We start from the raw sequence: 55,584 nt of genomic DNA, 5'->3' as shown, positions 1-55,584 counted from the left end.
CCCGAGTGCCAGCGCGGCGCCCTGCAAGCCGTCAGCGCGAAGCCTTGGGCGAGGGCCCGGAATTGTACCAATGCAGCAGATCGCCCATGCGCAGGGCGAATCCTTGGGCCACCTTGAGGTGGATCCGGTGGCCGCGGGTGGTGCAGGCGCGGACCTGGTCCAGCAACTGGTCGAGCTGCGCCGCGCTGGGCGCGCAGCCGTGCGCCAGCATCAGCCAGTGCCGCAGCACATTGGCCTGCCGCGCACGCGAAAGCGCCTGCAGCGCGGCGATGCGGGGCGGGTTGCCCACCACGGCCAGATCCTGCGCCGCGAGTTCGCCCAGCAGCTCCTGCGCCTGCGCGGCGTGGCCGATGCTGCGGGCGAAGGTGGCGCGGAATTGGGGAAAAGTCTGCGCCAGCGCAGGCAGCAGCACGGCGCGGATCCGGTTGCGGGTGTAGCGCTCGTCCTCGTTGGTCGGGTCTTCGATCCAGGGCAGGTCGAGGTCTTTCAGCCATGCCCGAATGTCGGCGCCGGGCACCGCCAGGAGCGGACGGTAGATGTCCAGACCGTTGCGCCGTGCATGCGCGGGCATGGCGGCCAGGCCCGGCAGGCCCGCGCCCCTGGAAAGAGCTAGCAGAAGGGTTTCGACCTGGTCATCGGCATGGTGCCCCAGGGCTATGGATTCGATAGCGCCAAGCGCCGTATCCATGCGCGCCATCGCTGCAAAGGCGTCATAGCGGGCGCGGCGTGCCGCATCCTCGGGGCTGTCGCCCCGCGCGTGGCGTGCGTCCACGCGGTGCACCACCAGCGGCACGCCGAGGCGCTCGCACACGGCAGCGCAATGGCGTTCGAAGTCATCGGCCGCAGCCTGCAGGCCATGGTGCACATGAAAGGCAAGCACCTGCCCCGGCCAGGCCGATGCGCACGCAGCCAGCAACGCCGTGGAATCCGCACCGCCGCTGAAGCCCACCGCCAGCGGCAGATGCGCCGGCTCGAACGCGGCCATGGCGCGTTCGAAGGCTTCGTTCATGGAGGAGCAGCGCGCTGGCTTGCTTACCTGCCGGTGTCGGCCTTGGTGTCGTTGAAGCGCCCGTAGCTCTGCAGGCGTTCGTAGCGGCGATCGAGCAGTTCCTTCGGCTTCAGGTCGCTGACCTGGCGGAAGGCGTCGTTGAGCGCACGCTTGAGGAAAGCGGCCATCTGGCGATGGTCGCGGTGCGCGCCGCCGACCGGTTCGTTCACGATCTTGTCGACCAGGCCCAGCGCCTTCAGGCGGTGCGCGGTGATGCCGAGGGCATCGGCCGCTTCCTGCGCCTTGTCGCTGGTCTTCCAGAGAATGGAGGCGCAGCCTTCCGGGCTGATGACCGAGTAGATCGAATACTGCAGCATCACGAGCTGGTCGCCCACCGAAATGGCCAGCGCGCCGCCGGAGCCGCCTTCGCCGATGATGGTGACGATGATCGGCACCTCGAGCTGCGCCATTTCGTAGATGTTGCGGCCGATGGCTTCGGACTGGCAGCGCTCCTCGGCGTCGATGCCCGGATAGGCGCCGGGCGTATCCACGAAGGTGAAGACCGGCAGCTTGAACTTCTCGGCCGTCTTCATGAGGCGCAGCGCCTTGCGGTAGCCCTCGGGCTTGCTCATGCCGAAGTTGCGCGCGGTGCGCTCCTTGGTGTCGCGCCCCTTCTGGTGGCCGAGCACCATGCACGGCGTGCCGTTGAAGCGCGCCAGGCCGCCCACGATGGAGAGGTCGTCGGAAAAGTGCCGGTCGCCATGCAGTTCGACGAAGTCGGTGAAGATTTCGTTGACGTAGTCGAGCGTGTAGGGGCGCTCCGGATGCCGCGCGATCTTGGTGATCTGCCAGGGCGTCAGGTCGCTGTAGATGTCTTTGGTGAGCTGCTGGCTTTTCTTGCCGAGCTGGTCGATTTCCTCCGAGATGTCGACCGCCGATTCGGTCTGTACATAGCGCAGTTCTTCGATCTTTGTTTCGAGTTCAGCAATGGGCTGCTCGAAGTCGAGGAAGGTTCGTTTCGCCAACGTCTTCTCCTGTTGTTCAGTATGCGACCGGTACCGGGTCGAGCGATCGCCAAATATACCAAGTTGCCACGCTGCAATACGGCGCCCAGGCCACGGCAACGTCGCGGGCATCGCTGCGGCTCACCGGATCGCCCGAAAAATAATTGACGCTGATGCCGTTGAGCAGGCCCAGGTCGTCCACGGGCAGCACGTTGGGGCGCATCAGGTGGAAGATGAGGAACATCTCGGCCGTCCAGCGGCCGATGCCGCGAATGGCCACGAGCTCCTCGATGATGAGCTCGTCCGACATGTCTTTCCATGAATCGACGTGCACGGCGCCCGAATCGAAATGAATGGCCAGGTCGACCAGGTATTCGACCTTGCGCGCCGACAGCCCTGCCCCGCGCATGTCGTCGACCTTGAGCTTGAGCACGTTGGCCGGCGTCAGCTTGCGCGGCAGCAGCGCGAACTTGTCCCACACGGTTTGCGCGGCCTTCACCGAGATCTGCTGGCCCACGATGCTGCGTGCGAGCGTAGTGAACGCATCGCCGCGCGACTCCAGGCAGGCATCGCCGAACTTCGGAATCAGCCGCTTCATCACGCGGTCTTTCTTGGCCAGATGCTTGCAGGCCTCTTCCCAATAATCGGGCGTGAAGATCTGAACCGCCGGATTTTTCGAAGAAGCAGGCATGGGATTGGTGGTTCCGTTCACTGCGCTGCGGCCCAGGTTGTGCCGGTGGGCGAATCCTTGAGCACGATGCCCTGCGCCAGCAGGTCGTTGCGGATGCGGTCGGCTTCGGCGAAATTCTTCGCGGCCTTGGCGGCGGCGCGCGCATCGATCTGCGCCTGGATGGTGGCTTCGTCGAGCGTGGTGCCGGCGCGCAAGAAGCGCGTCGGATCGTCCTGCAGGATGTTCAAGCAGCCGCCGAGCGCCTTCAGCAGCCCGGCCTGCGCGGGCGACTGCGTGCGGTTCACTTCACCCGCCAGGTCGAACAGCACTGCAACGGCTTCGGGCGTTGCAAAGTCCTCGTCCATTGCGGCTTTGAAGCGCGCTGCATATGGATCGTTCCAGTCGATGGCCACTGCCTGCGGCGCGACCAGGTCGAGCGCCGTGTAGAGCCGCTTGAGCGAAGCGCGGGCGTCGTCGAGGTGCACGTCGCTGTAGTTGAGCGGGCGTCGATAATGCGCCCGCACGACGAAGAAGCGGATGGTTTCGGCGTCGTACTTCTTGAGCACGTCGCGGATCAGGAAGAAGTTGCCCAGGCTCTTGGACATCTTCTCGTTGTCGGTCACGATGAAGCCGTTGTGCATCCAGTAGTTGGCCAGCGGCTTGCCGGTCGCGCCTTCGCTCTGCGCAATTTCGTTCTCGTGGTGCGGGAACTGCAGGTCTTCGCCGCCGCCATGGATGTCGAGCGTTTCGCCGAGCAGCTCGCAGGCCATGGCCGAGCACTCGATGTGCCAGCCGGGGCGGCCGGGGCCGAACTCGCTGGCCCACTTCACTTCGTCGGGTTCGCTCGCCTTCGCGCTCTTCCAGAGCACCGGGTCGAGCGGATCGTCCTTGCCGTCGAGCACGGCCACGCGCTCGCCCGCATGCAGCTCGTCGATGGACTTGCCGCTGAGCTTGCCGTAGCCGGGAAACTTGCGAATCGCGTAGTTCACGTCGCCGTTGTCCGAGCGGTAGGCCAGGCCCTTCTTCTCGAGCGTGCCGATCATCGACAGCATCTGCGGAATGTAATCGGTGGCGCGGGGTTCGTGGGTAGGCCGCTCGATGCCGAGCGCATCGGCGTCTTCATGCAGCGCGTCGATCATGCGATCGGTGAGCGAGCGGATGGTCTCGCCGTTCTCGACAGCGCGACGAATGATCTTGTCATCGATGTCGGTGATGTTGCGCACGTAGGTGACGGCATGGCCGCCGGCCTTGAGCCAGCGCTGCACCAGGTCGAAGGCGATCATCGAGCGGGCATGGCCCAGATGGCAGAGGTCATAGACCGTCATGCCGCACACGTACATGCGCACCCGGCCCGGTTGCAATGGGGAGAACTCCTCCAGTTCACGCGAAAGCGTGTTGTAGATGCGCAGACTCATGAGGCTCGGAAAGCGTCGCTTCGCGCTCGTGCGGTACGGGCGAACGACTGTGTATTTCAGGGGTGACGGGACAGTGGCCACGAGGGGTTGGACATGGCCCCTCGGCTACAATCATCGCAGTATAAACGGCTGCTGCCGTGTGCATTCCGGGTGTTTTCGAAGCCCGCATTTCCCAACCCTGCCGAGGCTTCATGAAGCACGTTGCGTTCTCCAAACTCTCCATCGCCTTTGCACTGCTGTTCAGCCTGTGGGGTTCCGCTGCCTACGCCAACGACTACGACGACGTCAATCAGCTGCTGCGCCAGGGCAAGTCGAACGAGGCGCTCGCCAAGGCCGATGCCTACATTGCCGGCAAGCCGCGCGATCCGCAGATGCGCTTTCTGCGCGGCGTGATCCTCACCGAGCAGAAGAAGCAGAACGAGGCCATTGCCGCGTTCACGCAAATGACGCAAGACTTTCCCGAGCTGCCCGAGCCCTACAACAACCTGGCTGCGCTCTACGCATCGCAGAGCAAGTTCGACCAGGCGCGCGCCGCGCTGGAACAGGCGCTCAAGCTCAACCCCAACTACGCCACCGCGCACGAGAACCTCGGCGATGTGTACGCCCGCCTGGCAGCCCAGGAATATGTGCGGGCGCAGCAATTCGCCAGCACCACCGCCAGCGTGGCGCCCAAGCTCTCGCTGATCCGCCAGATCTTCTCGCCCAAGTCCGAAGCCGATGCCGCGGCATTGCCGGCGCCACCGCCGGAAGTTCGCAAGCCGGTCGGCCGCGTCAGCAAGTAACGCAGCCGCCGGCAACGCGTCGGCCGCGGCAGCTTGCATTGCCCGGCCCGCGCCCCACATCATTCGAACACGGAGCCTTCCTTGACGATCCAAGCCCTTTCCCTGTCCACCCGTTTCAGCCGCCGCAGCGCGCTCATGCTGGCTGCCTCGCTGGCCCTTGCCGGCGCCGTTCATGCGCAGCAGCCCGGTCCGCGCGTGAGGCTCGCCACCTCGGCCGGCGACATCCTGCTCGAGCTCGACCAGGCCAAGGCGCCCCAGACGGTCGAGAACTTCCTGCAGTACGTCAAGGACAAGCACTACGACGGCACCGTGTTCCACCGCGTGATCGACGGCTTCATGATCCAGGGCGGCGGCTTCACGGCCGACATGCAACAAAAACCCACGCGCGCGGCCATCCCGCTCGAAGCCGGCAACGGCCTGAAGAACGACAGGTACACAATTGCAATGGCCCGCACCGGCAATCCGAATTCGGCCACCTCGCAGTTTTTCATCAACGTGAAGAACAACGACTCGCTCAACGCGCCCAATCCCGACGGCTACGGCTACACGGTGTTCGGCCGGGTCGTGGCCGGCACCGAGGTGGTCGACAAGATCCGCGCCGTGCAAACCGGCAACAAGGGCGGCATGCAGAACGTGCCGCTCGAACCCATCGTCATCAAGTCCGCCACACTGGCGAAATAATTTCCGAACATCCGAAGGAAGGACTCCCCCATGAGCAACCCCAAAGTCGAACTGCACATCAAGAACTACGGCGTGATCACGCTCGAACTTGACAGCGCCAAGGCGCCGAAGTCGGCCGAGAACTTCGTCAACTATGTGAAGAACGGTCACTACGACAACACGGTGTTCCACCGCGTGATCCCGGGCTTCATGGTGCAAGGCGGAGGCTTCGAGCCCGGCATGAAGCAAAAGCCCACGGGCGCCGAAATCGAGAACGAAGCCAACAACGGCCTCAAGAACGACAACTACACCGTGGCCATGGCCCGCACCAGTGCGCCGCACTCGGCCACCGCCCAGTTTTTCATCAACATTGCCGACAACGGCTTCCTGAACCACACCGCCCCTTCGGCACAGGGCTGGGGCTACGCGGTGTTCGGCAAGGTCACCGGCGGCACCGACGTGGTGGACAAGATCAAGGCCGTGAAGACGGGCCGCAAGGGCTTCCACGACGACGTGCCGCTCGAGGACGTGGTGATCGAAAAGGCCGTTCTCGTCGCGGAATAACGAACGGATGCCACGCGGCATGAGCGCAGCGCCAAGGGTGCACCAGTGAACATGGCGGCACATCCGGCTTTCAAGGAACTGCTCGCACCGCCCGCGTGGCGCACCGTCGATCTGATTTCCGACCTGCACCTGCAGGCCGACGAGCCCGCCACCTTCGAGGCCTGGCGCGGCTATCTTCAGACCACGCCGGCCGATGCGCTCATCATCCTCGGCGACCTGTTCGAAGTGTGGGTGGGCGACGACGCAGCCGCCCTGCCCGGCTTCGAGGCCGAATGCGCCGAGCTGCTGCGCCGCGCGGCCGAGCGGCTGCCGGTGTACTTCATGCACGGCAACCGCGACTTCCTCGTCGGCCCGGCGCTCGCCGCCCAATGCGGCTTCACGCTGCTGGGCGACCCCACGGTGCTGGTGCTGCATGGCGAACGCTGGCTGCTGAGCCACGGCGACATCCTTTGCCTGGACGACACCGACTACCTCAAGTTCCGAGCCCAGGTGCGCACGCCCGAATGGCAGGCCGCCTTCCTGGCCAGGCCGCTGGCCGAACGCCGCGCGCTCGCGCGCTCCATGCGCGCGCAAAGCGAAGACCGCAAGCGCAATCCCTCGGCCGTCTGGGCCGATGTGGACGGCGGCGCCGCGCGCCAGTGGCTGCAGCAGGCGCGCGCACGCACGCTTGTGCACGGCCACACGCACCGCCCGGCCGATCACGACCTGGGCGACGGGCTCCAGCGCATCGTGCTCAGCGACTGGGACGCCGCGGCCCGTCCGCCGCGCGCGCAGCTGCTGTGCCTTTCCAGCGCCGGCGCGCAGCGCGTCGACCTGCGCTAGCGCTAGCGATGTTCAAGTGGCTGCGCCGGTTGCGCGCCCTGCCTCCGATTCCCGATGCCGCCTGGCGCGCCACGCTCGAGCGCTATGCCTTCCTTGGCGCACTGTCCGTCGCCGCGCAGCAGCGGTTGCGCACCCTGGCAGCTGAATTTCTGCGCGACAAGGAATTCCATGGCACCCAGGGCTTCGTCATCACCGACGAGGTTGCACTCGCGATTGCGGCCCAGGCGGTGCTGCCGGTGTTGAACCTGAAGGGCGGGCTGGACTGGTACGACGATTTCGTCGGCATCGTGGTCCATCCGTCGGAGGTCGTCGCGCGCCGGAAGATCGTCGACGACGCACAGGTGGTGCACGAATACGACGAGGTGGTGTCCGGCGAAGCGATGGACCGCGGACCGGTGATGCTGAGCTGGCAGGACGTGCTCGCGAGCAGCATCACGAGCGAGGGCGGCTACAACGTGGTGATCCATGAATTCGCCCACAAGATCGACATGCGCGCAGGCGATGCCGACGGCTGCCCGCCGCTGCCGCCCGGCTTCGCGGGCAGGCGCAGCGCACGCGAGGCCCGGGCCGCCTGGCTCGCCGTGCTGCAGCCCGCCTACGAAGACTTTCGCGAGAAGACCATCCTGGCCGAACGCTTCGGCGCGGAGCCGCCCTGGCTCGACGACTACGGCGCAACCTCGATCAGCGAATTCTTCGCCGTGGCCTGCGAGGCCTACTTCGTGAACCGCGCGGCCTTCGCGCGGGACTTTCCCTCGGTGCTCGCGCTCTTCGACGAATTCTTCGGCCGCGGCAAGCCCTGATCGCCGCGCGGCCGAGCAAAAGAAAAGCGCCCCACCGGGCGCTTTTCCTTTTTGAGCGGACCGACGCCCGCTTACTTGCGCAGCAGCGCCTTCAGCGCATTCTGCAGGCGGCGCGCACTCGCGGCGTCATGGGACGCAGCCAGCACCTTGCCGGCATCCTGGCCCCAGGTCTGAACCGGCGGCGGATCGCCGCGCTTGGTCAGCAGCTTGAGCTGCAGCGCGCGGCGGGCTTCGAGCTGCTCCGCAGGCGTCGGCACTTCGGCGGCCATTTCGAGGCGCAGCAGTGCTTCTGCGGCTTCATCGGGCGCGGCCTTGGGCGCCGAGCCAATGGCCTGGGACCAGCCGCTGCGCACCGCGGGCGTGACCGCGCGTCCGAGTTCCTGCACGCTCGGCAGCCGCGAGGCGTCGCGCTGTTCCCATGCGCCAAGCACCTGCGTCAGCGCTTCGCCATGGGCCTGGGCCGCGAGCTTGCGCAGCGCGAGGTCGGCGCGCTCGAGTGCTTCGCGCTGGGCACGGAAAGCCGCGTCGCCGAGACGCGGACCACGGTCCTCGAAGCGCGGCGGACGGTCGCCGAAGCGTCCGGCCGGCGCACCGCGGTCGCCGCGGCCGTCGGGACGCGGTGCTCCGCGATCGCCCGGGCGGCCAGGACCGCCCGGCCCCGGACGGGCACCGTCGCGCCGATCACCGAAGCGGCCGCCCGCGCGGCCCGCAGGCACGGCCTCGGCCTTCTTGTTGCCGGGGCGATCGTCGCCGCGCACGGCAACCACGGGCTTGGGAGCGGGCTTCGGCGGTGCGGGCGGCGCCTCGGCCTCTTCGGCCGCGGCCGCTTCGCCGGCTTCGTGCGCCGCGCCGTCGGAGCGCGCCGATGCGTCGGCACCGTCGGCCGGTGCAACGAGATCGGGGCCGGCAGCAGCATGTGCCGGGGCAGGCGTGCCCGGCAGGGCTTCCGCATCGCCAGCGCCCGGCGCCTGTTCGGCGCTTTCGCTGAACTCGGCCGCAGCCTGTCCGGGCGCAATCACTTCGGTGGCACCCACGGCGGGGCCATCGGTGGAAGCCGCGGGCTCAGGCCTGGCAGCGGCAGGTGCCGGCGGAGGCGCTTCGCCACGCAGCGCCGCTTCGAGCCGCGCGATGGCGGCGCGGATCTTCTGCACGTCGCCGCCGGCGTTGGCCGCGTCCAGCGCCTTGGAAGCCTCGAGCACATGGCGATCGTGTTCGCTCATGGCAGACGAGACCTTTTCGCGCTCGGCCGTCTTGCGGTTGAAGGCTTCGTCGATGGGTGCGCGGAACGCGTCCCACAGCTTCTGTTCGTGGCGGCGGTCGAGCGGCACGCTCTGGGCTTCAGCCTGCCAGCGCTGCTGCAGTGCCTTGACGGCATCGATGCGCAGCATCGGCTGGGCACCGAGTTCGGCGGCCTCGGCGATCATGGCCTGGCGCCGTTCGATGCTGGCCTTTTGCGCTTCCTCGAAAGGCGCGCGCGCGGCACCGAAGGCTTCGTTCCATTGCGGCTGCAGTTCGGCAAAGACTTTCTCGCCCACGTGGCCGGCATCGCGCCAGCGGTCGGCAAACTGGTGCAACGCGCGGTTGTGCGCCTTCAGGTCGGTGGCGCCGGCATGCTCGGCCGCCCAGGCCCTGACCTCCTCGATCAGCGCCACGCGGTGGGCGCGATGCTCCGCCGCATCGGCGCGAACCTTCTCGAGCCAGGCCTCCACTACCTTGTGGGCTTCGTTGCAGGCTTCGTCGAAGCGCTTCCAGAGCGCATGGTTGGGCACGCCGCCCTGGTCGGCCTGCTTCCACTGGTCGCGCAGCGAGCGCAGCGTTTCCTGCATCTTGCGGCCGCCGAGCGCTTGGCCTTCGGGACGCTTGAGCAGGCCTTCGGCCTTGGCGACGAGGTCTTCGCGCACCTTGTCGGCACTCCAGCGCTGCCAGCCTTCGAGTTCGCCGGCCGCGACCAGCGCCGCATGCACGCGCGCTTCGAGCGGTGCCTCGACCAGCTTGCCGTGTTCCTTCAGCACCGCGCGCAGCGCGGCGGCCGCGCCGGCGCTGGCCTTGCCGTGGCCCTCGGCGGTTTCCTGTTCGAGCTTGGCCAGGGCGGCCTGCACGGCGTCCTGCGCCGCTGCGCGAACGGCCGGATCGACCTTGGGTGCGGCGGGCTTGGCGGGTGCCGCCTTGGGTGCGATCACCTCGCCGCGCGCGGCGCGCAGTTCGTCGGCCCACACCGGCACCGGCGGCAAGGCAGCCGCAGGATCGGCGGCCGCGGCCTGCGCCTGGGCCAGCGCCGCATGGAATGCATCGGAGACGACCAGCAGCTGCGCCTTCGACGACTCGAGCTGCGGGGCAAACCTGGCGTCCAGGCTGTTCCAGTTGGCATCGGCCGTGATGTCGGCCGCCTGCTGCTGCCAGTGGGTCACATCGGCGCGCAGCGATTCCTCGGCGGCCTGCGCGTCCTGCCAGCCCTTGGTCGAGAGCACTTCGAAGCGCTGGGCCAGCAGCACGGCGGCCTCGCGGTGTACCTGGGCACGGTGCTGCAGGTCTTCGATGCCCTTGACGCGTTCGGCCAATTGCACCTTGAAACCAGCCAGCGGCTCGCGCGAGAGCGGCGCACCGGCCTTGGCGGCATCGCGCTGCCAGGCGAGCGCATCGGCGATGTTGAGCTTGGACTGGGCCAGCAGCGCCTCGGCCCTTTGCGCCCATTCGGCGGCGATGGCTTCCTGGCCCTTGGCGCGCTTGAGTTCGTCGAGCTTTTCGCGCAACAGGCGCGCCGCGCCCTTGTCGCGGCCGCTCAGCTCCTTGAAGACTTCCTGCATCTGCTCGGGCGCGGGGTTGCCCGCGAGCCAGTCGCGGATGCGCGCGGCGCGCTCGCCCGAAGTTGGCGCGGTGAAGGCGCCGCCGGTGAGCGTGTCGAGGGACTGGAGGTCGTGTGGCTTGGAAGAAGTAGAGGTCACTTGCGCGAAATCGTTGTCTGAAGAGAGAAAGCGAAGGCGCCGGCAAAGGCCGGCGCACATCGACATTTTCACCCAGTTGTGGCGGGCGGTTGAATTCCATGCCGCAACTGCAGCCAAATGGCTGCCGAAAGCAGGCACGGGTTGGCTACATATATAGCGGGGCGGCGCGAAAAACCAAGTGCTTGTTCGTCACTTCATGGCCAGGTCGAGCTCGGCGCCGGGCTTCCAGTCGGCACCGGTCGCCTTGGTTTTCACGGCGCCGAGGAACAGGCGTTCGCTCGGCAGCTTCTGGGCCAGCAGGTAGTCGCGCACCACGGCGCCGCGCTCCACGGCCAGCTGCCGCATCGACTCTTCGTCGACCGGAATGCTCGCGAGCAGCAGGTTTTCCATTTCCTTCACCGGCAGGTCCTTGGCCAGCCCGACCATGTTGCGCGGCTTGGTGATGTCGGCGCGCTTGTACACGGCGCTCAGCAGTTCGGGATATTCGGCATCGGTCACGGGCGGCACGTCGGTGCCCTCCTGGCCGCCGCGCACCGCCACGCGCCGCTTCTCGGCCTGGGCGAGCTGGCGCAGGCGCTGGCGCTGGTAGGCCTCGCGCTCCTGCTCGAGGCTGGCGGTGCCGACCACCGTCATCCGCAGGCCCGGGCGCTCCGTCAACGCCTTGACGACCTTGTCCAGGCTCTCCCTGGCAGAGGCGCCGAGCACGGAACTTCCGGGCTCGAAAGTGACGGTGCTCGACTCGCCGCTGCCCCCGCCGAGTCCGCCGGTCAGCAGGCTGAACGGCGAGGTCACGGCCTTCACGATCAGGTTGACCACCGCCTTGACGATCAGCGGGCCGATGCTGAATTGCGGATCGTTGAGAGAGCCCCTGAGCGGCAGGTCCACGTCGATCACGCCGTTGCGGTCGGCCAAGAGGGCCACCGCGAGCCGCACCGGCAGGCTGTTGGGCGCACCCTCCACTTCGTCGCCGAACTGCAGCTGGTTGAGCACCAGCTTGTTGGAGGCCGTGAGCTGGCCATCGGGCGCGATCTTGTAGTTGACGTCCATGCTCATCTTGCCGCGCTCGATGCCGTGGCCGGCGTAGCGCACCGAGTACGGCGACAGCGGCGCCAGGTCCAGATCGCGCATCTTGGCGGTGATGTCGAGTTCGAGCGGCTTGGCCAGCGGGTTGAGCTTGCCGGTGATTTCGAGCGCGGCGGTCTGCTGCGCCTTGCCGCGCAGTTCCAGGTCGGCCAGCGCGGGACGGCCGCCCTCGCCCTTGGGCGGGTTCGACGAGAAGGAACTGAGCTTGCCAGTCAGTTCGCTCAGGTCGGCCGAGTAGTTGGGCTTCACGAACAGGTCGGTGAAATCGACCCGGCCGTTGACCAGGCTCATCGGGCCGAAATTGATGACCGGCTTGGGCCCGGAATCGGCCTCGGCCTGCGCGGCTGCGACGGGCAACGAGGCCGGCTTTGCCGGTTCGGGTCCGCCGCCGACCATGGCCTCGGCCGACACCGGGGCGCCGCCCTGCTGCTGCTGCTGCTGCTGCTGCTGCTGCTGCTGCGGCCCGCCCCGGGTCGTGGTGGTGGTTCCACCAAGGCTGCGGCGGGTCTTGACCTCCGCGCTTGCCGCTGCGGCGGCGTTGGCGTCCGCCTCCCCCTTCTTGGTGAGGTTCACCAGGTTGAGCCGGCCGGTGGGATCGACGATCACGCGGGCGAAGAAATCGGTCAGCGTGGTTTCCCGCACATCCACCGCCGGTGCGGCGTTGGGCGCCATGCTCACCTGCAGTCCGCGCAGGCTCAGGGTCTTCCAGCTCAGCAGTTGGTTGGTGTTGCGGTCGAAACCCGGCGACTGCGTGAGCGAGATGCTGTTGGCGCGGAAGTCGTCGAGCGCCGTGTCGCCGGCCAGCTTGATCGTCATGCCGGCCGGGGTGCTCGCGTAGCGCACGGTCCCCTTGTAGCTTGCGAAGGCGCGGCGGATGTCAACATTGAGCGCGTCGGCGTAGTAAGCCTTGAAGGCGTGGGCGGGAAACGACGCCACTTCGAGCCGGCCCTCGGCCGACAGCGGCTTGAGCACCACGTTGCCCTTGTAGTCGAAACGGCCCGGCTCCGAACGCCGCGAACCGATGCGCCCCGACACCTGCAAGGGCGAAACCGTGCCGGTTTCGGGCGCGACCTTCTGCGCCTTCAGGCTGAACGCCGTGATCTCGACGGCCACCGGCGTGGCGCTGGCCTTGTCGGCATAGGAAAGCGTGCCGTTGTCGACCGCCAGGGTGCCGATGGTCAAGGCCCAGGGTTTGGTGTTGGCGCCGGGCGGCGCCGCTTCGGGGCCTGCGCCGGCGGGCTTGGGCGCGGCGGCCTTGGCCTGCGCCGCCCCGCCGTTGGCCGGTACCTTGAGCCAGCGCTCGAACATCCAGCGCTTTTCGCTGTCGCGCTCGACCTGCACCTTCGGATTGGTGGCGGTGAACGAGGCCACGTCCAGCGTGTGCTTGGTCATGTCGACCTCGGCGTCGACCAGCTCGAAGCGGCCGACACTTGCCAGCGCGGTCTTCTGCTGTGTGAGCGCCAGGCCGTCGACGGCCAGGCGCCGCGCCTTGAACCGGAGGTCGGGCGCGGCCCAGGCGATGTCGATCTGCCCGCTGAGCTTGCCGTCGAGCGTGGGCTCCAGGCTGTGCGCCAGGTAGGGCGCCGCCAGCGACAGCGGCAGCGCGTCGACTTCGGTCTGCACCTCGGCCACCTTGTCGGTGGCGTTGCCCTGGAACTTGAGCGTTGCGCCGCTGATGGCGGTGCTGCCGCTGAACCGGGCCGGCTTCTCCATGGGCCAGGTGACGCCGGCCAAGTCAAGGCCGAGCGCATTCATTTCGATGGCCGCGGCGGGCTGGACCGTTTCATCGCGCCATCCGATGCGCCCGCCACTCAGGGCCACCTTGTCGACCTGGACCTTCAGCTTCGGCTTCTCCGGTGGCTTTCCGTCCGGGGCGCTGGCCGCGGCGGCGGGGGGCGGGGCCACCTTTTCTGCCGCCCCGGTGGCCGGATCGGTGGCAAGCAGGTTGAGCTGGCCGTTCGCGTCGCGCGCGACCGCGAGCTGCGGATTGGCCAGCGCGACCTCGCTCAGGTGAAACACCGCCTCCAGCGGTCGCACGTCGGCCAACGCCAGCTTGAGCGAATCGAAACCCAGCAGATCCCGGCCTCTGGCATCGCCTAGCTTCGCGCTGTGCGCCTCGATGGTGCCGGTGATCTTGAGACCGGCGGTGGCGGCTCGCTCGAAATCGATCTTCAGGTCGGCATCGAGGCTGCCCGCCTGCAGCTTCACGGGCAGGCCGCCCGGGATGTAGCCTAGGTACGGCACCAGGTCGAGCCCCTTGAACTGCACATGGGCGTCGGTCTTGCGGCTTTCCGCGAACGGCGTGGTGAGGGCGGCCGAATCGAACTTGCTGCCGTTGAGCGCGAAAGCCAGCTTGGGCTCGGTGTTGATGTCGCGCTTGGAGGCCAGATTGCTCAGGAACGGCACGTTGAGCACGAAGCCGCGCAGTTCGTGCCTGCGCTTGACGGTCTGGTCGTCGAAATCGACCGCGCCGTCCTTGATCGAGATGTTGTAGATCGCAAAGCGCGCCGCCTCGGCCTTGGGATCGCGTGGCGGGCTGGCCGCGAGCTTGGCCAGGATGTCGTCGATGTCGTACTTGCCGTCCGCGAGGTGCGTGAGCAGGATGGCCGGCGCCTCGACCGTCACCGCATCGATCACCGGCGCCAGGCGCAGGATCGATTGCAGTTCTGCGTCGGCATAGATGCGCTTGACCGCCACCTGGGGCCGGCTGCCATCGGCCGTGGCTATGCGCAGGTCGTGCAGCGCGAGCTCGAGGGTCCAGGGCTTGAAATCGATCTTGCCGACGGTGACCTGCCGGCCGAGCTTTTCGCTCGCGATCTTCTGGAGCTGGCTCTTGGCGATCGGCGGCACCGCCAGCCAGGCAATGGCCCAAAGTGCCAGAAGAGAAAGCAACGCGACGATCCCACGTCGCACCCATCTATTTTGTTTGAGCGAAGCTACATCCATCGCGGGAGTGTGCCGCAAAGACGCAGGGAGCCAGAAACAAGAAAGCCCGGCAATTCGACCAAAAGTCTCATTGCCGGGCTTGATGGCGGGCCCAAAACCCATGCCATCGCTTCGCGCGACCGGAAGTCAATGGTTCCTGCCGTGCTGGCAGCAAGAGATTGCCGCCATGGATCCTCCATCGTTCCAGCCCTTGACTTGCACCTTGGGCTGCCGGATTTCGGAAAACCGCCTGAGAACTCAGGCGTGTTCAGATTAGGCGCCCCGACGCCGCATTGCAATGCCCTCTCCCAAGGGATTTCCCTAGGGTATTGTTTAAATATGTAATCACATAAGGGAATAGCCTCTTATACTTGACCGGGTATTTAGCCACGCTAGAATCCGCCCTGCCCCTGGCTGCCTCAGACCCAGCAGGGGCCACCTGAATCCGCTGCCGAGTTCCCCCGGCTTGATCAGGCCGCCGCGCTCCCACCCCTACACCTCCACGCGCGGAGCCTGATTCGTACCAATCCAAGCGCCGCTGCCTTCATCCATCGCCTCACCGGCGCTGCGAACAGGTGCCGCACAGAAAGGAAGAGCGATGAACAAGGCGTTTGATGCCACAGCCCGCGGGCTGAGGACCTTTGTGTCCGATGTGGCAGACGGCTTTTTTGAAATCACCCACAACGGGTTTGCACTGGTTGGCTTGGCCATCGTGTTCGCGGCCCTCGCCCTGGTGGCGCGGCCTGACCTGCGCAAGACCGGCGAGGAACAGCTCATGGGCTGGCTGCAGTCGCGCAAGCCCGCGCCCGAAGCCACCGACCTGGAGCCGACCGCCATCGTGCGCACCACGGCCGCGAGCCCCGGCGACCTGCCCAAGCAGCAGGCCGCGGTGGCTTATTGGCTCAGCAAGAAGTACCGCGTGGCGGCCGAACCGCTGAGCGTGCTGGTTGCCGAGGCCTACCAACTCGGCAAGCGCACCAAGCTCGACCCGACGCTGATCCTGGCCATCATGGCCGTCGAATCGAGCTTCAATCCGTTTGCCCAGAGCCACGTGGGCGCCCAGGGCCTGATGCAGGTCATGACGCGCGTGCACGGTGACAAGTACGAAAGCGCGGGCGGCACGCTCACCGCCTTCGACCCCGTGACCAACATGCGCGTGGGCGTCAAGGTGCTGCAGGAATGCATCGCCCGCGCCGGATCGCTCGAAGGCGGCCTGCGCTACTACGTGGGCGCCGCCAAGCTCGAGGACGATGGCGGCTATGCCGGCAAGGTGATGGCCGAGCACGAACGGCTGCAGCAGGTGGCCAACGGCCGCAATCCCCCGACGACGATGCCCGCGGCGCCCATCGTGCGCGCGCAGCCGATTCCCGTTGCCGTGCCGCCCAAGCCGCAACATGTCGCCGAGCCGGCAGACCCCCAGAAAGTGGCCCTGCTTTCGGAAGTTTCCTGAGCCCCTGCGCTACACTTCACCCCGTACGCGACTGGCGATAGGCGCAGCACCTCACGGTGCCCTGCGCTGACGTGGAATACCACTGGGAAGCGTGCCGCCTGGCATCCATACAGGCGTTCAGCCGTTCGCCTGGGCAGCCCTTGTTTGGTTGAAGAACAAGGACCTCGTCTTCAAAGGACTGCCATGTACAACCGCAATATCCTGGTCGAACAGACCGATCCCGAAATCTGGGCTGCCATCCAGGCCGAAAACGCGCGCCAGGAACACCACATCGAGTTGATCGCGAGCGAAAACTACGCCTCGCCGGCCGTCATGGCCGCCCAGGGCTCGCAGCTCACCAACAAGTACGCCGAAGGCTACCCGGGCAAGCGCTACTACGGCGGCTGCGAGCACGTCGACGTGGCCGAGCAGCTGGCCATCGACCGCGTCAAGCAGATCTTCGGCGCCGATGCCGCCAACGTGCAGCCGCATTGCGGCGCCTCGGCCAACGAGGCCGTGATGCTCGCCTTCCTGAAGCCCGGCGACACCATCATGGGCATGAGCCTGGCCGAAGGCGGCCACCTGACGCATGGCATGCCGCTGAACATGAGCGGCAAGTGGTTCAACGTGGTGAGCTACGGCCTGGACGCCAACGAAGCCATCGACTACGACGCGATGGAACGCAAGGCGCACGAGCACATGCCCAAGCTCATCATTGCGGGCGCTTCGGCCTACTCGCTGCACATCGACTTCGAGCGCTTTGCCAAGGTGGCCAAGGACGTGGGCGCGATCTTCATGGTCGACATCGCCCATTACGCCGGCCTGGTGGCCGCGGGCGTGTACCCCAACCCGGTGCCGCATGCCGACGTCGTCACCTCCACTACCCACAAGAGCCTGCGCGGCCCGCGCGGTGGCATCATCTTGATGAAGTCGCAGCACGAGAAAGCCATCAACAGCGCGATCTTCCCGGGTCTGCAGGGCGGCCCGCTGATGCACGTGATCGCCGCCAAGGCCGTCGCGTTCAAGGAAGCCATGGCGCCCGAGTTCAAGGCCTACCAGCAGCAGGTGGTCAAGAACGCCCGGATCGTGGCCGACACCCTCACCGAGCGCGGCCTGCGCATCGTGAGCGGGCGCACCGAAAGCCACGTGATGCTGGTGGACCTGCGCGAAAGCTCGGTCTGGAAACATGGCATCACCGGCAAGGAAGCCGAAGCCGTGCTGGGCAGCGCCCACATGACGATCAACAAGAACGCGATTCCCAACGACCCCGAAAAGCCGATGGTCACCAGCGGCGTGCGCATCGGCACCCCCGCCATGACCACGCGCGGCTTCAAGGACGAAGAGGCGCGCATCACCGCGAACCTGATCGCCGATGTGCTGGAGAACCCGCGCGACGCCGCCAACATCGATGCGGTTCGCGCCAAGGTCCACGCGCTGACAAGCCGGTTCCCGGTCTACCGCTGATTCCGAAGAAAACGTGACCGCATGAAATGCCCTTTTTGCGGTCATCTTGAAACGCAGGTCGTCGAGACCCGCGTTTCGGAAGACGCCGACTTCGTGCGCAGGCGCCGCCAGTGCAGCGCCTGCGACAAGCGCTTCACCACCTATGAGCGGCCGGACGTCAACTTTCCGGTGGTCGTCAAGAAGGACGGCAGCCGCGCCGACTTCGAATCGGGCAAGGTCCGCGCCTCGATGATGCTCGCGCTGCGCAAGCGGCCAGTGAGCATCGAGCAGATCGACAATGCCCTGCTGCGCATCGAGCAGAAGCTCCTGGCCAGCGGCCTGCGCGAAATCGATTCGACCAAGGTGGGCGAACTCGTGATGCGCGAGCTCAAGAAGCTCGACAAGGTGGCCTACGTGCGCTTTGCCTCGGTGTACCGCAGCTTCGAGGACGTGGACGAGTTCCGGCAGCTGCTGCGGGACATCTGAAGAGCCCCGCGCTCAGCGGTTCCAGCAGGCCTGCACCAGCGCATTCGAAGCGCTGGTCTGGCCGGCCGCCAGCTTGACGCCCTGCTGGTCCACCGTGAGCGTTCTGCATTCGTCGGCGGCCGATGCGCCCTGCGGCACGGCCCGCAGCGTGTAGCTGGTTGCGTCTCTTGCCGCATAGCTGATGGTGTAGTTCGCCGTGCCGGACGACGGCGCCTGGTTCAGCCCGGCCGGCAGCGCAACGGTTGCCGGGGGATATTGGCCGTTGGCCGTCAGGTAGCGCTCGTTCCATTGCGCCGCCTGCAGCAGCTGCTGCTTGGCATCGGCGCGCTTGGCCCGCAGCACGTAGCGCGTGTAGCTCGGGTAGGCTATCGCGGCCAGGATGGCGATCACGGCCGTCACGATCATGAGTTCGACCAGCGTGAAGCCGCGCGGGCGAATCCGCTCTTTGCGGGCCTGCATTTCAGGATATTTGTTCATGGCTTGGGTCCGCTGCGGCGTCAATTTCACGAGATCAGGTTGCGCCAGCCGAAGCGGCGCACGGCTTGCGGCAGCTTGGTCTCGTTGCAGCCGCCGGCCGCATTGCAGACCACGTGCTTGCCTTTTTCCGCGGCGTTCTGCGGCCGAAAGACGATGTCGTCCCGGCCCGAATGATTCCGGAAGCCGAGGTAGCTGCCCACCGCGCTGGTGGATCCGTTGTAGGCGATGCCGTCGGGGACGACGCCGCTGAAGAAGTCGATCACCATCGAATAGCCGTCGTCGCTGGTGCCCGGCGCGCAATCGAGCGAATTGCTGGCAGAGCCGGGAATGGTGGTCGAGAACAGGCCCGCGCTGCCGCTCAGTGCATCGCCCGGGTAGACGATGCGTTCGCCGGTGGTCCCCAGTTGCAGGTACCAGCCGCGCTTGCCGCCCGAACCGCTGTAGCTCACGCCGTGGCTCGATGCGGTGCGGAATTCGACGTCGCCTTCCTTGACCGTGTCGGCGCCGATGGTCTGTGCCACCAGGTCGGCCAGCGCCGCGGTACCCGTGCTGCCGTTGGCGCGGTCCCAGACGCCATACAGGTACTGCTGGGCCGTGCTGCTTTCGTCGCCGGAGGCAAACAGCCGGCCGGTGCCGAACATGACCATGTAGCCGCCGCGCGGATGGTCGGCGACCAGCGGAGGGGCCGTGATCGGCTGCGTGGCGCCGGCGGCGAACAGCGGCGTGTTGTCCAGGCTAGATGCGGTGGCGCCGGAGCCCAGGGTGGCCTTCCAGTCGCTGCTCTTGGCGCTGCTCAGGTCGAACTTCCAGAGGTTGCCGAGCAGATCGCCGGCATAGACGTAATCGACCCTGCCGTCGCCGTTGCTGTCCACCACCTGCGGCGCCGACAGCCCGTTGCCGGTGCCGGCGGCCTGCGTGGCGGGCGCGGGGATCTTCAGCACGGACTTGTCGCCATCCAGATACTGGATCCACAGCATCGCCTTCTCGCTCGTGCTGTTGTAGCCGTTGCCCAGGATCACGGCCCTGCGGCCGTTGTTGAGCGGTGCCACCTGCAGCGCGCGCCTGGAAAAGGAATCGAGCGCGGGTTGCTGGAACTGGTGGCCCAGATCGTCGTCGGCGAGCGCGGTCGTGTCGATCCCGGCCACGTCGGCGGCGTCGGACTCGCCAATGTTCTCGGGCTTGGTGACGTCGAGCACGAAGTAACCCTTGCCGCCCGCCCCCAGCGTGCCCACGAGGAAGGACTTCCACAGCGCCGCCTTCTCGGTATCGGTGGCCTTGGCGTCGTCGGCCGAACCCATGTAGATGTCTGCCACGAACGGGCTGCCGTCGACGTAGTACCCGTGCGAGTAGGTGCTCTCGCTGAGCTTCTTGAGACGGGGCGCCGCCGCCGTGCCGTAGAGGCCTTCGGGCACGTAGGCGAACGCCTCCTGGCCGGTGCCGGCATTGAAGGCGTGCAGCATGCCGTCGTTGGCACCGACGTAGGCCATCGGCGTGCGGGCGATGGTCGAAGCGAATTTGGCGTAGCCGTCATGGGTGAAGCCGCTGCCGGGCTGCCCCACGTACCGGACGCTGGAGCCCACGATGTCGCCCAGCACGTGGCCGCGCTTGCGCAGGCCCAGGCCTGCAGAGCCCTCGTTGCTGCGGTCGCCGCGCAGGAAATCGAGCACTGCCTGGCCGAGCGCGGTGCTCGCGGTGTCGGTGCCGGTGCTTCCCTTGAGCGCGGCCTTCTGCGCGTCGCTCAGGTTGGCCCACCGGAACGGCACGCCGGCACCGGTGGCCGCGGCACTGGTGGCCGTTGCCGCGGCGGTGCCCGAAAAGCTCAGCACCTTGCGATTGCCGTCGTACGCGCCTGAGACTGCCATGCGCGCATCGAGCAGCTCGCGCGCCGACCACGCGGGCGTGGCGGCCAGCTTGCCATTGCTGCCGAACGGCGTGGCAGTCAGCTTGCCCGACCAGTCGGCCGTGTCGTAGCCGGCCTGGTAGGCGGCCGTGGCGGTCGATACCCTGGAGCCGCTGGCGGAGATCGAGGTCAGCGAGGTGCGGGTGTTGAACGGCGTCTGCGCCCGGATGGATCCAGAGGCGTTGCGGGGGGTCTGCGCACCGACGCACCTGCTCCTGTTGTTGTTGATCGCCTGCGAGAAGTTGCGTACCCGGTCGCCGGGGATATCGGCCACCGGCTCCTCGACCCCAGCGTTGCGCGGCGCCTGAGCCAGTGGGTATTGCGCGGCGTGGCCGGCGGTCTGCGCGAGCACCAGGCCGCACAACATGGTGTTTCTCGAAAACCTGTGGATGTTCATATCTATTTTTCTCGCCACGCTCAATTCACTATCCGGACCGCGGCCGGGTCGAAGGACATCTGCAACACCACTCGCGTGCCGCCAGCCGTGCTCGCGGTGCGCGCGCCGGTGGAGAGCGCGGTGACCCGGTACAGGGGCTCGTCACTGCGGTGGCGGTCGATCACCTCGATCCAGTACCTGGCGCTGGCGAAGGCCGGACTGCCGGCGTCCGGCGCGCCCGTGAATTGACCGTAGGCGGCGGACTTGTCCGCATACGCGGCACGGGCCCAGAACCTGTAGGCCTCGCTGCCCGAAGCGGCACTCACGGAATCGGTCCCGGCGAAGTAGCAGATGCCACGCTCGCAGCTGTTGGCGCCCTCGCCCACATAGGCAGTCACCCAGCCGCCGGTATCCCGATCGGGGAAAACGCGGCCATCCGCGGCCTTGCGGCAAGGCGAGGTCACGAGCGCAGAGCACGTCACGTAGGCCTGGGTCGTGGCGTCGAAGGCCAGTTGCCGGATGTCGCGCTCGGCATCCAGCAGCGCAGCTTCGGCGGCCTCGAAGGCACGCTGGTATTCGCGCTGGTTGCCCGCCACCGATTCAAGCAGTTGGGCCATCTGCGCGCCGCCCACCGAGAGCAGTGCAGAGAGCAGCAGCATGATGAGCACGATGAACAACGAGAACCCACGCTGCCCCAAGCAGAGCGAAGATGAAGCGACACGAAGTGTGCGAAGAATGGGCGTGGTCATAGATTCCGCAGTGCGAACACCGCCGTGTAGACGCGGCGCAGCCTGCCGTCGCCGCTGGTTCGCGACGAACCATCGCAATCGACGTAGCTACCGCCCGGGTTGCTCCTGGAAGTGCCCGCGAGCTGCAGGCACACGCGCACCGTGCGAACCTGATCGAAGCTCCCGACATTCGCGGCCGTCACGTAGCGCACCACCCGCTCACTTTCCGCAGCACCGATGCCGTACATGACGTCGAAGCGCTCGACGCCGTCGATGATCGGCTGCGGCACGGTATTGCCGCTGCCCTTGCACCGAAGGGTGCCGTTGACCACCGAGAACTCGCTGGTGATCAGGCGAACGTTCCTGGCGTCCGCGGGACTGGCGGACTTGTATCCTGCCCCCGCCGAATTCTTGGCGTCCTGGCCGAGGCAGTCCTTGAAGTAATCCGGATTCGGCGCATAGCCGACCTTGAGCGTGTCGTTCACCGAACGGCCTACCGACTCCTGCCCCTTGATCGCGAAGAAAACTGGTTCGCCCGCGAGATTGGTGTCCTTCTGCGCGCCGACATCGAAGTAGTACAGCGGCCCGGTGGCATCGATCGGAAAGTAGCCGGCTTGCCGGATCTGCTGGCCCAGCAGCCTGAATGCCAGCGCCGACGATTGGTGCAGCGCGTTGACATCGTCGCCCGTCATGACGGCGCTGCGCGTACCGAGCACGCTGGTAATGGCGGCCAACACCACAAGCAGGCCGATGATCAGCGCGACGAGGATTTCGACCAATGTGAAGCCGGCTTGGCGGCGGCAGTGCGTGAGAGACTTTTTCATGGCTGGGGCACTGCGACGATGGCTTCCTGGCAGACCTTGCCAGCCGGGCAGTTCCAAGCCGAATCCGGTGTGATCGGGTTGATGGCGGCGGGCTCGTCCCAAGCGATGTGCACGAACAGCAAGCCGCCGACGCCCGTTTTGCTCTGCACGTCGGCCACTCCGCCCGGTAACGCGCTCGACACCCTGCGCTTCCAGCCCCACAGATCGTGGGCCGCCAGCTGAATGGCCGTGCAATTGGCGCTGGCCCCTGCACACGAGGGGGTCGGCTCGGTGGAGCTCGCCGCCGTCCAGCCGGCCACATAGGGACTGCCAGATGCGGTGCCCGCCACCGGGTTCGCGCGGATGCGATCGGCCATGTCGCCGGCCAGTTGCGCAGCGATGTTCTGGTTGCTTGCTCCCACGCTGTCGGAGAGCACGCGCAGGTGGAAGCCGGCCAGCGCGAACAGGCCGAACGAGAGCACGAGGACGGCCACTAAGGCTTCGAGCATTGAGAAGCCCGCTTGCTCACGCAGCGTGCGAATCGAACCGCTTAGCACGTCCCTCTCCCCTTCTGCAGTCGAATGCGTCCACCAAGCGCCGCACATACGGCGGCGATATTGGGTGAATCCTCATTCCCCTCCGGATGAAAACTGAAACCCGCGACGCCTGCAGAACGACCCATGGCATCGAAAGATATGGGACCGAGAGCGCTTTTCTCGACCGCGACGCGCCCGTCGGGGTCTTGCCGCCGAAGAGTTTCAAATCCATCGCCGACACCGACCACAGTGTCCCAACCGCAGCTCCAGTCCGCGCCGCTGCACTCCGCGCGCTGCCGGATGGTCACGGTTTCTCCGCGACGAGCTGCCTCTGCGCGCGCGTGGCTCACGCTTGCCATCAAGGCCGAGGCCATGCGCTCGACGCGATACTTCTCGATCAGGCCGTTGAAGTTGGGCAACGCAAATGTCAGCAGGATGCCCAGCAGTGCGACAGCGACCATCATTTCGACCAGCGTGAAACCGCATGGCGTTCCGCATCCGCGGGAATGCGCCCTCACGGACGCGCAGAATCCGTTTTTCATGTTGTACCGTCCGCCGGCTCGCCGAAGTGGCTGGACGGCGGGCGTTTCTCCCTGATTTCAATTTTCAGAAAATTCTATTTGGCGAATTCTTATTGACCACCCATTGAACGACGAACGGTCGAAATAAACAGATCAATGGATCACGGGTTTCAATTGTTTTTAAATTGATTTAAAAATAGATTTGATTCAATAAAAAATGACAAATGCAAATGAAATTGTGAATTTCATGACCCAGGCCCTCGATCTCGCACGCCAGGCCGGGCCAGAGACCGATCCCAATCCGCGCGTCGGCTGCGTGCTGGTGGACGCGAATGGCGCGGTGATCGGCCAGGGCCGCACGCAGCAGGTCGGCGGCCCGCATGCCGAGGTCATGGCGCTGCGCGATGCCGCGGCGCGGGGCCTTTCGGTCGCCGGCGCCACCGCCTTCGTCACGCTCGAGCCCTGCGCGCACCACGGCCGCACCGGCCCCTGCTGCGATGCGCTGGCCGCGGCCGGCATCGGCCGGGTCGTGGCATCGATCGCCGACCCCAACCCGCTGGTCGCCGGCCAGGGCTTCGAGCGGCTGCGTGCCGCGGGCGTGGCGGTCGGGGTGGGACCGGGCGCGGAGGAGGCGCGCGAACTCAACATCGGTTTTTTCAGCCGCATGGTCCGCAAGACGCCCTGGGTGCGGCTCAAGGCTGCCGCCTCGCTGGACGGCAAAACCGGCCTGCGCAACGGCGTGAGCCAATGGATCACCTCGGAACCGGCGCGCGCTGACGGCCACGCCTGGCGCGCCCGGGCCGGCGCGGTGCTGACCGGCGTGGGCACGGTGCTGGAGGACGACCCCCGGCTCGACGTGCGGCTGGTGCAAACCAGCCGCCAGCCGCATGTGGTGGTGGTCGACAGCCAATTGCAGACCCCGCCCGGCGCGCAGATCTTCATGGCTGGCCGGCCGGTCTGGATTTACGCTGCGGCGCCGGACGACGCCAAGGCCGCCGCGCTGGAAGCGCGCGGCGCCACCATCGCCTATCTGCCCAACGCGCAGGGCAAAGTCGACCTGGCGGCGATGCTGCGGGATCTCGCCCGGCGCGAGGTCAACGAACTCCACGTCGAGGCCGGCCACAAGCTCAATGGCTCGCTGCTGCGCGAGGGCCTGGTCGACGAGCTGCTGGTGTATCTGGCGCCCAAGCTCATCGGCGACGGGCTCGACATGGCTTCCGGCATTCACACCGGCGGGCCGCTGGCCGACCTGGCCGGCGCGCTGCCGCTGGAATTCAGGACCATCGAGCGGATCGGGCCGGACCTCCGGATCGTGGCCCGGGTCGCGGGAAGGGACGCTTTCTAGCGGGCGAATGCAGGCGCTCGCCGGGCGGACCCAGGATGTCTGCGAAAATGCGCGGATGTTCACCGGAATCATCACCGGCGTGGGGCGCATCGCCGCCATCCACGACCTCGGCCCCTCCTCCTCCTACGGCAAAAGACTCGGCATTGCGGTGCCCGACGGCTATCTTGACGACGTCGGGCTCGGCGACAGCATTGCGCTCAACGGCGCGTGCATGACCGTGACCACGCTCGACCCTGCCCGGCAGCAGTTCACCATCGACATCTCGGCCGAATCGCTCGACAAGACCGCGGGGCTGACCGCGGAAGGCGCCCGCATCAACCTCGAGAAGGCGCTGCGCGCCAGCGACCGGCTGGGCGGCCACATCGTCTCCGGCCATGTGGACGGCATCGGCACGGTGAGCCACTTCGCGCCGGTCGGCGAAAGCTGGGAGCTGCGCGTGGTGGCGCCACTCGCGCTCGCGCGCTTCCTGGCGTACAAGGGCTCCATCACGATCAACGGCGTGAGCCTCACGGTCAACAGCGTGAACGACATCGCCGATGGCGCCGAGATCAGCATCAACCTGATTCCGCACACGGTCGACAACACTTCGCTGGGCAGCCTGCAGGCCGGTTCGAAGGTCAATCTCGAAATAGACACCGTGGCGCGCTATGTGGAGCGCATGCTCCAGGCCGGCGTCCTGGTGCCGACCCCTTCCACGTATTCCAAGGACACCGCCGAATGAACGCTTCCGTCACGCCCATCGGCGCACCCCGCGGCACGCGGGCGCCCGCGCCGATTTCCCCGGTCGAGGAGATCGTGGCCGAGCTCGCCGCCGGGCGCATGGTGATCCTGGTGGACGAGGAAGACCGCGAAAACGAAGGCGACATCGTCATTGCGGCCGACCACATCACGCCCGAGGCCATCAACTTCATGGCGCGCCACGCGCGCGGGCTGATCTGCCTCACGCTCTCGCGCGAGATGTGCGAGCGGCTGCAGCTGCCGCCCATGGTGTCGCGCAACGGCGCCAAGCATTCGACCGCCTTCACCGTCTCCATCGAGGCGGCCGAAGGCGTGACCACCGGCATCTCGGCGGCCGACCGCGCGCGCACCGTGCAGGCGGCCGTGGCGCGCAACGCCGTGGCCAGCGACCTGGTGCAGCCCGGCCACATCTTCCCGCTGCAGGCGGTGGACGGCGGCGTGCTGATGCGCGCCGGCCATACCGAAGCCGGCTGCGACCTGGCCGCGATGGCCGGCTGCTCGCCCGCCTCGGTGATCTGCGAGGTGATGAACGAAGACGGCACCATGGCCCGCCTGCCCGACCTGCAGCTCTTCGCGGCCGAGCATGGGCTGAAGATCGGCACCATTGCCGCGCTCATCGAGCACCGCAGCCGCGTCGAATCGCTGGTTGAAAAGGTCGGTTGCCGCGAGATCCAGACGGCCTGGGGCGCTTTCACCGCGCATGCCTTCATCGACAAGCCGAGCCGCGGCGTGCACCTGGCGCTGGTGCGCGGCCAGTGGGCGCCCGAAGACACGGTGTCGGTACGCGTGCACGAGCCGCTGTCGGTGCTCGACGCGCTCGAGATCAACCGCTCCCTGCACTCGTGGAGCCTGGACGCCAGCCTCGCGCACATCGCGAACGAGGGCAAGGGCGTGGCCGTGCTGCTCAATTGCGGCGAAACGGCCGGCGAACTGCTCGCGCAATTCGACGGCACCGCGCGCCCTGCGCAAGCACCCGAGCGCGGCCGCATGGACCTTCGCAGCTACGGCATCGGCGCGCAGATCCTGCGCGAATGCGGCGTGCACAAGATGAACCTGCTCGGCACGCCGCGGCGCATGCCGAGCATGGCCGCGGGCTACGGGCTCGAGATTGCCGGCTACCTCACCAAAGACTAAAGACTGACACGACATGCAAGGCGCAAACAAGGGAGCGGATGCAAAGCCGCTCGACGGAAAAGGGCTGCGCATCGGCATCGTGCAGGCGCGCTTCAACGCCGACATCACCGATGCGCTCGCCGCGGCCTGCCTCGCCGAGCTCGAGAAGCTGGGCGTGGCCGCGGACGACATCCATCATGTGCAGGTTCCCGGCGCGCTCGAAGTGCCGGTGGCCCTGCAGGCCATGGCCGTGCGCGGCGGCTACCACGCGCTGGTGGCGCTGGGCTGCATCATCCGCGGCGAGACCTATCACTTCGAACTGGTGGCCAACGAATCGGGTGCGAGCGTGAGCCGCGTTGCGCTCGACCACCGCCTTCCCATCGCCAACGCGATCCTCACGACCGAAAACCTGGCGCAAGCCGTCGCCCGACAGACCGACAAGGGCCGCGACGCGGCCCAGGTGGCTGTCGAAATGGCGCAGTTGCTGGCCTCTCTCAAATGACCGAAGACAACGACAACAACAAAGCAGCCGGCGCCAAGCCGCGCCCGGCACGGCAAGTGCGTACCGGCCTGACCAGCACCGGCGCGCGCAAGGCTTCGGCCAAGTCGAACCGCAGCCGCGCACGCGAATTCGCGCTGCAGGCGCTCTACCAGCACCTGGTGGGCCGCAACGACCCGACCGATATCGACCACTTCACGCGCGACCTCGCAGGCTTTCACAAGGCCGATGCCGCGCATTACGACGCGCTGCTGCACGGATCGATCGAGGGCGCCGAACAGCTCGACGCATTGATCCGCCCGCTGCTCGACCGCAAGTTCGAAGAGATATCGCCCGTCGAGCATGCCGTGATGTGGATCGGCGTGTACGAGTTCCAGCACTGCCTGGACGTGCCATGGCGCGTGGTGCTCAACGAGTGCATCGAGTTGGCCAAGGAATTCGGCGGCACCGACGGCCACAAGTACGTCAACGCCGTGCTCAATGGCCTGGCACCGCAATTGCGCGCCGCCGAGGTCGAGGCCGACCGGGCCTCAGGCAAGGCGAGGACGTGAGGAGCGCCGCCCGGCCGCCCGAAGGCGCTCGCCCCCTCGCTTGCGAGGGGGGTGGCGAAGGCGCGCAGCGCCGTAGCCTGGGGGTGCAATGAGGATCTCGGCGCGCGCACAGCGCATCGAACCCTTCTATGTGATGGAGGTGGCCAAGGCCGCCGGCGTGCTCGCGCGCGAGGTGGCCCACACCGACCGGCCGATGATCTTCCTGAACATCGGCGAGCCCGACTTCACCGCCCCGCCGCTGGTGCAGGAAGCCGCTGCGCGCGCCGTTCGCGCCGGCGCCACGCAGTACACACAGGCCACCGGCCTGGAGCTGCTGCGCGAGCGCATCAGCGGCTGGTACACCCAGCGCTTCGGTGTCGACGTGCCGGCGCGCCGCATCGTGGTGACCGCAGGGGCCTCGGCTGCGCTGCAACTGGCCTGCCTGGCCTTGATCGAGTCCGGCGACGAGATACTTCTGCCCGATCCCAGCTACCCCTGCAACCGCCACTTCGTGAGTGCCGCGGATGGCAAGGCCGTGCTGATACCCACCACCGCCGAAGAGCGCTTCCAGCTCACGGCCGCCAAGGTCGAGGCCGCCTGGACCGACAGGACGCGCGGCGTGCTGCTCGCCTCGCCCTCCAACCCGACGGGCACCTCGATCGCGCCCGATGAACTGCGCCGCATTCACGAGGTGGTGTCGCAGCGCGGCGGCATCACGCTGATTGACGAGATCTATCTCGGCCTGTCCTACGACGATGCCTTCGGGCAGACGGCATTGGCCATCGACGACAACGTCATCAGCATCAACAGCTTCAGCAAGTACTTCAACATGACCGGCTGGCGCCTGGGCTGGCTGGTGGTGCCCGAAGCGCTGGTGCCAGTGGTCGAGCGGCTGGCGCAAAACCTCTTCATCTGCGCGAGCACCGTGTCGCAGCATGCAGCGCTGGCCTGCTTCGAGGCCGAGAGCATTGCCGAATACGAGCGCCGCCGCGCCGAGTTCAAGGCGCGCCGCGACTGGTTCATTCCGCAGCTCAACGCGCTGGGCCTGAACGTGCCGGTGGTGCCCGATGGCGCCTTCTACGCCTGGGCCGATTGCACCGCCGTCGCCGAGAAGCTGGGCATCTCGGGAAGCTGGGATTTCGCCTTCGAAACCATGAAGCGCGCCCATGTGGCCGTGACGCCGGGCCGCGACTTCGGCACGGCCGAGACGGGCAAGTTCGTGCGCTTCTCCACCGCGAGTTCGATGGCGCATCTGCAGGAGTCGGTCGAACGCCTGCGGGCCATGATCGCGAACCCGGCCTCATGAGCTACGCGTTTCCGATCCGCGTCTACTGGGAAGACACCGACGCCGGCGGCATCGTCTTCTACGCCAACTACCTCAAGTTCATGGAGCGCGGCCGCACCGAATGGCTGCGCTCGCTGGGCGTGGAGCAGCGAAAGCTGCGCGAGGAAACCGGCGGCCAGTTCGTGGTGAGCGAAACCCAGCTCAAATACCATCGCCCTTCCCGGCTCGACGACGAACTGCTGGTTACAGCCGATCTCAAACAATTGGGTACCGCGTCGTTGATAATCGGTCAACACGTGCTATCAAAAACAGAGCAAGAGCGAACGGGAGCCGCGGCGCCCGTTCTGCTGTGCGAAGGCACGATCCGCATCGGCTGGGTGGATGCCTCCACATTGCGCCCCGCGCGGATACCCACCCAAATTGCGGGAACCCTCGAGCGCTGCGGCGGCTCCATGACTCAACCTTTCAAGCCATGAACCAAGACCTCTCCATCATCAATCTCCTGCTCCATGCGAGCTTCGTGGTGCAACTGGTCGTGCTGCTGCTCGTGATCGTCTCGATCGCCAGCTGGGCCGCGATCATCCGCAAGTACTTCGCGCTGCGCCGCATGCGCGCGCTCAACGACGATTTCGAGCGCGAGTTCTGGTCGGGCACCAGCCTGAACGAGCTGTTCGCCTCGGCCGCGCAGAACGCCAAGTTCGCCGGCCCCATGGAACGCATCTTCGCTTCGGGCATGCGCGAGTACCAGAAGCTGCGCGAGCGCCACGTGAGCGACGCCCCCACGCTGCTGGATGGCGCCCGCCGCGCCATGCGCGCGAGCTTCCAGCGCGAACTCGACGCGGCCGAGCACAACCTGTCGTTCCTGGCCACCGTCGGTTCGGTGTCGCCCTACGTCGGCCTGTTCGGCACGGTCTGGGGGATCATGCATGCCTTCACCGGCCTGGCCGCATTGGCGCAGGTGACGCTGGCCACCGTGGCGCCCGGCATTGCGGAAGCACTGGTGGCCACCGCCATCGGCCTGTTCGCCGCCATTCCGGCGGTGGTGGGCTACAACCGCTTCGCGCGCGAGATCGACAAGATCGCCATTGCCCTCGAAACCTACATCGAGGAGTTCTCCAACATCCTGCAGCGCAACCTCTCGGCCAACCCGGCCGCGGTGGCGTCGGCAACCGCGGCGGCTCCGGCCAACCGCTGAGCGGAGGTTCCAGCACATGCCCGCCGTTTCGTCCCGGGGCCGAGGCCGCCGCACGATCAACGAGATCAACATGGTCCCGTTCATCGACGTGATGCTGGTGCTCCTGATCATCTTCATGGTCACCGCGCCGCTCATCACGCCGAGCGTGATCAACCTGCCTTCGGTCGACCGCGCCAACAAGCAGCCCGACAAGCCCATCGAGATCGTCATCAAGAGCGACGATGAAGTGCAGATCAAGAAAGACCCGTCCACCGGCAGCGGTGGCGCGTCCGTTCCCATGACCCAGATCGGCTCCGCGGCCAAGACCGCCCAGGGCGGCGACGACCAGCGCCCCGTGGTCATCAGCGCCGACAAGTCCGTGAAGTACGAAACCGTCGTGAAGGCGATGAACCAGCTCAAGCGCAGCGGCATCGAGCGCGTGGGCCTGTCCGTCACCACCACGGGCGGCAAATAAGGCATGTCGCTCGCCCTGGATCGTCCCGAGTTCGCACCACCGCCGCAGCGCGGCACGCCGCGCGCGGTGCTGCTTGCGCTGATTGCGCACGCGCTCCTGATCGCGGCGCTGACGTGGGGCGTGCGCTGGCGCAGCGACGCCGACGAAGGCGCCGTCGATGCGGAGCTGTGGTCGTCCACGGTGCAGCAGGCCGCGCCGCGCCTGTCCGCACCGCAGGCACCCACGCCCGCTCCCGCGCCTCCGCCGCCGGCTCCCGCGCCGCCGCCACCGCCCCAGGTGAAGGCACCCGAGCCCGCACCCGCGCCGCGCGCCCCCGACATCGCGCTCGAGCGCGAGAAGAAGCTCAAGGAGCAGAAGGAACAGAAAGAACGCGAGCTCGAGCAGCAGCAACAGCAGAAGAAGAAAGAGCTCGAAGCCAAGCAGCGCGCCGAAGACGAAGCCGAACGCAAGAAGGCGCAGCAGCAAAAGCTCGCCGATCAGCAGAAGAAGCAGCAGGAAGCCGAGGCCAAGCAGGCCGAAGCGAAGAAACAGCAGGAAGCCGCAGCCAAGCAGGCCGCGGCCGACCGGGCCGCAACGCTCAAGCGCATGCAGGGCCTGGCAGGCGCGAGCGGCAGCGACGACTCCAAGGGCACGGCCCTGCGCTCGTCAGGACCGTCGAGCGGCTACGCAGGACGCATTGCCGCGGCGGTGCGTCCGAACATCACCTTCCCCGACGCCGAGACGGTGAACGGCAATCCGGCCGCCGAGTTCGAAGTGAACCTGGCACCGGACGGCACCATCGTCGGCGTCAAGCTGACCAAGTCGAGCGGACTGCCCAGCTGGGACGAAGCCGCCGAGCGCGGCCTGCACAAGACCGACAAGCTGCCACGCGACACCGACGGGCGCATCTTCCCCTCGCTGATCGTCTCGCTGCGGCCCAAGCGCTAACGGGGCCGGCCAGGCGCTACGCGCGCCCGGCCGCCTCGCGGCTCATTCGTTTCACTCGTAGATCACCGAGGCCTTGCCCGCCTCCGCCTGCGCCGTCCAGCTGGCGAGCGCGGCGTCGGTCGGGAAGAACCTGGCGCGCTCGCCCAGCTGCAGTTCGACCTGCGCACCGCCGCGCGCCATCGACAGGCGCACCGGCAGCCCCTGCACCAGATCGCCGTGCTCGCTCTGCTCGGTGCGCGGCGGAAAGTCTTTCACCAGGCGCGCGATGTCGGGCGCCTTGCCGTTGACGGCCACCCGCAGGAATTTTCCGAAGCGGCAGCGCGCGGTGGCCAGGTCCCACACTTGCTGCACCTGAAAGCGCGCTTCGAAGCCGCCGCGGCCCGGCTGGAGCCGGCCGCTCACGATCACCAGTTCGTCGTCCTTCAAGGTGTTGCGGTTCGCGTTGATCAGCGCCTCGTCGGCGGTGGCGTCGATGGCGTCGGACTTGTCGTCGAGCTTGAAGATCGCCAGGCGCCCGCGCTGGCCGTTGATCACGCGGAAATCGCTCACGATGCCCGCGATCACCTGCTGGTCGCGCGTGTCCATCAGGTCGCCGATCTCGCGCTTGCAGAAGCGCCGCACCTCGTGCGCCACCTCGTCGAACAGGTGGCCCGAGAGATAGAAGCCCACGGCCGTCTTCTCGAAGGTGAGCCGCTCCTTCACGCCCCAGGGCGTGGCGTCCACCAGTTCGGGCTCCTGCGTGGCCGAGCCGTGCTCGCTGTCGCCGAAGATGTCGACCTGCGCCGCATTGGCCTCGGTGGCCGATGCGAACTCGAAGGCGCGGTCGACCGAGGCAATGAGCGAGGCGCGGTTCTGCTGGATCGCATCGAAGGCGCCAGCCTTGATGAGCGCCTCGACCGTGCGCTTGTTGATGCGCTGGCGGTCGATGCGCACGCAGAAGTCGAACAGGCTCTTGAACGGCCCGCCCTCTTCCCGCGCCCGCACCACGGCCTCGACCGCGAGCTGGCCCGTGCCCTTGACGGCCCCCAGGCCATAGCGGATCACCTTGTCGGTGACGGGCTCGAAGCGGTAGTTGCCGCGGTTCACGTCCGGCGGCTCGAAAGTGATGCCGAAATTCTTCTGCGCGTCTTCGAACAACACCTTGAGCTTGTCGGTGTCGTCCATTTCCACGGTCATGTTGGCGCAGAAGAACTCGGCCGTGTAGTGGACCTTGAGCCACCCCGTGTGGTACGCCAGCAGCGAGTAGGCGGCGGCGTGCGACTTGTTGAAGCCGTAGCCCGCGAACTTCTCCATCAGGTCGAAGATCTCGTCGGCCTTGTCCTGCGGGATGCCATGTGTCGAGAGCGCGCCCGCGCGGAATTTCTCGCGGTGCTCGGCCATCTCCTCGAGCTTTTTCTTGCCCATGGCGCGGCGCAGCAGGTCGGCGCCGCCGAGCGAGTAGCCGCCCAGGATCTGCGCGGTCTGCATCACCTGCTCCTGGTAGACCATGATCCCGTAGGTTTCGGAGAGCATCTCGGCCACGGCCGGGTGCGGGTACTCCACCTCTTCGCGGCCGTGCTTGCGCGCCACGAAGCTCGGGATCAGGTCCATCGGACCTGGACGGTAGAGCGCATTGAGCGCGATCAGGTCTTCGAGCCGCGTTGGCCGCGCATCCTTCAGCATGCCCTGCATGCCGCGGCTTTCGAACTGGAACACCGCTTCGGTCTTGCCTTCGGAGAACAGCTTGTAGGTCTCGCGGTCGTCGAGCAAGATGTTCTCGTACGCGAAGTTCTCCTGGCCCTTGTGGCGCTTGACGATGAACTCTTTCGCAATCTCGAGGATGGTGAGCGTGGCCAAGCCCAGGAAGTCGAACTTCACGAGGCCGATCGCCTCCACGTCGTCCTTGTCGTACTGGCTCACGGCCGAGTCGCTGCCGGGCTGCTGGTAGAGCGGGCAGAAGTCGGTGAGCTTGCCGGGCGCAATCAGCACGCCGCCCGCGTGCATGCCGATGTTGCGGGTCATGCCTTCGAGCTTCTGCGCCAGCTCGACCAGCATGCGCACTTCTTCTTCCTTCTCGATGCGCGCCGCGAGCTGCGGCTCCATCTCGATGGCGTAGTTGTTCTTGTCGCCCTCCACCTTGGGGTTCGGCGGGTACTGGATCGTGACGGGCTGGCCCGGCTTGTTGGGAATGAGCTTGCTGATGCCGTCGCAGAACATGTAGCTCATGTCGAGCACGCGCCCCACGTCGCGGATGGCGGCGCGCGCGGCCATCGTTCCGAAGGTGGCGATCTGGCTCACGGCGTCGCGGCCGTACTTGTCCTTGACGTAGTCGATCACGCGGTCGCGGTTGCCCTGGCAGAAGTCGATGTCGAAGTCGGGCATCGAGACGCGCTCGGGGTTCAGGAAGCGTTCGAACAGCAGCTTGTATTCGAGCGGATCGAGGTCGGTGATCTTCAGTGCATAGGCCACCAGCGAGCCCGCGCCCGAGCCCCGGCCCGGGCCCACCGGGCAGCCATTGTTCTTGGCCCACTTGATGAAGTCGCCCACGATCAGGAAGTAGCCGGGGAAGCCCATGTTCAGGATCGTGTTGATCTCGAACTCGAGCCGCTCGACATAACGCGGCCGCTCGGCATCGCGCCTGGCCGGATCGGGATAGAGGTGCGCCAGGCGTTCTTCCAGGCCCGTGAACGACTCCTGGCGGAAGAACTCGTCGATCGGCATGCGCACGCCTTCGCTGACGAAGGGCGTCGGAAAGTCGGGCAGCTGCGGCTTGCCGAGCACCAGCGTGAGGTTGCAGCGCTTGGCGATCTCGACCGTGTTGGCCAGCGCGCTCGGCACATCGGCAAAGAGCGCCTGCATCTGGGCGCTCGACTTGAAGTACTGCTCTTCGGTGAACTTGCGTATGCGGCGCGGGTTGCCGAGGATTTCGCCTTCCGAGATGCAGACGCGCGCCTCGTGCGCCTCGTAGTCCTGGCGCTCGGCAAACTGCACCGGGTGCGTCGCGACCACGGGCAGGCGCAGCCGGGCTGCAAGCTTCACGGCGGCAATCACATGCGGCTCGTCCTCGGGGCGGCCCGCGCGCTGCAGCTCGATGTAGAAGCGGTGCGGGAACATGCCCGCCAGTTTCAGCGCCAGTTCGGCGGCGCGTTCTTCCTGCCCTTGCAGCAGCGGCACGCCCAATGGTCCCGCCTGCGCGCCCGAAAGCGCGATCAGCCCGCCCTGCAGCTCTTCGAGCCATTCGAGCTTGCAGGCTGCCTGCGACTGGCCCCGGCCCACGTTCTGCGTCCAGGCGCGTGCCAGCAGTTCGGACAGATGGAGGTAGCCCTCCATGTTCTGCACCAGCAGCCCGATGCGCGTGAGCACGCCGGGCTCCTTGCCCAGCCCCTCGATGAAGATTTCGGCGCCGATGACGGGCTTGACGCCCTTGCTTCGCGCCTGCTTGTAGAACTTGACCGCCCCGAACAGGTTGTTCAGGTCGGTGATGGCCAGTGCGGGCTGCTTGTCGGCAGCGGCGGCCTTGACGACTTCGTCGATGCGGTTGGTGCCGTCGACGACGGAAAACTCGGTGTGCAGGCGCAGGTGAACAAACATCCTTCCATTGTAGAAAGCCGCACTCCACGATGTGGGGTGGCGATCCCTACAATTGCGCCCCGTGCAAGAGATTTTGAATATCGCGGCCTATAAATTCGTGGCCATAGACGACAGCCCCGTGCTGCGCGAAGAGCTGCGCGAGCGCGCCCAAGCCCTGGGCCTCATGGGCACGATCCTGCTGGCGCCCGAGGGCATCAACCTGTTCCTGGCGGGCGTACCCGACGCCATCCGCAGCTTCGTGGCCCATCTGCGCGCCGATGCCCGCTTCGCCGACCTCGAAACCAAGGAAAGCTGGTCCGCCGCGCAGCCCTTCCGCCGCATGCTGGTGAAGCAGAAGCGCGAGATCATCCGCATGGACCACCCGGCCATCCAGCCGGCGGCAGGCCGGGCGCCCGGCGTGGATGCGCCCACGCTCAAGCGCTGGCTCGACCAGGGCCATGACGACGAGGGCCGGGAAATCGCGCTGCTCGACACGCGCAACGACTTCGAGGTCGACGAAGGCAGCTTCGACGGCGCGATCGACTGGCGCATCACCAAGTTCACCGAGTTCCCGCCCGCGCTGAAAGAGCACCGCGCCGATTTCGTGGGCAAGACCGTGGTGAGCTTCTGCACCGGCGGCATCCGCTGCGAGAAAGCCGCGATCCTGATGCGCGAAGAAGGCATCGAGAACGTGCTGCAGCTCGAGGGCGGCATCCTCAAATACTTCGAGCAGGTCGGCGGCGCGCACTACCACGGCGACTGCTTCGTGTTCGACGGCCGGCGCGCCCTGGCGCCCGACCTGAGCGCGCGCGCAGCCGACGCCAGTGCGCGCGCGTCGGAAGACATCGAGCTGAGCAGCGGGCTGAAGAAATAGCCGGCGGCCGCCGATGCTCCAGGCCGATCAGCGGCACCTTCACTGGCCTGTGCGCGCTGCTGCTGGTTGGCGTGAGCTACTCGGCATAAATGTTCAGGGCACGATCACGCCGACGGGGTACCTTGCTCCGCGAATGTCCTCCGGCCTGCGGCCTCCCCCTTGATTTCGCTGCGCAAGGCACCCCATCGGCGTGATCGTTATTCGGAGCAGTTGTTGATCAGCGGTACACCGATAGCGTGCCCAGGTGCACAGGGCATCGGGTGCTCCCCGCAGCGAAATAAAGGAGGAGCCGAAGGCGGGGGACATTCGCGGAGGGGAGTACCCGGTGGCCTGTGCACGCGCCCTGAACAAACCTACCCGGTACACGAACAGATCAGACAGGCGTCGTTCCGACGTCAGGCTCGCGCACGCCAAAGGGCTTGCCGGGCAGAGGAATGAATTCGGTCTCGCCAGACACATGCCCCATGCGTTGCGCGGCCCAGTCGGAGCCCGCTTCGAGGATCCGTTCGCGCCGGCTCGAAACGAAATTCCAGGTGATGTAGCGCGGGCCGTCGAGCGTCTCTCCGCCGATCACCATCAGGCGCGCGGCAGTGTCGGAAGCCAGCACCGCGCCCTGGCCGTCGGGCAGCACAGCCATCGTGTGCGCGGGGATCGTTTCACCATTGACGCGCGCATCCGCATCGACGACATAGACGGCCAGCTCGGGCGCCAGCGCGGGCAACTCGAAGCGGCCGCCCGCGGGCAATGCGATGTCGAGGTAGATCGTCTGCGACAGTGTCTTCACCGGCGAGCGCACGCCAAAGGCCTCGCCCACCAGCACGCGCACCGCCACGCCCTGCTCCACCACCTCGGGAATGGCACTGGCCGGCGTGTGCTCGAAGCTCGGCTGGGTTTCTTCGTGCGCCTGCGGCAAGGCGGCCCAGAGCTGCAGGCCGTGGTTCACGTAAGTGTCGGCCTTGAGGCGCTCGGGCTTGCGCTCGGAGTGCACGATGCCGCGCCCCGCGGTCATCCAGTTGATGGCGCCGGGCAGGATCTCCTGCACGCTGCCGAGGCTGTCGCGATGCATCATCGCGCCCTCGAAAAGATAGGTGACCGTAGAGAGGCCGATGTGCGGATGCGGCCGCACGTCGTGCTCCGTGCCAGGCTGCTCGGTGGCCGGACCGAAGTGGTCGAAGAACACGAAAGGCCCGACCGAACGGCGCTGCGCCGCAGGCAGCAGGCGCCGCACCTTGAAGCCGCCGCCCAGGTCCTTGTCGTGCGGTTGAAGCAGTTGGGTGTGGGCGGTGGTGTCGGTCATCGTGTGCTCCGTGAGTGGCGGTTCTAGCCCCGCAATCTTGCCACTGCGGCAACGCGCTCGCCGAAAGCGCGCGCCGTGTCGAAGTCGCCCTTGAACATCTCGGCCGGGCTCGCATCCGAAGGCGACTGCGTCAGCAGGCCGCCGTAGCCGCCCACGTAGTTCAACGAATCGCGCGTGGCGGCCTTGTTGTTGGTCGGCAGGATGCCCATGCTGACCCAGATGCCGCTGTGCTGCATCGCAAGCGTCCACAGGTAGGTCATGGCCGTGACCTTGTCGCCGTTCATGGTGGCGCTGTTGGTGAAGCCCGCGAAGAGCTTGTCCTTCCAGCCCTGCGTGTACCAGACCTTCGACGACGCATCGGCGAACTTCTTGAACTGCCAGCTCACGCCGCCCATGTAGGTCGGCGAGCCGAAGATGATCGCGTCGGCCGCGGCCAGCGTCTCCCAGCCGCCTTCGGGCAGGTTGCCATCGGCGTCGATGGCGAGCAGCCGCGCACCCGCACCATCGGCCACGGCTTGCGCCACGCGCTGGGTGTGGCCGTAGCCGGAATGAAAGACGACAACGATGTCTGCCATTGGATGATTCTCCTGAGTAGAAGCAATGATCGGTGGTGCCGAGGTATTTTTTCGTGAAACACCGAGGAACCGGCTTTGCCGGGCCTCTGGTGTTGCCCCCGGCGAGGGGGTGGGCGAAGCGACACGAAGTGCGCGCAGCCTGGGGGAAAGCCTATTTCTTATCGATGCTGAAGCGGCCGGGGCCGAAGGCAGCAAAGGCGAGCAGGCCGCCGGCAATCGCGATGTTCTTGTTGAAGTTGATCTGCTGCATCATTTTCATTGCATCGGGCGCCGACCAGTACTTGTGGAAGAACAGCGCGGTGGCCACAGTGAAGACTGCCATGAGGATGGCGGTCCAGCGGGTCTTGAAGCCCACCAGCAGCGCAATGCCAAGGACGAGTTCGACCAGGACGGCGATCGCGGCGCCCACTTCCGGCAGCGGCAGGCCCACCGAGTTGATGTAGCCCACGGTGCCCGAAAAGCCCATGAGCTTTCCGATGCCTGCGGGAATGAACAGGTACGCGATCAGGATGCGGCCGACGAGGGCCAGCGTGTCCTGGGCTGCGTTGGAGGTGTCGGTGGTGGTGCTCAGGGTTGCGGTTGCCATGGTTGAAAACTCCTCGATTGTTGAAAGGGAAAGGGACAAGAGAAAAGGAAAGCCGGGCGGCATGCGCCCGGCATGGTCGATCAGGCGGCCAGGTCGAACACCAGCACTTCGGCATCCTTGCCGGCGCCGAGCGTGAGCTGCGATTCGCCTTCGAGCATCGCGGCGTCGCCGCCCGCGAGCTTCTGGCCATTCACTTCGAGTTCGCCGCGCACCAGGTGCACGTAGCTCTTGCGCTTGGGATCGAGCGCCAGGCTGGCGGTTTCGTCGCCATCGAGCAGGCCTGCGAACAGGCGCGCATCGGCATGCACCGTCACCGAACCGTCGGCACCGTCGGGCGAGGCCACCAGGCGCAGCTTGCCGCGCTTCTCGGCGTCGCTGAACTGCTTTTGCTCGTAGCCGGGCGCAATGCCGCGCACGTTCGGCTCGATCCAGATCTGCAGGAAGTGCGTGGTCTCGTCGGCCTTGTGGTTGAACTCGCTGTGCATCACGCCGCGGCCCGCGCTCATGCGCTGCACGTCGCCCGGTGGAATGGACTCCACGTTGCCCATGCTGTCCTTGTGCGCCAGTTCGCCCGAGAGCACGTAGCTGATGATCTCCATGTCCTTGTGGCCATGGGTGCCGAAGCCGGCGCCCGCGGCCACGCGGTCTTCGTTGATCACTCGCAGGTTGCCGAAACCCATGTAGGCCGGATCGTAGTAGCCGGCAAAGGAAAAGCTGTGGAACGAGCGCAGCCAGCCATGGTCGGCATAACCGCGTTCCTGTGATTTACGGACTTGCAACATCGTCAGACTCCTTCGGCCCTTCCCCGAGGGGATGCTCGGGCCTTCTTCGTATGCCGCGCCGGATGCGCAGCGGATGTGAAGAACTTTAGGTCCGCACCCCCACTGCAAAAGCGCCTGGTTTTGATGGCATCATTCAAATTTTTTGATCGATCGAACGATCCAGTGGGAGCCGCCATGCCCAGCGCCAGAGACGTATTGACCCCCGAGGCCCTCGCCATGCTGCAGACCGTGGCCAGCACCGGCAGCTTTGCCGGCGCGGCGCGCGCGCTCAACCTGGTGCCCAGCGCGCTCAGCTACCGCGTGCGCCAGATCGAGGACGCGCTCGACGTGCTGCTGTTCGACCGCAGCGCGCGCCAGGCCCGCATCACCGAGGCCGGCGCCGAGCTGCTGCGCGAGGCGGCGCGGCTTCTGAGCGAGATCGATGCGGTGGCCAACCGCGTCAAGCGCGTGGCCACCGGCTGGGAGCCGATGTTGACCATTGCGGTCGACAGCGTGATCGCGCGCGATCCGCTGCTCGACCTGGCCACCGCCTTCTTCGCGCTCGATCCGCCCACGCGGCTCAAGCTGCGCGACGAAACGCTGCTCGGCACCATCGAGGCACTGACCAGCGGCGAGGCCGACCTGGCCATCGGCGCGGTGCTCGATGCCGCGAGCCTGGCCTTCACGGCCACCGGCATCCGCAGCCGGCCGATCGGCGAGCTGCGCTTCGTCTATGCGGTGGCGCCGCACCATCCGCTCGCGCGCCTGCGCGAGCCGCTGAGCGACGACGTGCTGCGCCAGCACCGTGCGGTGGCCGCGGCCGACTCGGTGCGCAGCGGGCCGAGCATGACCGTGAACCTCATCGGCGGACAGGACGTGCTCACGGTGCCGAGCATGCAGGCCAAGATCGCGGCACAGCTGCATGGGCTGGGCGGCGGTTTCCTGCCCGAGCCGATGGCGCGGCCCTACATCGAGGCGGGCCACCTCGTCGAGCTCAGAACCGAGCGCCAGGCGCCGCTCGGCACCATGCACTGCGCATGGCGCGTGCGCAGCGCAGGCGGACCGGGCCGCGCACTCGAATGGTGGCTCGCGCAGTTCGAGCACGAGGGCACGCGGCGGGCGCTGCTGGAGCGGCATCGGGGGCGGTGAGGCGTCATATCCCCCAGGGTTGCCATCCGAACCAAATTCAGTCCAAAATCAGTCCGACCCGATCAGTTCAAAAAATTCAGGAAGTGGCCCATGAAGTTCTCCACCCAAGTCAAACCCATCAGTTATCTCAAGAGCCACGCCGCCGACATTGTCAAAACGATCTCCGAAAACCGTGAGCCGATGGTGATCACGCAAAACGGCGAAGCCAAGCTCGTGGTCATGGATGTCCGCTCTTATGAAGAGCAGGAGGAGACACTGGCCCTGCTGAAGATCCTTTCCCTCGGCCATCGCGAGATCGAGCAAGGCCAGTTCCGCGCCGCGGCGGAAGTCCTTGCCAGGCTGGACGACGAAGACGCACAGTGAAGGTCGTGTTCCTGCGGTCTGCCGAGGCCGATCTGATGGACTTGCGGCGCTACATCGTGAAGAACTTCGGCACCGGCACATGGGCGGCCAGCTACGGAAAAATCAAGGACTCGATCGCGATCATTGCGGCCCACCCGCATGCAGGCAGGATTCCGGGCGAGCTCGAAAGCCTGGACATCGGCCAATACCGGCAGGTCATCTCGGGCTTGAACCGCATCATCTACGAGGTGCGCGAGGACACGATCTACATCCACGTGGTCTGCGACACGCGGCGTGACTTGAAGAACCTGCTCATGCGGCGCATGACCGGCCCGAGGTGACAGGCGCAACAAGCTTCCGGCTCGGAATCCATTCGCAGCAAGGTGCGCGGGGAGCAGGCCGGCGGACCGTTGTAGAGTCCGGACACATCCATCCGCATCTCCCTCGAAAAGAAAAGAATCCGCCATGACCACTCGCGCAACCGCCAAGCCCGCCGTACGCCACCGAACAACCCCCGCCGCTCCACGCCACTACGCCGTCGTCGGCGCCGGCATTGCCGGCGTGGCCTGCGCGCGCACGCTGGTGCAGGCCGGCCACAAGGTCACGGTGTTCGAACGCGATGCCGCACCCGGCGGGCGCATGGCAAGCGTCGACACTGCCTTCGGCCGCTTCGACAGCGGCGCGCAGTACTTCACCGTGCGCGATCCGCGCTTTGCGCTGGCACTGGAAGCCACGCCCAACCTCTGCCGCCCCTGGAGCGCCAACCTCGTGCGCGTGCTCGATGCGCATGGCCGCGTGGCCGAGGCCGCATTGCCCGGGCGCGAATCGCACTGGGTGGCGCAACCCGGCATGGATGCCCTGGTGGCGCACTGGGCCGCGCCGCTGGGCGACAGCCTCGTGTTCGACACGCAAGTCACGCAGATCGAGGCCGACGCGCTCGACCCCAAGCGCTGGCAGTTGCGCACTGCGGGCGAAGACGATTCGCAGCACGTGTACTCGGGCTTCGACGCCGTGCTGCTGGCCGTGCCGCCCTCGCGCACGCGCGTGCTGCTGGGCGACGGCAAGCTTTCCGCGTCCATCAGCCAGAAGATCGAGCCGGTGCGCATCGCGCCCTGCTGGACGCTGATGATCGCCTTCCCGCAGGCCAACCAGGCCAACATGTCGCATCTGGGCCCGCAATGGAATGCGGCGCGCAGCACCCACCACCGCGTGGCATGGCTCGCGCGCGAGTCGTCCAAGCCCGGCCGCGAACGCGTCGAGCGCTGGACGCTGCAGGCCAGCGCCGCCTGGTCGCAGGAGCACCTGCGCGACGACGCCCCGCGCGTCGAAGCCAAGCTGCTGCGCGCCTTTGCCGAGATCACCGGCATCCATGCCGCGCCCACGCACGCCCAGGCGCGCTGCTGGAACGAAGCCCAGACCCAGGTTCCGGTCGGCAAAAGCCACCTGTGGGACGCCAAGGCGCGCATTGGCGTGGCCGGCGACTGGTGCACCGGCCATCGGGTCGAAGACGCGTTTCTCTCGGGCCTTTCGCTGGCGCTCGCAGTGATCTGATCCGCGCATGCGTGCGACCGGCCGTTTCGCGCCCTCGCCCACCGGCCCGCTGCATGCTGGCTCGCTGGTGGCCGCGCTCGCAAGCTGGCTCGACGTGCGCGCGCGCGGCCCCAAGGCACGCTGGCTGATCCGCATCGAGGACGCCGACACCGAGCGCTGCCTGCCCGGCATGGGCGAGCACATCCTCCGGCAGCTGACCGATTGCGGGCTGCTGCCCGACGAAGCGCCGGTGTGGCAGACGCAGCGCACTGCGCGCTACGAAGCGGCGCTGGCAAAGCTGCAGGCCCTCGGCCTGGCCTACCCCTGCGGCTGTTCGCGCAAGGACATCGACGAGGCGCTGGCACGGCTCGGCCGTCCGCACACGCGCCATGGCGAGCGGGTCTATCCGGGCACCTGCCGCGACGGACTCCATGGCAAGCCCGCACGCGCCTGGCGCTTCGCCGCCGAGAAGTTCGAAGCCACCCAGCCGGCATTGGCACGCGGCGAACTCTGCTGGACCGACCGCCGCCTCGGCCGCCAATGCCAGGACGTCGGCCGCGAGGTCGGCGACTTCGTGCTGCGCCGCGCCGACGGCCCGTGGGCCTATCAGCTCGCGGTGGTGGTCGACGACGCGGAACAGGGCGTGACCGACGTGGTGCGCGGCGAAGACCTCGCCGACAACACCGCGCGCCAGATCCTGCTGCAGCGCGCGCTCGGCCTGCCGACGCCCAGCTACCTGCACACGCCGCTGGTGCGCGGCGCCGACGGCGACAAGCTCTCCAAGCAGAACGGCGCCACCGCCATCGACACTGCCACGCCCGAAGCCGCCCTGGTCGCGCTCGACGCGGCCGCGTGCGTTCTCGGATTGCGTGCCGCCACGGCCGCTTCCTGCGCGGCCGCATTGGCCGGCTGGGTGCCCGAATGGCGCGATCTCTACAATTCGCGGCCGCAATGACCTTTCCCGACACCGTGCCCCACGACCTTCCGCCCAGCGACGACGACAACGACGACGCGGCCGCCGACAAACCGCATCCGCTGCACCGCCGCCTCAAGAGCTTCGTGAAGCGCGCCGGCCGCACCACCGACGGCCAGGCCCGCGCCTTTGCCGAACTGGGCCCGCTGTTCCTCATCCCCTACAAGCCCGAGCCGCTCGACTTGACCGCCGCTTTCGGCGGCCGCGCCGCGCCCACCGTGCTCGAGATCGGCTTTGGCATGGGCGAGGCCACCGCGCACATCGCCACGGTGCTGCCCGAGACCAACTTTCTCTGCTGCGAAGTGCACGAGCCCGGCGTGGGCGCGCTGCTCAAGCGCATCGGCGAGCAGTCGATCACCAACATCCGCATCTGCGCGCACGATGCGGTCGACGTGCTCGACCACATGCTGCTGCCCGGCACGCTTGCGGGCGTGCATGTGTTCTTCCCCGATCCGTGGCACAAGAAGCGCCACAACAAGCGCCGCCTGATCCAGCCCGAGTTCGTGAAAAAACTCGCCGGGCACCTGCGCCCGGGTGGCTACATCCACTGCGCAACCGACTGGCAGCCCTACGCCGAGCAGATGCTCGAGGTGCTGTCCGCCGAACCGCTGGTGCGCAACACGGCCGAAGGCTATGCACCCAAGCCCGAATACCGGCCGCTCACCAAGTTCGAGAACCGCGGCATCAAGCTGGGCCACGGGGTCTGGGACCTGGTGTTCCGGCGCGCCTGAGGCCGCTCCTCCAGCAGGCCGGCGGCGCGGCCTCCGTGCCGCCGCCTTCCCCATGGGCACCGAACTTGCTACACTTTTTTACTACTGTTAAAAAAGGTGAGCCATGGACAGTTCTCGCAGGGAATGGCTGGGCAAGGCGTGCGGGGCGCTGCTGCTGGGCGGCGGTGTTCATCTTCCGGCGCTTTCGCAATCGAACCGTGCGGCGGGCGCCCGCGTGGTCCTGCTGGGCCAGTCGGTGCCGCTGACGGGCGCGGCCAGCGAGATCGGCCTGGCGTTCGCAGCCGGCAGCCGGCTCGCGGTGGGCGACTTCAACGAGCGCAATGCCGCCAGCGGCCTGCAGCTCAAGCTGCTGCAGCTCGACGACGGCTACGACGCGGCGCGGGCCGCAGCCAACGCCCGCACCCTGCTGGGCACCGACAAGGCCGACATGCTGTTCGGCTTCGTGGGCACCGCCAGCAGCGATGCTGGAGCGAACGTGGCCGCGCAGCAGGGCAGCCTGTTGTTCGCACCCTTTGCCGCCGCCGACGCACTGCGCGAGGCGAGCCATCCCCATGTGTTCCACGTGCGTCCCGGCATGATCGACGAGGCGCTGAAGATCGTGCGCCAGTGCGCGACCGTGGGGCAGACGCGCATCGCGCTGGTGGCCGACGACGACGCCATGGGCCGCGCCGGCCTGGCCGCCGTGCAGCAGGCCATCAAGGAGCTGAAGCTGCCGGCGCTGGTGGCCACGGCCATGGTTCCAGCGGGCGGCGACAAGCTCGACACGGCGCTGAAGACGGTGCAGCAGCAGGCGCCGCAGGCCATCGTGCTGGTGTCGCTCTCGGGCACCACGGCCAACGCGATCCGCAAGCTGCGCAAGAGCGGCTACAGCGGCAGCTTCATGGCCTTCTCGATTGTGGGCATCGATCCGCTCTATGCCGAGCTGGGCAAGGACATCGGCGGCATCGTGATCTCGCAGGTGGTGCCGTCGCCGCGCCCCTCGGCCATTCCGATCGTCAAGGAGTACCGCGCCGCGGTCGACAACTCCGACCAGACGCCCTCGTACGAAGGCCTCGAAGGCTTCATCGCGGCCAAGGTGGTGGGCGAGGCGGTGCGCCGCGCCGGCCGCGGCTTCACGACCGCGAGCCTGCAGCGCGTGATGACGGCGATGACCGACTACGACGTGGGCGGCTTCCGCGTCAACCTGCGCCCGGGCCTGCGCGATGCCTCGCGCAACATCGACCTGATCAGCATCTCGGCCGACGGTCGCGTGCTGCGCTGAGGCGCTACCCGGTACTCACCAGCGCCTGCAAGGCATCGAGAGACAGCAGCTCGATGCGCCCGTAGCCCAGCGCGACCACCCCCTCGCCCGCCAGCGCATTGAGCTCCTTCGAGAGCGTCTGGCGCGTGACGCCGAGCATCATGGCCAGCGCCTCCTGCGGCAGCATCAGCGTGCGGCGCAGGTGCACCGACTGCGTGGCGTCGCCGCGCGCCAGCACCAGCAGCCGATGCGCCACACGCGCACGCAAGCTGCGCAGCGTGGCGTCTTCGGTCAGGCCGTAGAGCATGCGCACGCGGGCGGCCAGCATGGCCGCGATGGCGTTGGCAAAGACCACGTCGCGCATCTGCCGGGCAAAGGCTTCCGGCGGCACCACGAGCAGGTCGAGCGCCTCCAGCGCGGTGGCATCGTGCGTGCGCGGCGAGCCGTCGATCAACGTGATCTCGCCGAACCAGTTGCCGGGTTCGAGCACCGCGAGGATGGCCTCGCGCCCGTCCTGCCGCAGCGACGAGATCTTGATCGTGCCGGCCAGGAGGCCATAGAAGCCGCCGCCCGCGGCGTGGATCGGATCGCCCTGGCGGAACACCATCGCGCCGCGCCGCACGTGAATGAGTTCGCCCGCGCCCAGCAGTGCTTCGCGCTGCGCGCGCGGCATGCTGGTGAACCATGGATTGAGCTCCACCGCAGCGCGGTGCGGGGCGGAAAGACGCGGCTTGGGAGGAGGCATGCGGGGGTTTACCAGAGCCTTGCATTGTCAAATTCTTGACAGTTGAACGTCAAGCCCGGGTCTACAGTGGCCGCTCCCCCAGGAACACGGAGACAACACGATGAGCGAACGCGCAGGTTTCAGGCGCATGCAGGAGAGCACGCGCGAGGACTGGCAACTGATCGGCGGCGAGTTCAGGCAGTTCGCGGGCGGCCTGCCCGCGCGCGTGATCAGGCACCTGCAGATCCTCGAAGGCGACTACGGCGGCTTTCCGGTCGACCGCTACACCCATTCGCTGCAGACCGCCACGCGCGCGCTGCGCGACGGGCGCGACGAGGAATACGTGGTGTGCGCGCTCCTGCACGACATCGGCGACACGCTCGGCAGCTTCAACCATCCCGACATTGCCGCGGCCATCCTGAAGCCCTTCGTGAGCGAGGCCAACCACTGGATGGTGCAGCACCACGGCATCTTCCAGGGCCACTACTTCTTTCATCACATCGGCCTGGACCGCGACATGCGCGACGGCTTCAAGGGCCATCCGCACTACGAGCGCACAGCCGAGTTCTGCGCGCTCTACGACAACCCCGCGTTCGACCCCACGGCCGAGACGCTGCCCATCAGCGAATTCGAACCCATGCTGCAGCGCCTGATGGCGCAGCCGAAGCAGAGCATCTACAAGGCCGCCATGAAGGAACCTGCCGCGGCCTGACCCCCACAAGGAAACCACTCGCCATGAACGCAAACTCCCCATCCGAAATCCAGAAGCTCGTCTCCGCCGAGGAGTGGCAGCTGCGCGTCGACCTTGCCGCGTGCTATCGCCTGGTGGCGCTCTACGGCTGGAGCGACCTGGTCTTCACGCACATCAGCGCGCGCATCCCCGGACCCGAGCACCACTTCCTGATCAACCCTTACGGCCTGATGTTCGACGAGATCACCGCATCGAGCCTGGTCAAGGTCGACCAGCAATGCAACAAGATCATCGAGTCGCCCTATGCCGTGAACCCGGCCGGCTTCGTGATCCACAGCGCGGTGCATGCGGCGCGCGAAGACATCCAGTGCGTGCTGCACACCCACACCAGGGCCGGCATCGCCGTGAGCGCGCAGAAGAACGGCGTGCTGCCCATCAGCCAGCAGTCGACCTTCGTGCTGGCTTCGCTGGCCTACCATGATTACGAAGGCGTGGCCTTCCGCGACGACGAGAAGCCGCGCCTGCAGGCCGATATGGGCAACGCCAATTTCCTGATGCTGCGCAACCACGGCCTGCTCACCTGCGGCAAGACCATTGCCGACGCCTTCCTTTCGATGTACACCTTCGAGAACACCTGCCAGATCCAGATCGCGGCCCAGTCGGGCGGCGGCGAACTCACGCAGGTGAACCCCAGGATCGTCGAAGGCGTGGGCCAGGCGATGAAGGTGCAGACCGGTGGCCTGGGCGGGCAGTTCGTCTGGCCCTCGCTGATCCGCAAGCTCGACCGCATCGACGACAGCTACAGGCAATAGGCAACACGCGCCGATTCCGCTTTCCACGGCTGCCAGTGCCTGCGCGACGGGCGCCGGCAGCCATTTTTTTATCTGCGCGGTGTGAGCGTGGGCCCGGCGCCCACTGTTGAACCGGGTGTAACAGCTCCAAAGACCGACCGCGCCGCGCGGCCTCGCTTTGGCGTGAGAATGGCGGGCCATGCACGTTCGAATCCCCGCCATGGCGGCCCTGCTGGGCCTGGCCTTCTGTCTCCTCACCCCCGCCTGTGTCGCAGTCCCAGCCGCCGCCGAGGTCGCGGATGCCCGCATCGAGTCGCTCGTCGCCCGCATGACGGTCGAGGAGAAGGTGGGCCAGCTCAGCCTCTACGGCCCCGCCGACACCAACATCCCCGGCAACCCGCAGGCCGCCCAGCGCAATGGGCAGCAAGAGATCGACGACGTGCGCGCCGGCCGCGTGACCGGCCTGTTCAACAACGAAGGGCTGGAACGCAAGCGGGTGCTGCAGGAAGTGGCCGTGCGCGAATCGCGCCTGGGCATTCCGCTGCTCTATGGCGCCGACGTGATCCATGGCTTTCGCACCATCTTTCCGATGCCGCTGGCCGAGGCCGCGAGCTGGGAGCCCGAACTTGCCGAGCGCACCGCGCGCGCAGCCGCGGTGGAAGCCAGCGCCGACGGCTTTCGCTGGACCTTCGCGCCGATGGTGGACATTGCACGCGACGCGCGCTGGGGCCGCGGCATCGAGGGCGCGGGCGAAGACGTGTACCTGGCCAACCAGTTCGCGGCCGCGCGCGTGCGCGGCTTCCAGGGCAGCGACCTCTCGCGCGCCGATTCGCTCTTGGCCACGCCCAAGCATTTCGCGGCCTACGGTGCCGCGGAGGGCGGGCTCGACTACGCCGCCACCGACATCTCCGAGCGCACGCTGCGCCAGGTCTACCTGCCGCCGTTCCGCGCCGCGCTGGACGCGGGCGCGCTCTCGGTCATGAGCGCCTTCAACGAGATCTCCGGCATTCCATCGATTGCCAACCCGGCGCTGCTGACGGGCGTGCTGCGCGACGAATGGAAGTTCAAGGGCTTCGTGGTGTCCGACTACACGGCCGACGAAGAACTGATCGCGCACGGCTATGCGTCCAACGGCCGGCAGGCGGCCAAGCAGTCTTTCCTGGCCGGCACCGACGTCAGCATGCAGAGCGGCCTGTACATGCGCTACCTGCCCGAACTCGTGGCCTCGGGTGAAGTGCCGATGGCGCGTCTCGACGATGCGGTGCGCCGCGTCCTGTGGGTCAAGCAGAAGCTCGGCCTGTTCGACCAGCCGCTTCGCGGACTCGACGCCGCACCGGCGCAGCCCCGGGCCGACAACCCCGAGCACATCGCGCTCGCGCGCGAAGACGCACGGCGCTCCATCGTGATGCTGAGAAACGAGCGCGCAGTGCTGCCGCTGCCCAAGTCGGGCCGGAAGATCGCGCTGATCGGTCCCTTCGCCTCGGGCACGCGAGACCTGCTCGGCGCGTGGAGCCTGTTCCCGGGCCAGTCGGCGCCGGTCGGCATCGACGAAGGACTGCGCGCCGCGCTGCGCGACCCCGCCGCCCTGGCGGTGGTGCCCGGCTCGGGCATCGATGCGCCGCTGGCCGGTGGCATCGAGGCCGCCGTGGCCGCCGCGCGCGATGCCGACGTGGTGGTGCTCGCCATCGGCGAGAGCGAGCGCATGTCGGGCGAAGCGCGCTCGCGCACCGACATCGGCATTCCGCAGGCCCAGCAGGACCTGGCCGAGGCCGTGGCCGCCACCGGCAAGCCGGTGGTCGTGCTGCTGAGCAACGGCCGCGCGATGGCACTCAGGGGCGCGGTGCGCAATGCCGACGCCATCCTCGTCACCTGGTTTCTCGGCGTGCAGACCGGCACGGCCATCGCCGATGTGGTGTTCGGCGACTTCAATCCCTCGGGCCGGCTGCCGGTGAGCTTTCCGCAAACGTCCGGGCAGGTGCCCTTCTACTACGGCCAGAAGCGCACCGGCCGGCCGCTGCCCGACAACGACCAGGCCAAGGCATTCAAGACCCGCTACGTCGACACCACGAACCAGGCGCTCTACCCCTTCGGCTACGGCATCGGCTATGCGCCGGTGCGCTACGACAGCGTGGAACTGAGCCAGGACCGGCTGCCGCTGGGCGGCACCCTGCGCGTGCGCGCCACCGTCACCAACACCGGCCAGCGCGAGGCCGAGGAAGTGGTGCAGCTCTATGCCGCCGAACGCGCCGCAAGCGTGACGCGGCCGGTGCGCGAACTCAAGAACTTCCGCAAGGTGCGCATCGCACCCGGCGCGTCGAAGGTGGTCGAATTCACGCTGCGCGCGGACGACCTGCAGTTCATCGGCCGCGACATGAAGCCGACGGTCGAGCCGGGGGAGTTCGATCTGTGGGTGGCGCCTTCGGCCGCGGGCGGCATCAGGAAGAGCTTCGCGCTCACGCGGGAGTGATGCGCAATGGGCGATCCGCCAGCTTTCGGCGGCAACGGAAAAACGGGCCCGTCGAGGGCCCGTTGTTCTTCATTGCGTCGATCGGGGAACGATCGGCTTAGAGCCCGGCTTGGCGCGTGAACGACACGCTGGGCTTCTTGTAGGCTTGCGGCACTTCGTCGCGGTAGAACGCGCGGCGGTCGAGGCTGGCGAACGGATCGTGGGCCTTGGCGACGGCTTCGGCCTGGATGGTCGCGCGGTCGGCGGTCGAGGTGAAGGTTTGCGCACCGGCGCTGGCACCATCGCCGTATTCGTTGCCGGCGCGAGCGGCGGCAACGGCTTGCGGCGCGACTTCGGCGCGCGAAACGCCGGAGTTCACGGTCAGCACACCTTCATAGGTTTCTGCGTGCGCACCGGCAGCAGCCAGAAGCGAGAGGGCAGCAGCAGCGAGGACTTTCGAGGCATTCATTTCAATCTCCTGATGGGTTGGTTGGTGAAATGAAGTGTGATCCTGAAGGCCCCAAAAAAACCGCCGCAAACGGAATCGCGGCGTTCACGGGATTGAAACAATCGGGCCGGCGCCGGCCCGTGCTCGCTGCGGATTGTTAGCCCGGCATGAGTGCGTTAATGCGAAATCATCCAGGGCCGCTTCGACGGCGCCGACTTGGCGCCGTTCGCCGCCGTGACTGTCGCGCTTCGCCGCGACGATGAACCCGCGCAGCAGCCGCAGCCCGCCGGATGCTTGAAGCGCGCGTAGTCGCGCGAACTGCCCGGCGCGTGCCGCGCGCGCTCGTTGGCCTCCATCGCGCGGCGCGTGCCCGAGGCCATCAGCGCGAGCCGCGGCGCGGCCGAAAGTACGCGCGGCGATGCAGAGGCGCAGTCGGGGCACGCGGCCGGCTCGTCGCGCTGGCCCGAAGGCCGCAGCGCCTCGAAGCCGCCGCATTGGCCGCAGGCGTAGTCGTAGGTGGGCATGGGCGCGTCCCTCAGGCCAGGTCGTGCGAGAGCGGCATGTCGATGCTGCCGTCGATCATCTTCATCGGACCGGCCGCGTTCGGGTTGATGTCGAAGTCGAAGATCTGCGTGGGCAGCCAGAGCGTGGCGCAGGAGTTGGGCACGTCGACCACGCCGCTGATGTGGCCCTGCACGGGCGCCGTGCCCAGGATCGAATAGGCCTGCGCGCCCGAGTAGCCGAACTTCTTCAGGTACTCGATGGCGTTCAGGCACGCCTGGCGATAGGCCACGTTCACGTCGAGGTAATGCTGCTTTCCCGATTCGTCGACCGAGATGCCTTCGAAGATCAGATAGTCGTTGTACTGCGGCGTGATCACGCTCGGCTTGAAGATCGGGTTCTTGATGCCGTACTTGGCCATGCCGCCCTTGATGAGCGTGACCTTCATGTGCACCCAGCCAGCCATCTCGATGGCGCCGCAGAAAGTGATTTCGCCGTCGCCTTGGCTGAAATGCAGGTCGCCCACGCTGAGGCCCGCGCCGTCGACATACACCGGGAAGAACACCTTCGAGCCGCGCGACAGGTCCTTGATGTCGCAGTTGCCGCCGTGCTCGCGCGGCGGCACGGTGCGCGCACCTTCGGCCGCCGCCTTGGCGCGCGCTTCGCCGGTCATCTTGCCCATGTGCGCGGTGCCGGCGAACGGCGGGTTGGCCAGGCCGGGCACGCGGTCCGGGTCGGTGGCGATGAGCTTGCCTTCGCGCTCGTTCCACATGTCGAGCATCGGCTTGTCGGGCAGGCAGCCGATCAGGCCGGGGTGGATCAGGCCGGCGAAGTTCACGCCCGGGATGTGGCGCGAGCTGGTGAACATGCCCTTGAAGTCCCAGATGGATTTCTGCGCTTCGGGAAAGTGGTCGGTCAAAAAGCCGCCGCCATTCTTCTTCGAGAAGAAGCCGTTGAAGCCCCAGAGGCTGTCCTGCTTGGCGCCGATGTCGAGCAGGTCCACCACCAGCAGGTCGCCCGGCTCGGCGCCCTTCACACCCACGGGGCCCGAGAGGTAGTGCACGGTGCTCAGGTCGATGTCGCGCACATCGTCGGCGCTGTCGTTGTTCTTGATGAAGCCGCCGGTCCAGTCGAAGGTCTCGAGGATGAAGTCGTCACCCGGGTTGACCCAGCAGGCCATCGGAATGTCCGGATGCCAGCGGTTGTGGATCAACTCGTTCTCGGTGGGCGGCTTGGTCAGGTCGACCTTGATCAGCGTGTCCGTCATTTGCGGTGGCTCCTGGTGGGTTGGTGGTTAAACGGAGAGATAGGCCTTGATGTGGTCGACGTCGGTCTTGTCGCGCGCGGTCTCGTGCACCAGGCGCCCGCCCTCGATCACGAAGAGCCGGTCGGCCACGTCGAGCGCGAAGCTCAGCACCTGTTCGGACACGACGATGGTGATGCCGCGCAGCTTGCGGATCTCGTTGAGCGCCTTGGCGATGTCCTTGATGATCGAAGGCTGGATACCTTCGGTGGGTTCGTCGAGCAGCAGCACCTTGGGATCGGTGACGAGCGCGCGCGCAATGGCAAGCTGTTGCTGCTGGCCGCCGGAGAGGTTTCCGCCCTTGCGGCGCTTCATGTCCCAGAGCACGGGGAACAGTGCGTAGATTTCTTCGGGGATGCGGCGGGTGTTGGAGTTTTCGAGGCCGGTCTGGATGTTTTCCTCCACGGTCAGCGTCGGAAAAATCATCCGGCCCTGCGGCACGTAGGCGATGCCCTTGGCGACGCGGCGAAAGCTCTCGTCGCGCGACACGTCCTGGCCCGCCACTTCGATACGCCCACTCTTGATGGGAAGCACGCCCATGAGGCTCTTGAACAGCGTGGTCTTTCCCATGCCGTTGCGGCCCATGATGGCTATTGTTTCGTTGGCATGCCCCTCGAACGAGATGCCGTGCAGGGCTTCGCTCTGGCCGTAGGCGACGTGCAGGTCTTCGACCTTCAGCATGATGTTGCTCATTGGGTGGTTCCTCGAATGCTCTTGTTCAGGGCGCTGCCGTCCAGGGCGCGTGCACAGGCCACCGGGTACTCCCCTCCGCGAATGTCCCCCGGCCTTCGGCCTCCTCCTTTATTTCGCTGCGGGGAGCACCCGATGCCCTGTGCACAAGGGCACGCTGCTGGTGAACCTCTGATCAACCACCGCTCGGTCCAACGCTCCCGTCGATGGGGTGCCTTGCGCAGCGAAATAAAGGAGGAGGCCGCAGGCCGGGGGACATTCGCGGAGCAAGGTACCCCGTCGGCGGGAGCGCGCCCTGAACGAACAACGACAAACAGAACGCGACGCTTCATCAGTGCCCCAGGTAGACGTCGATGACTTTGGGATCCGCCTGCACCTTCTCCATCGGCCCCTCGGCCAGGATCTTTCCCTGGTGCATCACCGTGACCTTGTGCGCGATCTGCTTCACGAACGCCATGTCGTGCTCGATGACGATCACCGCGCGGTTCCGGCAGATGCGCTTGAGCAGGTCGGCCGTGAGCTCGCGTTCTCGCGCGCTCATGCCTGCGATGGGCTCGTCGAGCATCAGCAGCTCGGGCTCCTGCATCAGCAGCATGCCGATCTCCAGCCACTGCTTCTGGCCATGGCTCAACAGGCCCGCTTCGGTGCGAAGCTTGTCGGCCAGGCCGATGTCATCGGCCACCGCCTGCACCTTGGCCTTGACCTCGTCGTCGCACTTGAACGCCAGCGCGCCGAGCACCGAGCGGCCCTTGGGGAACGACACCTCGAGGTTCTGGAACACGCTGAGGTTCTCGTAGATCGACGGCGTCTGGAACTTGCGCCCGATGCCCAGCCGCACGCGCTTGTGTTCGGCCATCTTCGTGAGCTCGGTGTTCTTGAACTTGATGCTGCCGGCGCTGGCCTTCGTCTTGCCGCAGATCAGGTCGAGCAGCGTGGTCTTGCCGGCGCCGTTGGGGCCGATGATCACGCGCAGCTCGTTCCTGTCGATGTAGAGCGTGAGGTCGTCGATGGCCTTGAAGCCGTCGAAAGAAACGCTGAGGTCTTCCACCGCAAGGGCGAAGTCGGTATTGCTCATGAGGTGATAGCTCCGGGTTCAGTCATGCGCGCTGGCTGCCGACGCCTTCGGGCAACTGCGGCTCGGGCGACGGCGATGCGGAAGGAGAAGCCGGCGCGGGCGGTGGTGTTGCAGTGGACGCCAGCGGCTTCACCGCCGCCTCGCGCAGCGCCTTGCGGCGTTCCTTCCACCAGGGCCGGATCTTTTCGTCCCACAGGCCCGCCAGCCCCATCGGGAAGGCCATGGTCACGCCGATGAAAAGCCCCGCCATCAGGAACAGCCACAGGTCCGGAAAACTCTCCGAGAACAGCGTCTTGCCCGCATTCACCAGCAGCGCGCCATACACCGCGCCCACCAGGCTCATGCGGCCTCCCACGGCGCAGAAGATCACCATCTCGATCGAAGGAACGATGCCCACGAAGCTCGGCGACATGAAGCCCACCTGCAGCGCGAACATCGCACCGCCAATGCCCGAGAGCCCGGCCGCCAGGCAGAAGATGAAGACCTTGAAATTCGATACGTCATAGCCTGAAAAGCGCACGCGGTCTTCCTTGTCGCGCATGGCCAGCAGCAGCGTGCCGAGCTTGCTGGTCTGGATCCAGCGGCACAGCACGATGCTCGCGATCAAGAGGCCCACGCAGACGTAGTAGAGAACGTACTTGGCGCCGTCGGTGCGCGTGTCCCAGCCCAGCATCGTCTTCAGGTCGGTCATGCCGTTGACGCCGCCGGTGTAGCCCTGCTGGCCGATGATGAGCACGGTGCAGATCAGCGCCACCGCCTGCGTGATGATCGCAAAGTACACGCCGCCCACGCGGCGCTTGAACATCGCAAAGCTCACCAGCCAGGCCAGCGCCATCGGCGCCAGCACCACCAGCGCCAGGCTCAGCGGCAGGCTCTTGAACGGCAGCCACAGCGCGGGCAGTTCGGTGATCTGGTTCCAGTCCATGAAGTCCGGAATGCCGGGCGTCGACTGGATCTTGGTCGTGATGGGGTCGGAGGCTTCGAGCTTGAGGAACATCGCCATCGCATAGCCGCCGATGCCGAAGAACACGCCCTGCCCCAGACTCAGCACGCCGCCATAGCCCCACACCATCACCAGGCCCACGGCCACGAAGGCGTAGCTGAGGTACTTGCCCACGAGGTTCAGGCGGAAGATGTCGAGCGACAGCGGCAGCACCACCGCCAGCAGCAGCACCAGCAGCAAGAGGCTCCCGAGCTGGTAGCGCAGGATCGAGGCCTTGATGAAATTCATCATCGGAACGTTCTCCAGAAAGGATTCGGGTTCATCAACGGCGCACCTTCACCGCGAACAGGCCTTGCGGACGCATCATCAAAATCAGCACGATCAGCGAGAGCGTCAGCACCTTGGCCATCGAGCCGGTCATGAAGAACTCCGAGATCGACTGCGTCTGCGCAATGCCGAAGGCCGAGACCACGGTGCCCAGCAGGCTGGCAGCGCCGCCGAAGGTGACCACCAGGAAGGCATCGACGATGTAGAGCGAGCCCGAGGTCGGCCCGGTCGAGCCGATGGTGGTGAAGGCCGCGCCCGCCATGCCGGCAATGCCGCAGCCGATGGCGAAGGTCAGGCGGTCGGTCTTCATGGTGTCGATGCCTGTAGCGTTGGCCATGGTGCGGTTGGCCACGGTGGCGCGCACCCGCAGGCCCCAGCGGCTCTTGTGCAGCGCAATCAGCACGCCGCCCGTGACCAGCGCGGTCAGCGCGAGCACGAACAGGCCGTTGATCGGAATGTCGAGGCCCTCATGCGGCGTCCACGAGCCCATGAGCCACTCCGGCAGCGTCGGGCTCACTTCCTTCGGGCCGATGAAGGTGCGGAAGATCTGCTGCAGGCCCAGGCTCACGCCCCAGGTGGCGAGCAGCGTGTCGAGCGG

General features: G+C 66.9%; 54 protein-coding genes and 1 riboswitch (1 of these 55 running past the window's edge). Of the genes, 29 read left to right on the top strand and 25 right to left on the bottom strand.

What is annotated here, in order from left to right:
* Positions 1–31: 31 nt before the first annotated feature.
* Genes tilS through cysS form a run of 4 tightly spaced genes read right to left on the bottom strand, consistent with a single transcriptional unit; the run spans position 32 to position 4,077 of the window.
* Entirely contained in the window at positions 32–1,009 is a 978-nt protein-coding gene (gene tilS, locus QFZ47_RS24025; RefSeq protein ID WP_307658024.1) for a tRNA lysidine(34) synthetase TilS, read from the bottom strand.
* A 23-nt stretch (positions 1,010–1,032) separates the two neighbouring features.
* A complete protein-coding gene (locus QFZ47_RS24020; RefSeq protein ID WP_307658023.1) occupies positions 1,033–2,013 on the bottom strand; it encodes an acetyl-CoA carboxylase carboxyltransferase subunit alpha in 981 nt (326 codons plus the stop codon).
* A 16-nt stretch (positions 2,014–2,029) separates the two neighbouring features.
* A complete protein-coding gene (locus tag QFZ47_RS24015) occupies positions 2,030–2,683 on the bottom strand; it encodes a DNA-3-methyladenine glycosylase family protein (protein WP_307658022.1) in 654 nt (217 codons plus the stop codon).
* 17 nt (positions 2,684–2,700) lie between these two features.
* Positions 2,701–4,077 carry a cysteine--tRNA ligase gene (gene cysS, locus QFZ47_RS24010; protein WP_307658021.1) on the bottom strand — a complete coding sequence of 459 codons (1,377 nt, stop codon included), beginning with the start codon at positions 4,075–4,077 and terminating at the stop codon, positions 2,701–2,703.
* 191 nt (positions 4,078–4,268) lie between these two features.
* Here cysS and QFZ47_RS24005 point away from each other — a divergent pair, with 191 nt between their 5' ends.
* The 5 genes from QFZ47_RS24005 to QFZ47_RS23985 all read left to right on the top strand — a co-directional run bounded on the left by QFZ47_RS24005 (position 4,269) and on the right by QFZ47_RS23985 (position 7,705).
* Entirely contained in the window at positions 4,269–4,859 is a 591-nt protein-coding gene (locus tag QFZ47_RS24005; protein WP_307658020.1) for a tetratricopeptide repeat protein, read from the top strand.
* A gap of 81 nt (positions 4,860–4,940) precedes the next feature.
* Positions 4,941–5,540: a peptidylprolyl isomerase gene (locus tag QFZ47_RS24000; RefSeq protein ID WP_307658019.1), complete on the top strand. Its 600-nt coding sequence runs from the start codon at positions 4,941–4,943 to the stop codon at positions 5,538–5,540.
* Between the two features lie 30 nt (positions 5,541–5,570).
* Positions 5,571–6,083 (top strand): peptidylprolyl isomerase, encoded by a 513-nt coding sequence (locus tag QFZ47_RS23995; protein ID WP_307658018.1) that lies wholly within the window; start codon positions 5,571–5,573, stop codon positions 6,081–6,083.
* A gap of 51 nt (positions 6,084–6,134) precedes the next feature.
* Positions 6,135–6,905 carry a UDP-2,3-diacylglucosamine diphosphatase gene (locus tag QFZ47_RS23990; RefSeq protein WP_307659002.1) on the top strand — a complete coding sequence of 257 codons (771 nt, stop codon included), beginning with the start codon at positions 6,135–6,137 and terminating at the stop codon, positions 6,903–6,905.
* Positions 6,906–6,913: 8 nt separating this feature from the next.
* Positions 6,914–7,705, top strand: a complete 792-nt coding sequence (locus QFZ47_RS23985; RefSeq protein ID WP_307658017.1) for a M90 family metallopeptidase — start codon at positions 6,914–6,916, stop codon at positions 7,703–7,705.
* A gap of 71 nt (positions 7,706–7,776) precedes the next feature.
* On the opposite strand, the gene QFZ47_RS23980 is transcribed toward QFZ47_RS23985, so the two are convergent.
* Complete coding sequence (locus QFZ47_RS23980; protein WP_307659001.1) at positions 7,777–10,707, bottom strand: DUF349 domain-containing protein; 2,931 nt, start codon at positions 10,705–10,707, stop codon at positions 7,777–7,779.
* Between the two features lie 129 nt (positions 10,708–10,836).
* The gene (locus tag QFZ47_RS23975) at positions 10,837–14,676 is read right to left on the bottom strand and encodes a DUF748 domain-containing protein (RefSeq protein ID WP_307658016.1); all 3,840 of its coding nucleotides are present in this window, start codon (positions 14,674–14,676) and stop codon (positions 10,837–10,839) included.
* 577 nt (positions 14,677–15,253) lie between these two features.
* On the opposite strand from QFZ47_RS23975, the gene QFZ47_RS23970 reads away from it, so the two are divergent.
* The 3 genes from QFZ47_RS23970 (at position 15,254) to nrdR (ending at position 18,013) form a co-directional block, all read left to right on the top strand.
* On the top strand, positions 15,254–16,105 hold the full coding sequence (locus QFZ47_RS23970; protein WP_307658015.1) for a lytic transglycosylase domain-containing protein: 852 nt from the start codon (positions 15,254–15,256) through the stop codon (positions 16,103–16,105).
* 17 nt (positions 16,106–16,122) lie between these two features.
* A riboswitch (ZMP/ZTP riboswitch) is annotated at positions 16,123–16,247 on the top strand.
* 41 nt (positions 16,248–16,288) lie between these two features.
* On the top strand, positions 16,289–17,548 hold the full coding sequence (glyA, locus tag QFZ47_RS23965) for a serine hydroxymethyltransferase (protein WP_307658014.1): 1,260 nt from the start codon (positions 16,289–16,291) through the stop codon (positions 17,546–17,548).
* Between the two features lie 21 nt (positions 17,549–17,569).
* On the top strand, positions 17,570–18,013 hold the full coding sequence (nrdR, locus tag QFZ47_RS23960; RefSeq protein ID WP_012748200.1) for a transcriptional regulator NrdR: 444 nt from the start codon (positions 17,570–17,572) through the stop codon (positions 18,011–18,013).
* Positions 18,014–18,025: 12 nt separating this feature from the next.
* On the opposite strand, the gene QFZ47_RS23955 is transcribed toward nrdR, so the two are convergent.
* The 6 genes from QFZ47_RS23955 to QFZ47_RS23930 form a co-directional block, all read right to left on the bottom strand.
* Positions 18,026–18,472, bottom strand: coding sequence for a type IV pilin protein (locus QFZ47_RS23955; RefSeq protein WP_307658013.1), 447 nt, complete (start codon positions 18,470–18,472; stop codon positions 18,026–18,028).
* A gap of 44 nt (positions 18,473–18,516) precedes the next feature.
* Positions 18,517–20,757 carry a pilus assembly protein gene (locus QFZ47_RS23950; RefSeq protein WP_307658012.1) on the bottom strand — a complete coding sequence of 747 codons (2,241 nt, stop codon included), beginning with the start codon at positions 20,755–20,757 and terminating at the stop codon, positions 18,517–18,519.
* Positions 20,758–20,807: 50 nt separating this feature from the next.
* Entirely contained in the window at positions 20,808–21,443 is a 636-nt protein-coding gene (locus QFZ47_RS23945) for a PilX N-terminal domain-containing pilus assembly protein (RefSeq protein WP_307658011.1), read from the bottom strand.
* A 68-nt stretch (positions 21,444–21,511) separates the two neighbouring features.
* Positions 21,512–22,318, bottom strand: a complete 807-nt coding sequence (locus QFZ47_RS23940; RefSeq protein ID WP_307658010.1) for a PilW family protein — start codon at positions 22,316–22,318, stop codon at positions 21,512–21,514.
* Positions 22,315–22,902, bottom strand: coding sequence for a type IV pilus modification protein PilV (gene pilV, locus QFZ47_RS23935; RefSeq protein WP_370880610.1), 588 nt, complete (start codon positions 22,900–22,902; stop codon positions 22,315–22,317). Before pilV ends, QFZ47_RS23940 begins: the two co-directional genes overlap by 4 nt.
* Positions 22,848–23,375, bottom strand: a complete 528-nt coding sequence (locus QFZ47_RS23930) for a GspH/FimT family pseudopilin (protein WP_307658008.1) — start codon at positions 23,373–23,375, stop codon at positions 22,848–22,850. Before QFZ47_RS23930 ends, pilV begins: the two co-directional genes overlap by 55 nt.
* A gap of 196 nt (positions 23,376–23,571) precedes the next feature.
* Between QFZ47_RS23930 and ribD the strand changes: the two genes are divergently transcribed.
* The 10 genes from ribD to tolA all read left to right on the top strand — a co-directional run bounded on the left by ribD (position 23,572) and on the right by tolA (position 31,440).
* Positions 23,572–24,699, top strand: a complete 1,128-nt coding sequence (gene ribD, locus QFZ47_RS23925; protein WP_307658007.1) for a bifunctional diaminohydroxyphosphoribosylaminopyrimidine deaminase/5-amino-6-(5-phosphoribosylamino)uracil reductase RibD — start codon at positions 23,572–23,574, stop codon at positions 24,697–24,699.
* Positions 24,700–24,754: 55 nt separating this feature from the next.
* Positions 24,755–25,420, top strand: a complete 666-nt coding sequence (locus QFZ47_RS23920; RefSeq protein ID WP_307658006.1) for a riboflavin synthase — start codon at positions 24,755–24,757, stop codon at positions 25,418–25,420.
* Positions 25,417–26,571: a bifunctional 3,4-dihydroxy-2-butanone-4-phosphate synthase/GTP cyclohydrolase II gene (ribBA, locus tag QFZ47_RS23915; protein WP_307658005.1), complete on the top strand. Its 1,155-nt coding sequence runs from the start codon at positions 25,417–25,419 to the stop codon at positions 26,569–26,571. The genes QFZ47_RS23920 and ribBA overlap by 4 nt, the downstream gene beginning before the upstream one ends.
* Before the next feature lie 13 nt (positions 26,572–26,584).
* Positions 26,585–27,052 carry a 6,7-dimethyl-8-ribityllumazine synthase gene (gene ribH, locus QFZ47_RS23910; protein ID WP_307658004.1) on the top strand — a complete coding sequence of 156 codons (468 nt, stop codon included), beginning with the start codon at positions 26,585–26,587 and terminating at the stop codon, positions 27,050–27,052.
* Entirely contained in the window at positions 27,049–27,600 is a 552-nt protein-coding gene (nusB, locus tag QFZ47_RS23905; RefSeq protein WP_307658003.1) for a transcription antitermination factor NusB, read from the top strand. The genes ribH and nusB overlap by 4 nt, the downstream gene beginning before the upstream one ends.
* A gap of 88 nt (positions 27,601–27,688) precedes the next feature.
* The gene (locus QFZ47_RS23900) at positions 27,689–28,885 is read left to right on the top strand and encodes a pyridoxal phosphate-dependent aminotransferase (RefSeq protein WP_307658002.1); all 1,197 of its coding nucleotides are present in this window, start codon (positions 27,689–27,691) and stop codon (positions 28,883–28,885) included.
* Positions 28,882–29,340 carry a YbgC/FadM family acyl-CoA thioesterase gene (locus tag QFZ47_RS23895; protein WP_307658001.1) on the top strand — a complete coding sequence of 153 codons (459 nt, stop codon included), beginning with the start codon at positions 28,882–28,884 and terminating at the stop codon, positions 29,338–29,340. The genes QFZ47_RS23900 and QFZ47_RS23895 overlap by 4 nt, the downstream gene beginning before the upstream one ends.
* Positions 29,337–30,059, top strand: coding sequence for a protein TolQ (tolQ, locus tag QFZ47_RS23890; protein ID WP_307658000.1), 723 nt, complete (start codon positions 29,337–29,339; stop codon positions 30,057–30,059). Before QFZ47_RS23895 ends, tolQ begins: the two co-directional genes overlap by 4 nt.
* Before the next feature lie 16 nt (positions 30,060–30,075).
* Complete coding sequence (locus QFZ47_RS23885; RefSeq protein ID WP_047782910.1) at positions 30,076–30,513, top strand: ExbD/TolR family protein; 438 nt, start codon at positions 30,076–30,078, stop codon at positions 30,511–30,513.
* Positions 30,514–30,516: 3 nt separating this feature from the next.
* Positions 30,517–31,440 (top strand): cell envelope integrity protein TolA, encoded by a 924-nt coding sequence (gene tolA, locus QFZ47_RS23880; RefSeq protein ID WP_307657999.1) that lies wholly within the window; start codon positions 30,517–30,519, stop codon positions 31,438–31,440.
* A 51-nt stretch (positions 31,441–31,491) separates the two neighbouring features.
* Here tolA and dnaE read toward each other — a convergent pair whose 3' ends face one another.
* On the bottom strand, positions 31,492–35,010 hold the full coding sequence (dnaE, locus tag QFZ47_RS23875) for a DNA polymerase III subunit alpha (protein WP_307657998.1): 3,519 nt from the start codon (positions 35,008–35,010) through the stop codon (positions 31,492–31,494).
* A gap of 61 nt (positions 35,011–35,071) precedes the next feature.
* On the opposite strand from dnaE, the gene QFZ47_RS23870 reads away from it, so the two are divergent.
* Entirely contained in the window at positions 35,072–35,863 is a 792-nt protein-coding gene (locus tag QFZ47_RS23870) for a sulfurtransferase (protein ID WP_307657997.1), read from the top strand.
* A gap of 373 nt (positions 35,864–36,236) precedes the next feature.
* Here the strand turns inward: QFZ47_RS23870 and QFZ47_RS23865 are convergent, their stop codons facing one another.
* The 4 genes from QFZ47_RS23865 to QFZ47_RS23850 all read right to left on the bottom strand — a co-directional run bounded on the left by QFZ47_RS23865 (position 36,237) and on the right by QFZ47_RS23850 (position 39,103).
* Positions 36,237–37,160: a pirin family protein gene (locus QFZ47_RS23865; RefSeq protein ID WP_307657996.1), complete on the bottom strand. Its 924-nt coding sequence runs from the start codon at positions 37,158–37,160 to the stop codon at positions 36,237–36,239.
* Between the two features lie 23 nt (positions 37,161–37,183).
* The gene (locus QFZ47_RS23860) at positions 37,184–37,735 is read right to left on the bottom strand and encodes a flavodoxin family protein (protein ID WP_307657995.1); all 552 of its coding nucleotides are present in this window, start codon (positions 37,733–37,735) and stop codon (positions 37,184–37,186) included.
* 151 nt (positions 37,736–37,886) lie between these two features.
* A complete protein-coding gene (locus QFZ47_RS23855; protein WP_307657994.1) occupies positions 37,887–38,321 on the bottom strand; it encodes a DoxX family protein in 435 nt (144 codons plus the stop codon).
* An 80-nt stretch (positions 38,322–38,401) separates the two neighbouring features.
* Positions 38,402–39,103, bottom strand: a complete 702-nt coding sequence (locus QFZ47_RS23850) for a pirin family protein (RefSeq protein ID WP_307657993.1) — start codon at positions 39,101–39,103, stop codon at positions 38,402–38,404.
* A 174-nt stretch (positions 39,104–39,277) separates the two neighbouring features.
* Between QFZ47_RS23850 and QFZ47_RS23845 the strand changes: the two genes are divergently transcribed.
* From QFZ47_RS23845 to QFZ47_RS23815, 7 genes are all read left to right on the top strand, one after another.
* Entirely contained in the window at positions 39,278–40,231 is a 954-nt protein-coding gene (locus QFZ47_RS23845) for a LysR family transcriptional regulator (RefSeq protein ID WP_307657992.1), read from the top strand.
* Positions 40,232–40,321: 90 nt separating this feature from the next.
* A complete protein-coding gene (locus tag QFZ47_RS23840; RefSeq protein ID WP_307657991.1) occupies positions 40,322–40,594 on the top strand; it encodes a type II toxin-antitoxin system Phd/YefM family antitoxin in 273 nt (90 codons plus the stop codon).
* Positions 40,591–40,914 (top strand): type II toxin-antitoxin system RelE/ParE family toxin, encoded by a 324-nt coding sequence (locus tag QFZ47_RS23835; protein WP_307657990.1) that lies wholly within the window; start codon positions 40,591–40,593, stop codon positions 40,912–40,914. The genes QFZ47_RS23840 and QFZ47_RS23835 overlap by 4 nt, the downstream gene beginning before the upstream one ends.
* Before the next feature lie 124 nt (positions 40,915–41,038).
* Positions 41,039–42,124: an NAD(P)/FAD-dependent oxidoreductase gene (locus tag QFZ47_RS23830; protein WP_307657989.1), complete on the top strand. Its 1,086-nt coding sequence runs from the start codon at positions 41,039–41,041 to the stop codon at positions 42,122–42,124.
* Positions 42,125–42,131: 7 nt separating this feature from the next.
* Entirely contained in the window at positions 42,132–43,058 is a 927-nt protein-coding gene (gene gluQRS, locus QFZ47_RS23825) for a tRNA glutamyl-Q(34) synthetase GluQRS (RefSeq protein WP_307657988.1), read from the top strand.
* Positions 43,055–43,807, top strand: a complete 753-nt coding sequence (trmB, locus tag QFZ47_RS23820) for a tRNA (guanosine(46)-N7)-methyltransferase TrmB (RefSeq protein ID WP_307657987.1) — start codon at positions 43,055–43,057, stop codon at positions 43,805–43,807. Before gluQRS ends, trmB begins: the two co-directional genes overlap by 4 nt.
* A 103-nt stretch (positions 43,808–43,910) precedes the next feature.
* Positions 43,911–45,068, top strand: a complete 1,158-nt coding sequence (locus tag QFZ47_RS23815; RefSeq protein WP_307657986.1) for an ABC transporter substrate-binding protein — start codon at positions 43,911–43,913, stop codon at positions 45,066–45,068.
* A 4-nt stretch (positions 45,069–45,072) separates the two neighbouring features.
* Here the strand turns inward: QFZ47_RS23815 and QFZ47_RS23810 are convergent, their stop codons facing one another.
* Entirely contained in the window at positions 45,073–45,792 is a 720-nt protein-coding gene (locus tag QFZ47_RS23810; protein ID WP_307657985.1) for a Crp/Fnr family transcriptional regulator, read from the bottom strand.
* 100 nt (positions 45,793–45,892) lie between these two features.
* Here QFZ47_RS23810 and QFZ47_RS23805 point away from each other — a divergent pair, with 100 nt between their 5' ends.
* The 3 genes from QFZ47_RS23805 to QFZ47_RS23795 all read left to right on the top strand — a co-directional run bounded on the left by QFZ47_RS23805 (position 45,893) and on the right by QFZ47_RS23795 (position 49,720).
* A complete protein-coding gene (locus QFZ47_RS23805; RefSeq protein WP_307657984.1) occupies positions 45,893–46,483 on the top strand; it encodes an HD domain-containing protein in 591 nt (196 codons plus the stop codon).
* A gap of 23 nt (positions 46,484–46,506) precedes the next feature.
* Positions 46,507–47,274 (top strand): class II aldolase/adducin family protein, encoded by a 768-nt coding sequence (locus QFZ47_RS23800; protein ID WP_307657983.1) that lies wholly within the window; start codon positions 46,507–46,509, stop codon positions 47,272–47,274.
* 178 nt (positions 47,275–47,452) lie between these two features.
* Positions 47,453–49,720, top strand: coding sequence for a glycoside hydrolase family 3 N-terminal domain-containing protein (locus tag QFZ47_RS23795; RefSeq protein WP_307657981.1), 2,268 nt, complete (start codon positions 47,453–47,455; stop codon positions 49,718–49,720).
* 97 nt (positions 49,721–49,817) lie between these two features.
* Here QFZ47_RS23795 and QFZ47_RS23790 read toward each other — a convergent pair whose 3' ends face one another.
* From QFZ47_RS23790 to urtB, 7 genes are all read right to left on the bottom strand, one after another.
* Entirely contained in the window at positions 49,818–50,168 is a 351-nt protein-coding gene (locus QFZ47_RS23790) for an alpha/beta hydrolase (RefSeq protein ID WP_307657980.1), read from the bottom strand.
* 155 nt (positions 50,169–50,323) lie between these two features.
* Positions 50,324–50,671 (bottom strand): FmdB family zinc ribbon protein, encoded by a 348-nt coding sequence (locus QFZ47_RS23785; protein ID WP_307657979.1) that lies wholly within the window; start codon positions 50,669–50,671, stop codon positions 50,324–50,326.
* An 11-nt stretch (positions 50,672–50,682) separates the two neighbouring features.
* Positions 50,683–51,915, bottom strand: coding sequence for a formamidase (gene fmdA, locus QFZ47_RS23780; protein WP_307657978.1), 1,233 nt, complete (start codon positions 51,913–51,915; stop codon positions 50,683–50,685).
* Positions 51,916–51,942: 27 nt separating this feature from the next.
* Positions 51,943–52,632, bottom strand: coding sequence for an urea ABC transporter ATP-binding subunit UrtE (gene urtE, locus QFZ47_RS23775; RefSeq protein ID WP_307659000.1), 690 nt, complete (start codon positions 52,630–52,632; stop codon positions 51,943–51,945).
* Positions 52,633–52,972: 340 nt separating this feature from the next.
* Positions 52,973–53,716, bottom strand: a complete 744-nt coding sequence (urtD, locus tag QFZ47_RS23770) for an urea ABC transporter ATP-binding protein UrtD (protein WP_307657977.1) — start codon at positions 53,714–53,716, stop codon at positions 52,973–52,975.
* A gap of 22 nt (positions 53,717–53,738) precedes the next feature.
* On the bottom strand, positions 53,739–54,947 hold the full coding sequence (gene urtC / locus QFZ47_RS23765; protein ID WP_307658999.1) for an urea ABC transporter permease subunit UrtC: 1,209 nt from the start codon (positions 54,945–54,947) through the stop codon (positions 53,739–53,741).
* 34 nt (positions 54,948–54,981) lie between these two features.
* Positions 54,982–55,584 carry the 3' portion of an urea ABC transporter permease subunit UrtB gene (urtB, locus tag QFZ47_RS23760; RefSeq protein WP_021007788.1) on the bottom strand. It continues 312 nt past the right edge of the window, so 603 of the gene's 915 nt are visible here — the last part of the coding sequence; its start codon lies off the right edge, out of view; the stop codon is at positions 54,982–54,984.

It is taken from the genome of Variovorax paradoxus, from assembly GCF_030815975.1.
Taxonomy (GTDB): Bacteria; Pseudomonadota; Gammaproteobacteria; order Burkholderiales; family Burkholderiaceae_C; genus Variovorax; species Variovorax paradoxus_N.
The sequence above is the reverse complement of the archived record's forward strand: the minus strand, read 5'-3'. Positions and strand labels throughout refer to the sequence as shown.

Coding starts and splice junctions, on each gene's coding strand:
- tilS (WP_307658024.1), bottom strand. CDS start 1,009: ATGAACGAAGCCTTCGAACGCGCCATGGCCGCGTTCGAGCCGGCGCAT.
- ribD (WP_307658007.1), top strand. CDS start 23,572: ATGACAAATGCAAATGAAATTGTGAATTTCATGACCCAGGCCCTCGAT.
- QFZ47_RS23940 (WP_307658010.1), bottom strand. CDS start 22,318: ATGAAAAAGTCTCTCACGCACTGCCGCCGCCAAGCCGGCTTCACATTG.
- QFZ47_RS23855 (WP_307657994.1), bottom strand. CDS start 38,321: ATGGCAACCGCAACCCTGAGCACCACCACCGACACCTCCAACGCAGCC.
- QFZ47_RS23900 (WP_307658002.1), top strand. CDS start 27,689: ATGAGGATCTCGGCGCGCGCACAGCGCATCGAACCCTTCTATGTGATG.
- QFZ47_RS23980 (WP_307659001.1), bottom strand. CDS start 10,707: ATGTGCGCCGGCCTTTGCCGGCGCCTTCGCTTTCTCTCTTCAGACAAC.
- QFZ47_RS23850 (WP_307657993.1), bottom strand. CDS start 39,103: ATGTTGCAAGTCCGTAAATCACAGGAACGCGGTTATGCCGACCATGGC.
- fmdA (WP_307657978.1), bottom strand. CDS start 51,915: ATGACGGACACGCTGATCAAGGTCGACCTGACCAAGCCGCCCACCGAG.
- QFZ47_RS23865 (WP_307657996.1), bottom strand. CDS start 37,160: ATGACCGACACCACCGCCCACACCCAACTGCTTCAACCGCACGACAAG.
- QFZ47_RS24005 (WP_307658020.1), top strand. CDS start 4,269: ATGAAGCACGTTGCGTTCTCCAAACTCTCCATCGCCTTTGCACTGCTG.
- QFZ47_RS23975 (WP_307658016.1), bottom strand. CDS start 14,676: ATGGATGTAGCTTCGCTCAAACAAAATAGATGGGTGCGACGTGGGATC.
- QFZ47_RS23920 (WP_307658006.1), top strand. CDS start 24,755: ATGTTCACCGGAATCATCACCGGCGTGGGGCGCATCGCCGCCATCCAC.
- trmB (WP_307657987.1), top strand. CDS start 43,055: ATGACCTTTCCCGACACCGTGCCCCACGACCTTCCGCCCAGCGACGAC.
- QFZ47_RS23885 (WP_047782910.1), top strand. CDS start 30,076: ATGCCCGCCGTTTCGTCCCGGGGCCGAGGCCGCCGCACGATCAACGAG.
- QFZ47_RS23950 (WP_307658012.1), bottom strand. CDS start 20,757: ATGTTGTGCGGCCTGGTGCTCGCGCAGACCGCCGGCCACGCCGCGCAA.
- urtC (WP_307658999.1), bottom strand. CDS start 54,947: ATGAATTTCATCAAGGCCTCGATCCTGCGCTACCAGCTCGGGAGCCTC.
- QFZ47_RS23805 (WP_307657984.1), top strand. CDS start 45,893: ATGAGCGAACGCGCAGGTTTCAGGCGCATGCAGGAGAGCACGCGCGAG.
- tolA (WP_307657999.1), top strand. CDS start 30,517: ATGTCGCTCGCCCTGGATCGTCCCGAGTTCGCACCACCGCCGCAGCGC.
- dnaE (WP_307657998.1), bottom strand. CDS start 35,010: ATGTTTGTTCACCTGCGCCTGCACACCGAGTTTTCCGTCGTCGACGGC.
- QFZ47_RS23860 (WP_307657995.1), bottom strand. CDS start 37,735: ATGGCAGACATCGTTGTCGTCTTTCATTCCGGCTACGGCCACACCCAG.
- QFZ47_RS23785 (WP_307657979.1), bottom strand. CDS start 50,671: ATGCCCACCTACGACTACGCCTGCGGCCAATGCGGCGGCTTCGAGGCG.
- ribBA (WP_307658005.1), top strand. CDS start 25,417: ATGAACGCTTCCGTCACGCCCATCGGCGCACCCCGCGGCACGCGGGCG.
- QFZ47_RS24015 (WP_307658022.1), bottom strand. CDS start 2,683: ATGCCTGCTTCTTCGAAAAATCCGGCGGTTCAGATCTTCACGCCCGAT.
- QFZ47_RS23800 (WP_307657983.1), top strand. CDS start 46,507: ATGAACGCAAACTCCCCATCCGAAATCCAGAAGCTCGTCTCCGCCGAG.
- QFZ47_RS23895 (WP_307658001.1), top strand. CDS start 28,882: ATGAGCTACGCGTTTCCGATCCGCGTCTACTGGGAAGACACCGACGCC.
- cysS (WP_307658021.1), bottom strand. CDS start 4,077: ATGAGTCTGCGCATCTACAACACGCTTTCGCGTGAACTGGAGGAGTTC.
- glyA (WP_307658014.1), top strand. CDS start 16,289: ATGTACAACCGCAATATCCTGGTCGAACAGACCGATCCCGAAATCTGG.
- QFZ47_RS23810 (WP_307657985.1), bottom strand. CDS start 45,792: ATGCCTCCTCCCAAGCCGCGTCTTTCCGCCCCGCACCGCGCTGCGGTG.
- QFZ47_RS23845 (WP_307657992.1), top strand. CDS start 39,278: ATGCCCAGCGCCAGAGACGTATTGACCCCCGAGGCCCTCGCCATGCTG.
- ribH (WP_307658004.1), top strand. CDS start 26,585: ATGCAAGGCGCAAACAAGGGAGCGGATGCAAAGCCGCTCGACGGAAAA.
- gluQRS (WP_307657988.1), top strand. CDS start 42,132: ATGCGTGCGACCGGCCGTTTCGCGCCCTCGCCCACCGGCCCGCTGCAT.
- pilV (WP_370880610.1), bottom strand. CDS start 22,902: ATGTGCGGCGCTTGGTGGACGCATTCGACTGCAGAAGGGGAGAGGGAC.
- urtE (WP_307659000.1), bottom strand. CDS start 52,632: ATGCTGAAGGTCGAAGACCTGCACGTCGCCTACGGCCAGAGCGAAGCC.
- nrdR (WP_012748200.1), top strand. CDS start 17,570: ATGAAATGCCCTTTTTGCGGTCATCTTGAAACGCAGGTCGTCGAGACC.
- QFZ47_RS23815 (WP_307657986.1), top strand. CDS start 43,911: ATGGACAGTTCTCGCAGGGAATGGCTGGGCAAGGCGTGCGGGGCGCTG.
- QFZ47_RS23955 (WP_307658013.1), bottom strand. CDS start 18,472: ATGCAGGCCCGCAAAGAGCGGATTCGCCCGCGCGGCTTCACGCTGGTC.
- tolQ (WP_307658000.1), top strand. CDS start 29,337: ATGAACCAAGACCTCTCCATCATCAATCTCCTGCTCCATGCGAGCTTC.
- QFZ47_RS23970 (WP_307658015.1), top strand. CDS start 15,254: ATGAACAAGGCGTTTGATGCCACAGCCCGCGGGCTGAGGACCTTTGTG.
- QFZ47_RS23985 (WP_307658017.1), top strand. CDS start 6,914: ATGTTCAAGTGGCTGCGCCGGTTGCGCGCCCTGCCTCCGATTCCCGAT.
- QFZ47_RS23995 (WP_307658018.1), top strand. CDS start 5,571: ATGAGCAACCCCAAAGTCGAACTGCACATCAAGAACTACGGCGTGATC.
- QFZ47_RS23840 (WP_307657991.1), top strand. CDS start 40,322: ATGAAGTTCTCCACCCAAGTCAAACCCATCAGTTATCTCAAGAGCCAC.
- QFZ47_RS23930 (WP_307658008.1), bottom strand. CDS start 23,375: ATGAAAAACGGATTCTGCGCGTCCGTGAGGGCGCATTCCCGCGGATGC.
- nusB (WP_307658003.1), top strand. CDS start 27,049: ATGACCGAAGACAACGACAACAACAAAGCAGCCGGCGCCAAGCCGCGC.
- QFZ47_RS23990 (WP_307659002.1), top strand. CDS start 6,135: ATGGCGGCACATCCGGCTTTCAAGGAACTGCTCGCACCGCCCGCGTGG.
- urtD (WP_307657977.1), bottom strand. CDS start 53,716: ATGAGCAATACCGACTTCGCCCTTGCGGTGGAAGACCTCAGCGTTTCT.
- QFZ47_RS23795 (WP_307657981.1), top strand. CDS start 47,453: ATGCACGTTCGAATCCCCGCCATGGCGGCCCTGCTGGGCCTGGCCTTC.
- QFZ47_RS23830 (WP_307657989.1), top strand. CDS start 41,039: ATGACCACTCGCGCAACCGCCAAGCCCGCCGTACGCCACCGAACAACC.
- QFZ47_RS23790 (WP_307657980.1), bottom strand. CDS start 50,168: ATGAATGCCTCGAAAGTCCTCGCTGCTGCTGCCCTCTCGCTTCTGGCT.